Source organism: Micromonospora tarapacensis, assembly GCF_019697375.1.
Lineage (GTDB): Bacteria > Actinomycetota > Actinomycetes > Mycobacteriales > Micromonosporaceae > Micromonospora > Micromonospora tarapacensis.
Genome location: NZ_JAHCDI010000003.1, coordinates 1025641 through 1080402 on the forward strand (window position 1 = coordinate 1025641; position 54762 = coordinate 1080402).

Sequence of the window (54762 nt, forward strand, 5' to 3'; positions counted from 1 at the left end):
TGCGCGACCTGCGCACCCCGTTCGGCGGGGTGAAGGCGTCCGGCATCGGCCGCGAGGGCGGCGTGCACTCGCTCGCCTTCTACTCCGAACTCACAAATGTCTGTGTGGATCTGTCATGAGTGACATCGAATCGGCGGTCCGGGAACTGACCGCGGCCCGGGAGACCGGCAGGCCCGCTCCGCCGCTGCGGGCACGGCTGCTGGCGGTGGGGGACGTCGGGTCCGCGTACCGGGTGCAGCAGCACCAGGTGCGCGAGTGGCTGGCGGCCGGGCAGCGCCGGGTGGGCGCGAAGATCGGGCTGACCTCCCGGGTGGTGCAGGAGAGCTTCGGGGTCTACGAGCCGGACTTCGGGGTGCTCACCGACGCCATGGCGGTGCCCGACGGCGTCGAGGTCGACCTCGACCGGCTGCTGCAACCCCGGGTGGAGGCGGAGATCGCCTTCGTGCTCGGCGCCGACCTGCCCGACGACCGGGTCACCACCGCGGACCTGCTGCGCGCCGTCGACCACCTGCTGCCGGCCATCGAGATCGTCGACTCGCGGGTGGCCGCTTGGGACATCTCCATCGTGGACACCGTCGCGGACAACGCCTCCAGTGGGCTGTTCGTGCTCGGCACCACGCCCCGCCGGCCCGGCGAGGTGGATCTGCGGCTGGCCGGGATGGTGCTGGAACAGGCTGGTGAGCCGGTGTCGGTCGGTGCCGGAGCCGCCTGCCTCGGCAACCCGCTGCACGCGTTGGCCTGGCTGGCCGGCACGATGGCCCGGGCCGGCGACCCGCTGCGCGCCGGTGACGTGGTGCTCTCCGGCGCACTCGGTCCGATGGTCGCGGTGACACCGGGCGCGGCGTACGAGGCCCGCATCTCCGGCCTCGGTTCGGTGCGGACCTGCTTCACGAAGGGGCCCCTCTCATGACGACGGGTGTGGCGGTGATCGGGTCGGGCAACATCGGCACCGACCTGATGATCAAGGTGCTCCGGCTGTCGGAGGAGCTGCGCATGGTCGCGATGGCCGGCATCGACCCGGACTCCGACGGGCTGGCCCGGGCCCGCCGGCTCGGCGTGGCCACCACGGCACACGGGGTGGACGGCCTGGTCGCGATGCCCGAGTTCGCCGACGTGGCGCTGGTCTTCGACGCCACCTCGGCCGGGGCGCACCGGCACCACGACTCGGTGCTGCGCGCGCACGGGCGCACCGTCGTCGACCTGACCCCGGCGGCGATCGGCCCGTACGTGGTGCCGCCCGTCAACCTGGACGAGCACGTGAACGAGACGAACGTCAACATGGTCACCTGCGGTGGGCAGGCGACCGTGCCGATCGTGGCCGCGGTGCGCCGGGTCACCCCGGTCGCGTACGGCGAGATCGTCGCCTCGATCGCCTCGCGCTCGGCCGGTCCGGGCACCCGGGCCAACATCGACGAGTTCACCGAGACCACGGCCCGGGCGATCGAGGTGGTCGGCGGCGCCGACCGTGGCAAGGCGATCATCGTGCTCAATCCGGCCGATCCGCCGCTGCTGATGCGGGACACGGTCTACTGCCTCTGCCCGGACGCCGACGCCGACCGGGCCGCGATCGCCGCCGCCGTCGCCGACATGGTGGCGACGGTGCAGGAGTACGTCCCCGGCTACCGCCTCAAGCAGGACGTGCAGTTCGACCGGGTCGACAGCTACCTGCCGTCGCTGGGCCGGCAGCTGGCCGGGTTGCAGGTCTCCGTCTTCCTGGAGGTCTCCGGTGCCGGGCACTACCTGCCCGCGTACGCCGGAAACCTGGACATCATGACCTCGGCCGCGCTGCGCACCGCGGAGCGGCTGGTCGCCCACCGCACGGAGGTTGCCGGGTGAGCGCGATGACCGAGCTGTACATCCAGGACGTGACGTTGCGCGACGGCATGCACGCCATCGCCCACCGCTACACCGTCGACCAGGTCCGCACCATCGCGGCCACGCTGGACGCCGCCGGGGTGGCCGCTATCGAGGTGGCGCACGGCGACGGCCTGGCGGGCTCCAGCGTCAACTACGGCCACGGGGCGGCGAGCGACGCCGAGTGGATCTCGGCGGCGGCCGAGGTGATGACGAACGCGAGGCTGACCACCCTGCTGCTGCCCGGCATCGGCACCATCGCCGACCTGCGGGCGGCCCGGGCGCTCGGGGTGACAAGCGTCCGGATTGCCACCCACTGCACCGAGGCGGACATCTCCGCCCAGCACATCTCGTGGGCCCGGGAGAACGGCATGGACGTGGCCGGCTTCCTGATGATGTCCCACCTGAACGATCCGGCCGGGCTGGCCGCCCAGGCCAAGCTCATGGAGTCCTACGGCGCGCACTGCGTCTACGTCACCGACTCCGGCGGCCGGCTGCTGATGTCCGACGTCGCGCAGCGGGTCGACGCGTACCGGCAGGTGCTGGAGCCGACCACGCAGATCGGCATCCACGCGCACCACAACCTGTCGCTCGGGGTCGCCAACAGCGTGATCGCGGTCGAGCACGGCCGGGTCGCCGGCGCCGGCCCGGTCGGTTCGGCGGCCGGCCGGACCGTGCGGGTGGACGCCTCCCTGGCCGGGATGGGCGCCGGTGCCGGAAACGCGCCGTTGGAGGTCTTCGTCGCGGTCGCGGAACTGCACGGCTGGCAGCACGGCTGCGACGTCTTCGCGCTGATGGACGCCGCCGACGACGTCGTCCGCCCGTTGCAGGACCGGCCCGTCCAGGTCGACCGGGAGACCCTCTCCCTGGGGTACGCCGGCGTCTACTCCAGCTTCCTGCGGCACGCCGAACGCGCCGCGGCGCGCTACGGGGTGGACGTCCGGTCGATCCTGGTCGAACTGGGCCGGCGGCGGATGGTCGGCGGCCAGGAGGACATGATCGTGGACGTGGCGTTGGATCTCGCGGGCGGGGAGGAATCATGATCGGGCCGGACATCGCCGGGATCGCGGGGACGCTGGGCCGGGCGGCCGACACGGCCACCGCGGTTGCGCAGCTCGCCGCCGAGACGGGCCTCGACGTCGACACCGCGTACGCGGTGCAGGCCGCCCTGGTGCAGCGCCGGCTGGACCGCGGGGAGCGGCTGGTCGGGCTGAAGATGGGGCTCACCAGCAGGGCGAAGATGGCCCAGGTCGGGGTGGACGAGGTGATCTGGGGCCGGCTCACCGACGTGATGCGGGTGCCCGACGGCGCGACGGTCGACGTGGCCGGCTTCATCCATCCCCGGGTCGAGCCGGAGGTGGCGTTCCTGCTCGATCGGCTCCCCGAGCCGGGCGAGCCGGTCGGCGACTTCACCGACGCCGTCCGGGCGGTCGCCCCGGCGATCGAGTTGATCGACTCCCGGTACGCGAACTTCACCTTCTCCCTGCCGGACGTGATCGCCGACAACACCTCGGCCGGCGCGTTCGTCGTCGGGCCGTGGTCGCCGGTGCCCGACGGCCTGGACAACCTGGGTGTGCTGCTGGAGATCGACGGGCGGGTGGCACAGGTCGGCTCGACGGCGGCGATCCTCGGTGACCCGCGCCGGGCCCTCGACGAGGGCATCAGCCTGGCGGGGCGGCACGGGGTCCGGCTGCGCGAGGGCTGGGTCTTCCTGGCCGGCGCGGCGACGGCGGCGGTTCCGCTGCGTGCGGGTGCTCATGTCCGTGCCGTGGTCGAGAAGCTCGGCACGGCCTCGCTCCGGAGTTCGTCGTGATCAGGGGTGGGGGTTCCGGGCAGCCCGACCGGCTCCGGGCGGTCAGGCTTGATCCCTGCGCCGGTCGGGCTGCCCGGAACCCTGCCGTGGTCGATGCCCACGCGCCGCTGCCAGGCGGGTTGGATCTGGAGTGGACGGCGCCGGTGTCGGCGGGGTGGGGTTCTGGGGTGGTTGCTGTCCGCGTGCTGGTGCGAGGTGGTCGTCATGGGTGACGGGGCTCGGGTGGTGGCCGGGAAGGCGGTGCCGCGCGGGGCGTTTCCGCACGTGAAGGTGGCCGGGGGATTCGTGTTCGTGTCGGGGACGTCGTCGCGGCGGCCGGACAACACGTTCGCCGGTGTGTCGGTGGACGAGTTCGGCACGACCGACCTGGACATCCGGGCACAGACGCGGGCGGTGATCGAGAACATCGCTGACCTGCTGCGGTCGGTGGGTGCCGAGCTGACCGACCTCGTCCAGGTCACCAGTTACCTGGTCAACATGAACGACTTCGGCGGGTACAACGAGGTGTGGGCGGAGTTCTTCGACGGGACCGGGCCGACCCGCACCACCGTCGCCGTGCACCAGTTGCCGCATCCCCACCTGCTGATCGAGATGCAGGCCGTCGCCGTGCTCCCAGAAGGAGGCCAGTCGTGAGTGAGATCGCCGAGCCGTTCAGCTTTCCGGGCTGGATAGCGCAGAACCAGCACCTGTTGAAGCCGCCGGTGGGCAACAAGGAGATGTTGCCGGGTTCCGACGACTTCATCGTGATGGTGGTCGGTGGGCCGAACCAGCGCACCGACTTCCACGTCGACCCGTACGAGGAGTTCTTCTACCAGGTCAAGGGCAACATGCACATCAACCTGATGCTCCCGGAGGGGCCGCGCACGGTGCACGTGCGCGAGGGGCAGATGTGGATGCTGCCGCGTGACACCCCGCACTCGCCGCAGCGGCCGGAGGCCGGCTCGATCGGGATGGTGATCGAGCGGGTGCGCGAGGAGGGCACGCTGGAGAAGTTCCAGTGGTACTGCCCCGAGTGCGGCCACCGGGTGCACGAGGTGGAGTTGCAGGTGCGCGACATCGCCGCCGACCTGCCCCCGGTCTTCGGCGCCTTCTACGCCGACGAGTCCGCCCGCACCTGCGCCAACTGCGGCACGCTGCACCCGGGCAAGGGCTGATGGCGGATCCGGTCGCCGCGGGGTCGCCGGCGCCCTCGCCGGTGGCGGCGTCGCCGGTGGTGGACGTGCACACGCACGTCGTACCGAAGGGCTGGCCGGATCTCGCCGCGGCGTGCGGCGGGTCCGGCTGGCCCTGGCTGCGGATCGACTCGGAGCGGGCGGCCATGATCATGGTCGGGGAGACCGGGTTCCGGCCGGTCGGCGCCGAGTGCTGGGACGCGGAGACCCGGTTGGCGGACATGGCCGCCGACGGCGTCGACGTGCAGGTGGTCTCGCCCACCCCGGTCTTCTTCGGCTACGACCGCCCGGCCGACCAGGCGGTGAAGGTGGCCCGGATCTTCAACGACCTGACCCTGGAGGTCACCGCGGCCGGCGGTGACCGGCTGCTGCCGTTCTGCCAGGTGCCGTTGCAGGACCCGGAGGCGGCCTGCGCCGAGCTGGACCGCTGCCTGGCGGCCGGCCACGCCGGCGTGGAGATCGGCAACCACGTGGGCGACCGGGACCTGGACGACGCCGGCATCGTCACGTTCCTGACCCACTGCGCCGAGGTCGGCGCCCCGGTCTTCGTGCACCCGTGGGACATGACCGGCGGCCCCCGCCTCGACCGCTGGATGGCCCGGTGGCTGACCGGCATGCCCGCCGAGACCCACCTGTCGGTGCTCGCGATGATCCTCGGCGGGGTGTTCGACCGGGTGCCGGAGACGTTGCGGATCTGCTTCGCCCACGGCGGTGGCAGCTTCCCGTTCTGGCTCGGCCGCGCCGACAACGCCTGGCACCGGCGAGGTGATCTGGTACGCGGCGATTCCGCCGCCCCACCCAGCTCCTACGTCGACCGTTTCTCCGTCGACTCGGTGGTCTTCTCGCCCCCGGCGCTGCGGCTGCTGGTGGACACCATGGGTGCCGACCGGGTGCTGCTCGGCAGCGACTATCCGTACCCGCTGGGCGAGCGCCCGGCCGGCCGGGTGGTCCACCAGGCCGACTTCCTCACCGACGCCCAACGCAACCTGCTGCTCGGCGGAAACGCCCTACGTTTCCTCGGGCACTCTCTCCCGACGCCGCGCCGCTCGTGTCGAGGCGGGCAACGAGTGACCTGAGCGGGCAGGATGGCGGCATGGCCGAGCCGCACGACCTGACCGCGCTGGAACAGGCCGCCGCCGTCGCCCGTGGCGAGCTGTCCAGCCTGGACCTGGTCGAGCATCACCTGCGGCGCGTCGACGCGCTCGGTGACACCGTGGGCGCCTTCGTCACCGTCACGGCGAAGCTGGCCCGCGAGGCCGCGCGGGCCGCCGACGCGGCCCCGGCCGACCGGCGCGGCCCACTGCACGGCGTGCCCACCGCGATCAAGGATCTGACCCTGACCGCCGGGGTACGCACCACCTTCGGCTCGGCCGCCTTCGCCGACTTCGTGCCGCCGGTCGACGCCGACGTGACGCGGTTCATCCGGGCGGCCGGTCTGATCAGCCTCGGCAAGACCACCACCTCCGAGTTGGGCTGCTCGCTCTACTCCGAGACGCTGGTGGCGCCGCCGGCCCGCAATCCCTGGGCACTGGCGTACACCGCCGGTGGGTCCAGCGGTGGTGCGGCGGCGGCGGTGGCGGCAGGCCTGGTGCCGGTGGCGCAGGGCTCCGACGGCGGTGGATCGCTGCGCATCCCGGCGTCGCTGTGCGGCCTGGTCGGCTACAAGCCCAGCCGTGGCGTGGTCTCCGGCGGGCCGCTCGGCTTCGGCGCCTTCGGCCTGCCGACCAGCGGCCCGATCGGCCGGACCGTCGCCGACGTGGCCGCGCTGCTGGACGTGCTGGCGCAGCCGGTGCCCGGCGAGCCGTACCTGCCGCCCCCACCGCCACCGGGCGGCTACCTCGGCGCGGCCCGCGTCGCCGACCCCGGGCGGCTGCGGGTCGGTCGGTTCACCACCCCGATGCTCGCCGACGAGCCGGTCCATCCGGACTGCGTCGCCGCGGTGGACCGGGCCGCCGCCCTGCTCACCGCCGCCGGCCACCAGGTGGTCGAGGTGCCCGCGCCGCTCGGGCCGCAGGTCTGGCCGCTGTTCGAGATCGTCTGGTACGTCCTCGCGCTCGCGCCGGTGCCGCCGGAGCGGGAGACGGCGCTGCTGCCGCTGACCCGCTTCCTGCGCTCCCGGGCCGCCGGCATCGATGCCGGCACCCTCACCGCCACCCTGGGCGAGATCCAGGCGCAGGTACGCCTCGGCGCCCGCCGCACCGCCGGCTGCGACCTGCTGCTCTGCCCGACCCTGGCGGCTGCGCAGGCCCCGGTCGGCTGGTTCACCCAGGGGCGGACCCCGGAGGAGGACTTCGACCGGCAGCGCCGGTTCTCCCCGTACTGCGCCGTCTTCAACGTCACGGGCGAACCGTCCGTTTCGCTGCCGGTGGGGGTGACCGCCGAGGGGCTGCCGGTCGGCGTATTGCTCACCGGCCGGTACGGCGACGACGCGAGACTGATCGCGACCGCTGGGCAACTGGAGCACTCCAGTGGCGGGTGGGATCAGCACCCCGCAATCTGGCGGAGCGTCGGCTCCGCTAACGTGAATGGCAGTGGAGTCGGGAGGTCACCGCGGTGATCCACCACCCGACCCGGTCGAGGGTTTCTCTTTCCGCCTGGGGGCGTTGGGATTGTCTGTAACCGACACGGTGCTGGTCTTCGTCGGCATCCCGGCAGCCGTCGTGCTGGTGATCGCCGGCCTCGTCTACGCGGGTAGCCGCGGCGGTGGCGGCGGCGGCAAGCGTTACCGGCCGGGCCGACCGTTCACGTTCACGCCGGTGTGGTTCCTCGGCCGGCCCGAGGAGTTGGCCGACTCCGCCGGTGCCGCGCTGTCGGTGGGGGCACAGGCGCCTGCACTGGCCAGCCGCATGCAGGAACAGGCCGGTGCCGAGGCGCCGGCTGGTGGAACCGGAGGCGCAAGTGACCGTTGGTGAGAAGCAGCCCGAGACCGGGACGGACACGCCGCCCGACGTGCTCGACGGGCCGTTCTCGACCCGTCAGCTGCTGCGCATCGACGAGGCGCTCCGGGTGGCCGACAGGACGACCGGCCTGGTCTTCTCGGTCTTCGTGGGCGGCCTCGACGAGCCGATCCGGGAGCACGCGGTGCGGCTGCACCGGCAGCTCGCCGAGCCCGACCGGTCGGTGCTCATCGCGGTCTCGCCCAACCAGCGGCAGCTGGAGGTCGTGACCGGCCGGTACGCCCGCAAGCGCGTCCCGGACACGTACGCCAAGATCGCCGCGCTGTCGATGGTGGCCTCCTTCGGCGGCGGCGACCTGGCCGGCGGGATCATCCAGGGGCTCGACCAGCTTTCCCGCTACGCCGGCAAGGGCTGAGCCCAACCCCTACGACAAAAGCCCGGCCCGCGTCGCGCGGCCGGGCTTTTGGGTGACCGGGCTCATGCGCCCAGTCTCACCTTGGCCAGGTGGACGGCTCGAGCCGCATCGGCCACGGCTCCGTCACCTCGACCGGATCGTCGGGTCCGACCGTGCCGAGCAGGTTGTAGTGGACGCCTTTGACCAACTCGTAGCGGTACACCACCGGGCCGAAATCACCGCGTTCGACCCGCCAGTAGAACGGGATGCCTGCCTCGGCGTAGAGCGCGGGTTTGGTGAACCGGTCGTGGCGCCGGCTGCTGGGCGACTCGATCTCCACGACGAGTGCGACGTGTGCCGGATCCGCCCACATGCCGTCGGGCGGTGCGCCCGGCTTGAGGACCGTGATATCCGGAATCAGGTTGCCGCCCGGAGCGCGGACTCCGGCCTTGCGAATGATCATCCACTCCGTTGATGCCGACGCACGGATAGCCGACCGGATCTCGTCCGCCAGCCAGTGGTGTCCGTAGCCGGCGGGTGGGGTCACGTGGAGGCTCCCGTCGATGATCTCGTAGCGATTTCCGTCGTCCGGCAGGTCGGAGAGATCCTGCTCCCGCCAGCCGCGCTCCGGTGGGCGCCACTCGTATGTCGGTTGTGCCATCACGTCCACCTCCCTTGGCCACGATAACGGCCCGGAAGCGTCGTGCAACCACGACGCTCCCGGGCCGGTGGAGCGCTGTCAGGCCGTCCGGGCGTCGCGGCCCGCGCGGCGAGCGCCCGGGCCACGCCGTCGCGACCCTCGGCGACCAGCCGCCGCAACGGCCCCGGGTGGCCCTGCTGCGCCAGCCAGGCGTCGGTGGCCTCGACCGTGTCGTCCTCCACCAGGTACGCCGGGTACATGAGCATGGCGAACTCCTGCGCCGGCTCGCTGTCCCGGCTGGCCCAGACCTGGCCGACGGTGGCGAAGTACCGATCCCGGTACGGCGCGATCAGCTCCACCTGCGCCGGATGGCTGAAGCCCTGCAGCAGCGCCCGGTGCCGCCAGTTCGGCAACGCCTCGGGTCCGGTCAGCTGGGCCCACACGGCGGCCTTGTTCTCCTCGGTCGGCACCAGCGCGTGCGCGTACGCGGCCTCCCGCTCGCCGCTGGCCGTGCGGTCGGTGGCCAACTCGGCCTCCACCTCCGGCGCCCCGGCCACGCCGTTGGCCACCAGTGCCTGCAGCACGCTCCAGCGCAGCTCGGTGTCGATGGTCAGCCCGGCCGTCACCTGGGGGCCGTCCAGCCAGCCACGTAGGACCGCCAGGTCCTCGCCGGAGCGGGCCGCGGAGACGTACGCCCGGGCCCAGGCCAGCTGGAAGCCGCTGCCCGGCTCGGCGGTGGCCAGGGCGGTCCTCGCGGTGCGGGCCAGCTCGGCCCAGCCGGTCGGCGCCCAGTCCGGATCGGCGTAGAAGGTGAGCGCGCTGCTCGCCTGGCGCAGCGTGGCGGTGACCAGGTTGATGTCCGTCTCGGCCGGCAGGCCCGCCAGCACCAGTGCCACGTAGTCGCGGGTGGCCAGCTCGGCGTCGCGGGTCATGTCCCACGCCGCGGTCCAGCACAGGGCCCGCGCCAGCGACGAGTCGAGGCCGGCGATGTGCTGCACCACCGTCGCCATCGACCGCTCGTCCAACCGCAGCTTGGCGTAGGTGAGGTCGTCGTCGTTGACCAGCAGCACGTCGGCCGCGGGCACGCCGGTCAGCTCGGTCAGCTCGGTCAGCTCGCCGTCCACGTCGACCTCGTACCGTTCGCGGCGGACCAACCGGCCGTCGGTGAGGTCGTAGAGCCCCACCCCGATCCGGTGGGTACGCAGCGTCGGGTATCCCCCCGGCGCCTCCTGGCGGACCAGCACCCGCTGGTACGCGCCGTCCGCACCGATGGTCAACTCCGGCCGCAGCGTGTTGACCTGGGCGGTCTCCAACCACTGCGAGGCGAAGGTGGTCAGCTTGCGGCCGGAGGCGGTCTCCAGCTCGGAGAGCAGGTCGTCGAAGGTGGCGTTGCCCCAGGCGTGTCGGGCGAAGTAGGCCCGCAGACCGGCCAGGAACGGCTCCTCGCCGACGTACGCGACCAGCTGCTTGAGCACGCTGGCGCCCTTGGCGTACGTGATGCCGTCGAAGTTGACCTCGACCGCCTCCAGGTCGGGCATCTCGCAGTAGACCGGGTGGGTGGAGGAGAGCTGGTCCTGCCGGTAGCCCCAGTTCTTCCGGATGGACAGGAAGGTCGTCCACGCCTCGGTGAACCGGGTGGCGTGCGTGTTGCACCAGTGGCTGGCCCACTCGGCGAACGACTCGTTCAGCCACAGGTCGTTCCACCAGCGCATGGTGACCAGGTTGCCGAACCACATGTGCGCGAGCTCGTGCAGGACCGTGTTGGCCCGCTGCTCGTACTCGAAGTCGGTGACCTGCGAGCGGAACAGGTAGTGCGACTCGGCGTGCGTCACGCAGCCGAAGTTCTCCATCGCGCCGGCGTTGAAGTCCGGCACCCACAGCTGGTCGTACTTCGGCAGCGGGTAGCGCACCCCGAACTGCTGGTGGAAGAAGTCGAAGCCCTGCGTGGTGACCAGGTTCAGGTCGTCGGAGTCGAGGTACTGCGCCATGCTCGCCCGGCAGAAGTAGCCCAGGTCGATGCCGTCGTGGGTGTACCTGACCTCGTGGTACGGCCCGGCGCAGAGCGCGGTGATGTAGGTGCTCATGCGCGCCGAGGTGGCGAAGTGGAGCGTCTTGTGGCCGTCGCCGGCCGGCTCCTCCCGCTCCACCGGCATGTTGGAGACGGCCTTCCAGTGCTCCGGCACGGTGGCGTGCCAGGTGTAGACGCTCTTCAGGTCCGGCTGGTCGAAGCAGGCGAACACCCGCTGCGCGTCGGCCGTCTCGAACTGGCTGTAGAGGTATGTCTCACCGTCGACCGGGTCGACCGTGCGGTGCAGGCCCTGCCCCGAGTTGGAGTACCCGAAGTCGGCCTCCACGACCAGCGTGTTCTCGCTGGCCAACCCGGTCAGCGTCAGCCCCTTCTCAGCCGAGAAGTCGGCCAGGTCGACGGGGGCGCCGTTCAGCGTCGCCGAGCGTATCGAATCCGCCGCCACCTCGATGAACGTGCTGGCACCCGGTTCGATGCAGCGGAAGCGCACCTCGGTGGTCGACCGGAAGGTGCGGCTGCCGGCCGCGTGAACGGCGCTGGACAGGTCCAGACTGATGTCGTACCCGGTCACGTCGAGCAGGCGGGCCCGCTCGGTCGCCTCGGCCTGTGTCAGGTTGCGCACTCCCGGCACTGTTCGTCTCCATCCCACTCTCGCCGTACGTCACGGTCACGTCGTTCGTCGACCGTTCGTGACGGCCGGTCCCGGCCTGAGTCTTCCATGTACGGGGATCCAGTGGTGGGCGAGGTCACGGGTCGATTCCCGCCCGGGACCGGCCGGGCGGAGTGAGGATCGGAGGTACGCCGGTCGTGCCGGCGTCACCGTTGCGAAGGGATCTCACCGTGAACGAGCGGGACAGCGTCGACATGTGGTTCGATCCGATCTGCCCCTGGGCGTGGATCACCTCCCGTTGGCTGCTGGAGGTGGAGCGGGTCCGCGCCGTCGACGTCCGTTTCCACGTGATGAGCCTGTCGGTGCTCAACCAGGGCCGGGATCTGTCCGCCGACTACCAGGAACTCCTGCGGACCGGATGGGGACCGGTCCGCGTCTGCGTCGCGGTGCAGCAGCGCCACGGCCCGGACGCCGTCCGGGCGCTCTACACGGCCCTGGGCACCCGGATTCACCTCGACAAGGAGCAGCGTGGGCCGGAGTTGTACGCCGCCGCGTTGACCGACGCCGGGCTGGATCCCGCACTGGCCGCCGCGGCCGACGACACCAGCCTCGACGCACCGCTGCGGGCCAGCCACGAGGCCGGTATGCGGCCCGTCGGCACCGAGGTCGGCACCCCGGTCATCCACGCTCCCGGGCCCGACGGTGGGCAGGTCGCCTTCTTCGGCCCGGTGGTCACCCCCGCTCCCGTGGGCGAGGCCGCGGGTCGCCTCTGGGACGGCGTCATGCTGGTCGCCGGCACGCCCGGCTTCTTCGAACTCAAGCGCACCCGCGACGTCGACCCGATCTTCGACTGAGGGTGCGGCGGCGCCGGGCGTCACCGCTGCCTTCGCGGGCTCGTTTGACCGGATGTCCGCAGCGACCCGGCGGGCCGCACCTGTGCCCGCTGGCCGCGGTCCGCAGCCCGTGGAGGCAGCCATGGCCAAGCATCGCGCGCCCGGAGACGATCCTCGCGGCCGGGAGGAGCGGCTCGGTACCGCGGCCTACCGGCTGGTGGACGAGTTCAACTGGCCGGCACCCCGGCAGAACCGGCCCGATATACGGTCGGCGCCCCGGCGGGACGGGCCCGACGCGCGCCGGCGCCCCGGCAGGACCGTTCCCCGAACGCGGCCGGCGTGTTCGGACGGCCGCGGGGCGTGGTCGGCGTCGCCCGGGTTCCGGCCACGTCGCGGCTGACACCACCCGGGCGGGAACTGCGTAACCAGGGTCCGCGCCCGGCGACGGGCGACCTCCCGGCCGTGGTCCCCGCGCCCACCGGCCGGCACCGGCAGGCGGGCCGGTACGACCGTTGACCAGAAGCCCGTGCTCCACCGAGGTCCCCTGCTCCATCTGGTGGACGAGCTTTCATCTGGTGGACGAGACGCGGGTCCGGCGGCGGTGCCGGACCCGGCGCCGGTACCGTCATCGCTCATGACGGCCGTGCACCCGATCACCCGCGCCTGGATCACCACCGGTGGCACCGGCGCCCAGAACTACGACGAGTTCGCCGACGACGCGGAGATCACCGCGATCATCGAGGCGAACCCGCACAGCGCCCTCGGCATCGAGATGCCGCACCGGGCCCCGGAGAGCCTCGGCAGGTCCTTCGGCGACGCCCTGCCGGACGCGGTGAGCCGGCTGGCGGAGGCGAAGGCCGACGGCAGCTACACCCCGGCCGAGCAGGTGGTGGTGCTGTACCGGATCAGCGCGCCGGGGGAGGAGCCGGCGTACGGGCTGTTCGCCATGGTCGACACCGACCAGATCTCCACCCGGGCCGACGAGCCCGGCGTGGTGATCCGCAACGAGGACGTCTTCATCGCGAAGGTGCGCGAGCGGGTCGCCCTGGCCGAGGCGCTGGGCCACCTCCTCTCGCCGGTGCTTCTGCTCCAGACCGGGCGGGGCGACGAGCTGCACGCCGCGCTCGCGGCGGCCACCGACGCGGCTGGTGCCCCCGCCGCCACCGACATCGACCAGGCGGGGCGTACCCACGCCATCTGGCTTGTCGGTCCCGGCCCTCGGCAGGACGAGCTGTCCGCGCTGGCCGGCGGTGGCGAGCTGGTCGTCGCCGACGGCAACCACCGCAGCCTGGCCGCGCAGACCGGCGGGCTGTCCCGGTTCCTGGCGGTCGTCACCACTCCCGCCTCGGTGGCGATCCAGCCGTACAACCGCCTGGTCAGCGAGTTGACCACCACACCGGACGAGCTGCTCGGCCGGCTCCGCGCCGCCGGCGCCCAGGTCACCGGCATCGACGGCCCGGCCGAGATCCCGGCGGTCGGCGGCACCGTCGTGCTCCAGTTGCCCGACCGGGCGTACGCGGTGACGCTGCCGCACACCGGTGCGAGCCGGCTGGAGAACCTCGACCATGCCCTGGTCGAACGGTTGCTGCTGCGCGACGCCCTCGGACTGGATCCGGGCGACAAGCGGATCACCTACGTCGGCGGCGACTACCCGGCGAGCTGGCTGACCGGTGAGGTCGAGGCCGGCCGGGCCGAGCTGGCCATCCTCGTCGCGCCGGTGACCGTCGACGACTTCATCGCGGTGAACCTCGCCCGCGAGAAGATGCCGCGCAAGAGCACCTGGTTCACCCCGAAGGCGCGGGGCGGCCTGGTGGTCGCCGCACTGCCCGACCCGGCGTGACGTGGCGCCCGTCCCGTCCGGCGCCGCCCCCGCGGTGCCCGACGGGGCGGGCCTGACAGACTGCGCGGTATGCGCGTCTACCTGGGATCCGATCACGCCGGTTTCGAGCTGAAGGTGCACCTGGCCAACCATCTCGCCAAGCAGGGCTACGAGGTGGTCGACGTCGGCCCGCACGCCTATGACCCGGAGGACGACTACCCGGTTTTCTGCCTGCACGCGGGCACCCGGGTGGTGGCCGACCCGGGCAGCCTGGCCGTGGTCATCGGCGGCTCGGGCAACGGCGAGCAGATCGCCGCGAACAAGGTGGCCGGGGTGCGGGCGGCGCTGGCGTGGAGCGTCGAGACCGCCCAACTGGGCCGGCAGCACAACGACGCGAACGTGGTCGCCGTCGGTGCCCGCCAGCACACTCTCGACGAGGCCGCCGCCATCGTCGAGGCGTTCCTGACCACCTCGTTCTCGGGCAGCGAGCGGCATGCCCGCCGCGTCGCCCAGGTGGCCGCGTACGAACGCACCCGGCAACTGCCCGAGCTGCCCTGACCCCGATCCGGCTCCCGGCCCGTTCCCGCCGCCCTCGGGCGGCCATGGCCCGTCCGGGGCACGGGGCAATCGCACGCCCCCGGCCTGAACCAGGGGGCGTTCGGACAACGGCCGCAGGCGTGCGGGTCAGCGGCGGGGCAACTCGTCGCGCGGGGTCCAGTTGCGGCGGACGATGACGATCCGGGCCGCTGCCTCGGCGAGATCCTCGTCGGTGGGCCGGGCGGCGTCCCGCGCCCGCATCGCTGCGGTCACGCTCACCTGCGACGAGCCGGAGCCGACCAGCCCCCGCAGCCCTCGCTCGCCCTCCTCGGTGGAGCCACCCCGCCGCCCCCGGGGCGTCTCGCCCGCGTCATGCACCCCCGCGGTGGCCGCCGAGGCACCCCCACCCGCCCCCGCAGAACCCCCACCGGTCGCAGCCGAATCGCCACCATGGTGCCGACTCCGCCGCCGCCGACGCTCCGCATCCCCCACCCCCGACCCTACCCCACCCCACCCCACCCCACCCCACCACTCAACGCCGATCATGCAGTTGTGGTCGTGAACGAAAGCCCCGAAAGAGGGCATATCGACAAACCACAACTGCATGATCGGCGGCGCGGCGCGGGGTGGGGGTGAGGTAGAAGATTTCCATGGCGGAGGGGTGCGGTGCCAGGTGAAGGCGGGGGTGGCGGTGGTGAGGGCGCCGGGGCGCAGCTCGCGTAGCCGGCCGGCGTCGGCCAGCGCGGTCAGGCCGCCGCCGCCGAGGAACAGCTCGCCGAGGCAGCGTACGTCGCAGGCCAGGTCGGCCGGGCCGCTCGCCGGGGTGCAACTGGCGGCGCCCGGTCCGCCGCGCAGCCGCCACCGGCCGGTGTTCTCGGGCAGCAGGTGGTCGGTCACGTCGATGACCACGTCGATGTCGGTGGCGTAGCGCCGGGCGGCGAGCGCGGCCGGCACGTCCACCACCCGTACCCACAGCGCGTCGACCAGTCGGGCGCCGAGCCGGCGCGGCTCGTTCACCAGTCGCAGCAGCGGCTCGTCGACCGCGGCACGCATCCAGGACAGCCGCCGGGTCAGGTCGAGTGAGAGCAGCATCCGCCAGATCGCCCGGTACGCCGCAGGATTCGTCGCCACCACCTCGTCGACGGTGGTCAGGCCGTTGGGGCCGGCATCTTCCCACTCGGCCTTGGTGCGGTACAGGCCGTAGCCGTCCACGCCGTCCGGGCCCTCGTGCAGCACCGCCCGTCGCTCGGTGGCACCGCCGCGCTGAGACTCCGGGTCGACCAGCACGTACCGCCACCACCGGTCGTCGCGGGCGGACCAGCCGGGCCGGTCGACCCGAGCCCGGTCGTACACCCGGGCCAGGTCGGCCTGGCGGTGGGCCGGCGGGTCCAGGCGCAGCCGGCCCTCGTCGGGCGTCGGGGCCGGCAGTCGTAGTTCCGAGGTCTCGCCGCTGACGTGGAGCCGTTGCGCGGCCAGGCCGTAGCCGAAGCGCGGGTAGATCGTCCCCTCACTGGCCCAGAGCACGGCGACCGGTTCCCGGCCGGCGTCGTGGATCTGACGCAACTGCCGGTGCATCATCGCGGTGAGCAGGCCCCGACGGCGGTGGGTGGGTGCGACGCCGACCAGGGTGACGTGCGCGGCGGGCAGCGCCGACCCGGGCACGCCCAGCTCCCGGGTGTACGCCGCGGCGCTGGCCACCAGCTCCGGGCCGTCGCGCACCAGCAGGGCGCGTTCCGGCTCGAAGATCCTGCGTTCGGTCTCGTGGGCCTCGGGTTCGACGCCGTGATGGAACAGGGTGCCGAGGAAACGGCCGATCTCGTCGTAGTCGTCGGCGTGTGCGGTCGCGATGGGCAGGGCGGTGGTGGTCACCGCCTGTGTCTATCTGATCGGTGCGGGTAGGGCGACCGATTTGCCGGCTGGCTACCCTCTAAGAATCCAGCGGCGACCGGGGGTCGTCGCCGGTCCAGGGGAGGTAACGAGATGGCCGAGCAGACGCAGCCGTGGGCGGAGCGGACCGTCGAGGTGCCGCCGCAGCCCGGTGACGGGATACCGCCGCAGCGTGACCCGTACCGCCGTGGCGTGGCCTCGGTCGGCGCCCGGGCGCCCCGGACAGAGCCGTTTCCCGTCGTGCAGCACGAGCCGACAGGCACCGGCTGGCCGGGCGAGCCCGCGCCCCGGCGGCCGTTGAGCTGGCACGTGGCGCAGCTGAAGCGGGGCGGCGAGTGGAGCACGGCGGGGGCGTTGTTCGCGTTCGTGTGCTGGGGGATCTGGGCGATCTCCGGCGGCGGTGATCTCGTCGCGCCGTTCGTGATCTTCGTGCTCAGCCTGCTGGTGGGGGCCGGCCTGTTCACCCTGGCCCGGCTGCTGGGCCGGGTGGTGCTGGAACGGCAGTTGGGCCGGGTGCGGCGCAGTGCGCGCGGCGCCCACCTGGTCACCGCGGTCTTCCTCACCGGCCTGGGCATCGCCTACCTGCAACAGACACAGTGGGTCATGGATGCGTGGAACTGGCTGACCAGCTGAGTGCACCCGTCGCCGGGCGGGCCGACCGCACGGCCGGCCCGCCCGGGGCGGTCGCGTCGCACCGCGACCGAGGTCGTCACTCCACCAGGACGGCGCGCTGCTTACCCCGACGGGCGCGGTTCATCCCCGCCGACGGGGTGGACGGCGGGTGCTCGGCAACGCCGGGCTGCACCCGGCCGCCGCGCCGGCACCGGCTTCGGGGCCGCAGCAGCCGGCTCTCCGGGGGTCGCCGCAGCCGGCGCTCAGGGGCCGCAGTAGAGCAGGCGGTTGGGGGTGCCGGCGGGCACCCCGCCGACGATACCGACGGTGGCCCGGCCCGTCAGGTCGGCACCGACCTGGGCCGGGGTCCAGGTCGGGTTGGCCTGGAGGGCGAGAGCGACGCAACCGGCGACGTGCGCGGACGCCATCGAGCCGCCGCTGAGGATCGCCGTCGCCGTGTCGCTGGTGTGCCAGGTCGAGGTGATGCTCGCCCCCGGCGCGTACAGGTCCAGGCAGGAGCCGTGGTTGCCGGAGGGCATCCGCGCGTCGGTGGGTGTGGTGCCGGCGACGGTGAGCGCGGCCGGGACCCGGGCGGGTGAGACGGTGCAGGCGTTTCCGTTCGAGCTGCCGGCGGTCACCACGTAACCGACGCCCGACTTGATCGAGTTGTGCACGGCCGTGTCCAGGGCGGCGCTCGCACCACCGCCCAGGGCCATCAGCGCCACCGCCGGGCGGACCGCGTTGGCGGTCACCCAGTCCACCCCGGCGATCACCTGGGCGATGCTGCCGCTGCCGGAGCAGTTGAGCACCCGCACCGGGTGCAGCCGGACCTTCTTGGCCACCCCGTGCAGCCTGCCGCCGACGGTGCCGGCCAGGTGGGTGCCGTGCCCGTTGCAGTCGTCCGCCGGCAGGCCGTCGACCAGGTCGACGCCCGCGCCGACCCGGCCGCCGAAGTCACGGTGGGTGCCCCGCACACCGGCGTCGATGAGGTACGCGTTCACGTTCGGCGCGGTGTTCGGGTAGGCGTACCGGCGGTCGAGGGGGAGGTGTCGCTGGTCGATCCGGTCCAGCCCCCAGGAGGGCGGGTTCAGTTGCACCCCGGGCGCCCTCAGCGTGACGGTCCGGTTCTGCTCGACGTGGGCGACCGCCGGCTCGGCGGCCAGCCGGCGGGCCGCGCGTTCGGTCAGGCGCACCTCGAACCCGGGCAGCGCGGCGGTGAAGACCCGGTCGACGTGGCCGGCGTACCGGCTGGTCAGCCGGGCGGCGACGGCCCGGCTGGCGGCGGGTGCGTCGGTGCGGAGCACGACCAGGTAGCTGCCCGCGACCGCGGTGGGCGCGTCGGCGTACCGGATGTCGCCGGTGGCGGGCGCCGCGGCGGCCGGCCCGGCGGTCAGCGTGGCCACGACGGCTGCGGTGAGCAGGGCGGCGAGCGGCCCGCGGGTGGCGGCCGGGTGCGGCCGGTACGGACGGGGGAGTGGCATCGGTTCCTCCTCCTGGCTGCCCCTGGCGTGGGTGGTGACCCTGGGCAGGGGCCTCGATGGTTCCCCGGATGGTACCGATGCATCCACCGCTGTGGATATGTCTGCCGGTCGGCCAGGCGTCAGGCGTTGAGGTACGCCAGGACGGCGAGGACGCGCCGGTTGTCGTCCTCGGAGGGCGGCATGTCCAGTTTGGTGAGGATGTTGTTGATGTGCTTGCTCACGGCCTTCTCGGTGATGCGGAGCTTGGTCGCAATCGCGGCGTTGGATCGGCCCTCGGCCATCTCGCCGAGCACCTCCCGCTCCCGGGCGGTGAGCACCGCCAATGGTTCCCGGCGGGCGAGGAGCTGCGAGATCACTTCGGGGTCCATGGCGGTGCCGCCGGCGGCCACCCGGCGGACGGCGTCGACGAACTCGCCGACGTTGGAGACGCGGTCCTTGAGGAAGTAGCCCACCCCCCCGTGCGGCGTGCTGAGCAGTTCGCGGGCGTACATCGGCTCGACGTGCTGGGAGAGCACGAGGATCGGCAGGCCGGGAATCTGGCTGCGGGCGGCGATCGCGGCCTGTAGACCCTCGTCGGTGAACGTCGGCGGCAGGCGCACGTCGATGACCGCCACCTGGGGCCGGTGGGTGATCAGGGCGGGCAGCAGGGCGGGGCCGTTGTCGACGGACGCGACGACGTCGAAGTCGAAGGCCCGCAGGATGCGGGTCAGTCCGTCGCGAAGGAGTGCATGGTCTTCGGCGATGACAACGCGCACGGCAGCTCCATGGTGATGACGGTGGGCCCCCCGGACGGGCTCGACAGCGCCATGGTGCCATCGAAGGCGGCGAGGCGGCGTTCGATACCGCGCAGCCCGGTGCCGGCGGCGGGATCGGCGCCGCCCGCGCCGTCATCGGTGACCACCATGGTCAGCGTGCCGTCGGCGTACCGCAGCGCCACCGACCCGCTGTGCGCGCGGCTGTGCCGGACCAGGTTGGTCAGGGTTTCGGCCACGGCGAAGTACGCCGCCGACTCGACCGGTGTGTCGAGCCGGCCGGGCAGATCGGCGTCGACCGTGATCGGTATGGGCAGGCTCAGCGCCAGCGCACGCACCGCGCCACCCAGGCCACGTTCGGCCAGGACGGGTGGGTGGATGCCACGGACGAGGTGCCGCAGCTCGACCAGTGCCGTGCCGCTCGACTCACGCGCCTCGGCGAGCATCTCGTGGGCGGCGGTCGGGTTCCGGTCGATCAGCTCGTCGGCCAGGCCGATCATCATGCCCAGCGAGACGAGCCGGGCCTGGATGCCGTCGTGCAGGTCGCGCTCGATGCGGCGCAACTCGGCGGCCTGGGCGTCCACCGTGTCGGCGCGGGTCACGGTCAGCTGGGTGACGCGAAGCCGGAGTTCGGCGGCCCTGGTCGGCGCCAGGAGGAGCCGGGCGAAGGAGGCGTCGACGCGCCGCAGCCATGGCGCCAACCACAGGCCACCGGCCAGGATCGCGGCACCCTGCGGCAGGCAGAGCAGACCCTCGCCGAAGGTGTCTATCGACCAGGTCGCGCCGTAGCCGTACCAGCCGGTGCCGAGCCAGATCCACAACGGCGTCAGCGTCAGCCCCGCGAGCCCGTACAGCGGTATCGCCAGGGAGATCGCGCCGAGGGCGATCCCGATGATCGCGCCGGGCACCAGCCAGGCCAGGTCACGCCAGGTGGCGGGGTCGGTGACGATCCACCGGAAGCGCCGCCAGCCGCCGGGCACGGCCCGTTCCGGACGCGGATGGTACGGACGCGCGACCGGGACACCGGTCCGGGAGGCGAGCCTCCGTTCAAGATTGACCCGCGCCCGGACCAGCGCCATCGCCCAGGGCACCAGCGCCATGCCGAGGAACGGCACCGGGATCAGGATCAGGGCGACAACCGCCACGGCGAGCAACGGGATGTTCGTGACGGCCAGGCCGATGGCGGCCACGCCGGCCAGTACGGCGCGAACTCCCCGCCGGATCCACTGACCCATGCGCTCCTCTGCCCCGGCCATCTCCACAGGTAGTATTGTGCCCCCGGACTTCGCCGTCCGACGGTGGTGCCAGCACCCCGTAGCCGGAGGGGATAGGGCTCCTGACGGCGCCGTCACAGTGAGATCTGCTGGAGCCATGACGACTACCACGACGGCCGGCAGTGACTTTGCCACCCTGTCCCGCCGGATCATCGGCGCGGGCTTGATGGAGCGCCGGCCCGCCTACTACGTCGCCCGGCTGAGCGCCGTCGCGCTTCTGTATCTCAGCGGTTGGACGGCCTTCTTCGTGATCGGCGCCTCCTGGTGGCAGATGATCACGGCCGTGGTCCTCGCCGTGACGTTCACCCAGGTCGCGCTCGTGGCGCACGATCTCGCGCACCGCCAGGTCTTTCGCACCAAACGCCCCAGTGAGGTGGCCGGGCGGCTGGCCGGCAACCTCGGCGTGGGGATGAGCTACGGCTGGTGGATGGACAAGCACACCCGCCACCACAACAACCCCAACCACGACGACCTCGACCCGGACGTGGCCCCCGAGGTGCTCATCTGGGCCACCGAGTCGGCGCTGGGCCGGCGGGGCCTGAAGGGCTTCGTCACCCGGCACCAGGCCGCGCTGTTCTTTCCGCTGCTGACGCTGCTCGCCCTGGACCTGAAGGTGTCCAGCGTCAGGGCGTTGCGCAACCACACGGTCAAGCGGCGCGGTGTGGAGAGCGCGCTGCTGATCCTGCACGCCATCGGCTATCTCGCGGCGCTGCTGATCGTCCTCTCACCGTTGCAGGCCATCGCCTTCCTGCTGCTGCACCAGGCCGTGTTCGGCGTCTACCTGGGCATGACCTTCGCGCCCAACCACAAGGGCATGCCGCACCCGACCGGCGACGAGGACTTTCTGCGCAAGCAGGTGCTGACGTCCCGCAACGTCAGCGGCAACTGGCTGACCGACGTCGCGCTCGGTGGGCTGAACTACCAGATCGAACACCACCTGTTTCCCGGCATGCCGTCACCCAACCTGCGCAAGGCCCAACCCATCGTGCAGGCCTACTGCGCCGAGGTCGGCGTCGCCTACGAGCAGACCAGCCTCGTCACCTCCTACCGCCAGGCGCTGCGACACCTGCACGAGGTGGGCGCACCCGCCCGCGCCGAACACGCGGCCCGCTGAGCCCGCCGCGCACCGCCTCGCCGAACCGATCGTCACCCGGCTACAACACCGGCTCCGCCGCCGGTGACCGTGCCGGGTCGCCGTCACTCCGCCAGGTAGCCAGCCCGGCGGGTGTGCGAGGGCAGCGCCCGGTAGTCGGCGGTGTCGGCCCGCCGCACGGCCTCACCCGGTCGGCACAGGTCCGGCTATGAGACCGGGAAGCGCGAGGAACCGTTGTGGACACATCGATGGCCCTCACGGATGCGGGCGTTCAGGAAGTGTCGATCACGGTCCGCCGGTGGCGGCTTCCCGACCTGCTTGAGGCACTGCTCACTGGGTTGCGGCAGGTGCCGACCTTGACCGCCGTTGCCCCCGGGTGGCCGCCACGTCGGGCATGCGACGGGCACGGTGCGGCCGTCGCCGGGCGGCTATCGCGGGGTCGGCCTCAATTGGTGACAGCCGTCTTCGGGGTGCCGACGCGCAACCTATTGCCGTCCGGGTCGGTCACCCCGAAGTCGCGCCCCCACTCCATGTCATCGATCTTCGCGATGCCACAGGCTGCGGCCATCGCATCAACGTCACTGACGTAGAGGTAGACCAACGTGCCGGGGCGGGCATCACCTGTGTGCTCGGACAGGTGCAGGTGCATGCCTCCTCGGGCGATTCCCACGTAGCGGGGCAGGTCGGGCGCGAACCGGTGTTCCCACTGCTTGACGAAGCCAAGCCTCTCGTACCACCGGACAGAGGCATCGGCATCGGCGACCCGAAGAACCGGCGCGAGATGTTCATCCATCGGCCAAGTATCGCTGCCTGCCATGCTCGCTGCCCTGCCACAATCCCGGAGCCTGAGCGCGCCCGCCGGAGGATCCTCTGGTTCTGACCGCCGCGAAGATCGGCCGGCGTGCCGGCCGATGCCGGCGCTTGCGCCGCCAGCAGGCCGAGCGCGTTCGGCGCGGCCGCGCGGCCCGCTTTCGGGCCGCCTTGATCGGAACAGGTTCGCGTGACGACGGCTATGGAGGCGGCGTTGTCCGGGCCGATGGCGGCGGTGATGCGGCGGAGCCGCAGTTCCCGTTTCGTCGCGCTGGTCTTGGCCGGCGCGGCCGGGCCGCGGAACAGGTGTACGCCATGATCTGCCCGGATCACCTGGTCAACGCCGGTGTGATCCTGCCCGATCATGACCGCAGCTGACCGTTGAGACACCGGCTACTGGCACGTGGCTGGCACGGCGGTGCGCGGTTGTCCGGCGGAGTGTGGCTTACCGCCCCGGCTTGGGCCGGGGGCGGCTTGCCGTGCCGCTGGCTCTCCGTGCGTCTGAGTGACGGTGGTGTCGGTGTTGATCGTGCGACAATGAGTGGCGGTGTGTGGTGGAGGAGGTGAGCCGTGATGTCGAGCAATGCGGAGCGGATGCCCGAGTGGCCGACCGCTGAGCACGTGCCGGCAGAGGAGCTGGCCCGCCGGCAGGGCGTGCGGCCGGTCGCCTCCGTCGATGACCTGGCCCGGCCGAACCTGTTCGAGTCCGACGAAGAGTTGGACGACTTCCTTGCCGACCTGTACGCCTCTCGGCGGGCCAGCGCCGCGTGAGTCTGGTCGCCCTGGACACCGACGTGGCGTCGGCGATCCTGCGGGGTCGGCTGCATGGCCGGCTTCGCGCCCGGCTGGCCGCTAAGACCCTGTGCATCACCTTCGTCAAGCTCGGGGAGCTGACCAAGTGGACCGCGCTGCGGAGCTGGGGGCCGCGCAAGCTCGCTGACCTCGCGCAGTGGCGATCCGGCGTGGTCCTGCTGCCCTTCGACGAGGCGGTGGCGACCACCTGGGGTCAGCTCCAGGCGCGGGCGCAGCATCGGGGGCGTCCCCGGCCGACGAACGACTCCTGGATCGCGGCCTGCTGCCTGGTCGACCGGCTACCGCTGGCGACGTTCAACGGCAAGGACTACGCCGACTTCGCCGAGTACGACGGCCTACGCCTGTTCGACGTCTCGTAGCTCCACCGCCGCAGTCCGATGTGGCCGAACGGCGGTGAGTGGTCCTGGCCGCCAGCGGCCAGCCGGACCGATACACCCGGTGGCAAGCCGCGGAGCGGCGCGGCAACGCCGTGGACCGGCGAGAGATCTTCGTGCGGCCGTCGGGCCTGCGGCTGCTCGCCCCGGCTGGCGTCCGCGCAGTCGGTCGTATGGCACCTGCCCGGGCCGTGCGGGGCAGGGCACGGTGAGTCGGACGGCACCCACGACGGTCTCAACTTCGAGGAGGTTGCGGTGACCGTGTATCCGGTTGGCGTCTTCCGGGCAGCGTCACGGTTGGCCCGGCTCTGTCCGGAAACACGTGAAGCGAGTCCGGTTTCGTCGCGCTGGTCTTGGTCGGCGTGGCCGGGCCGAGGAACAGGTGTACGCCTTCCTCCGTGCGGTCGTCGGTGAGCTGACCGCGCGCGATGGTGTGGAAGCGGGCCTGCGCGCGGAGAACGCCCGTCTGAAGGGTGCGCTGCGCGAGTGGTAGAGCAGCTTCGCTCCGAGGCCGGATCGGACCGTTGACCGGGGCCGGAGGGTGTGGAGCGGGCGACGGGAATCGAACCCGCACCGTCAGTTTGGAAGCAACCAGCCAATCATCCCGGGTGGCTCCGACCGGTCCCGCACAATGCCGTTGACCTGCTGTTCCGTCTCAGCTTCGTCCCGGAACGTAGCGGGACCGGCCGGGTGATCCCGGACGGTTTCCTGCCAAGATCCCTACCATCGTCCCGGCTCGTGCCGGGCTGTAGCGGGTGATCCCGGGCGTTGTCGTCGCCTCCCCGGCAGGCAGTCATCGCGTTGATACCCGTTGCGGTAGCGCGTGGTGGTGTCTCTATCGTGGATGCCGTGACCCCCAGTTCCAGCCGGAAGCACAAGCCGCCGACGTATGCTGAGCGGCTGCTCGCTGACCTAGATGTCATCCATGTTGGGTATGGCGACGTCCTCGAACGCTCGGCCATCGTCAACGTTGACCCCAATCGCCGCGGCGGCGACATCGTCTTCGTCGGCGCCGCAAGGTGGGGGTGGGCGAAAAGCGACGCCGCACTGGAGGCGTCCCGGATGGCGCTACTGCGGCAGGTCCGCGACTGGGAGCCTCGGTTCCGACTCCTGTTCCCTCACCCGACGCCGACGGTTGCCAAGCGGCTCGACCGGGCCATCGGCCGGCTCGAACGCTGGCTCGTCCGCAAGCGTGATACCACCGTGCCGGCGACGGTAGGCAAAGCAGCCGAGTTGCTCGCTGCTGACGTCGCCGACATGCGAGCGTTGGCTGGTTTGCTGCCAGCCGATAAGTACGCAATTCGGCTCGTTGTCGATACCAACACCATTATCGATAACCCCGATCTTGCGGCCCATGTCCCGACACTGGGCCGCCGGTACATGGCTCATCTGCTACCCGTCGTGCTGCGGGAGATCGACGATCTCAAACGTGGCGCACGCAATCAGGATCTCCGCGACGCGGCCCAGCGCGCCGACCGGCGTCTTAAGGGTCTGCGGACCAACGGCGACATCCAGGCTGGCGTGCGGGTAGCCGGTGAGGTTTATGCAGTCTTCGAGCACATCGAGCCCCGCCATAACAAGCTGCCGTCCTGGCTTGACCTTGCGGTGCCGGACGACCGCTTCGTCGCCTCCACGCTGCTTCTGCAGTCCGAGCATCCTGGCTCTGCTCTGCATGTCGCTACCAGCGACATTAACCTACAGACCAAGCTGGCGGCTGTCGGTCTGCCCTACGTCGAGCTGCCCTAATAATGGAGTTCTCCGATGGGATTCAAAGCCCATCAGATAATGACGAGGCTATGATCGGCCGACCTGTGCTGAGGCGTTGTTTGCGGCAAGCCGTCCGTCGATAAGACTCCGTATCGGTGGGCTTGACGGCCTCCGACAGCAATATGCCTCACCCTCAGAGCTTGACACCCTCTTGCCGGACCCGGCCCGCCGGCTACGCCGCAAGGACCTCCGCGAGGGCGCGTGCGGCTGGCTTGGAGCGGAGATTAGCGGGGATGTTGCGGTAGAGGTCCGCGGCGCGGCGGTGTGTCAGGCCGGTGCGGTAGCGGGAGGGGATGCCAGTCAGGGCTGCGGTGGCCGTTTGGCAAGCGTCGAGGGTGTGGCCGTCGCGGTGTTGGCAGCCTGCCGCGTCGAGGCGTAGCAGGGTGCGGGTCAGCGTGCTGGTAGGGGCGGATAGCGCGAGGGCGTGGGCTTGGCTTTCTCGTGCCTGGTCCGTCTCGCCGAGGGCGGTTAGGGCGTGGGAGAGGTGGACGTGATGTTTCTGCTCGCAGTGCCCGAACCAGGTGTCCGCGCGTTCGGCCTCGGAAAGTGTGTTGGCGAGGCGGTCGGCGTCGCGTAGGGCTGCGGCGGCTTCGTCGCGGCGGCCGGCGAGAGCGTAGGCGCGGCCGGAAACAGCAGCGGCGAGGGTGGCGGCGGCGGTAGCTTGCGGTCCCGCGATGTGACGGGCCTGCTTGGCGAGTTCGGCTGCTGCGTGGGGTGCGCCGAAGTTCAGTGGCAGCATCGCCTTGCGGGCGAGGATCCAGGCGTGTAGCTGCCGGTCGCCGGACTCCGCAGCGGAGCGGGCGGCGGTGGCGAACCATGCGTGCGCCTCGCGTTGGTTGCCTAGGTCGTGCAGGACGACGGCCGTCATGCCGCTGAGCTGGCCCATGAGCCGGGTCAGCGCGACGCGAGTGACGGCGGGTTGAGGGCGTTGCAGCAGGGGAATCACGTCGGTGACGTCGGCGACCAAGTCGGCCAGGACGTCGGTGGGCACCCGACCTGCGTAGCCGTAGCTGTGCTGTTCGGTGGCGGCTTCAAGCTGGGCGAGATCAGCCGGGCCGGTGACGGCCAGGGCATTGTCGGCTTTGGCCAGCACGTCGGCCAACTCGGTGAGCGGGGCGGCGGTCAGGCCGGCGGCGAGGGCGGAACGCAATAGGTTTCGTCGATGCATAGATTCATCCTCCCTCGCTGGCTGCGGCGCAACGGCGGTGTCGCTCTCCCAGGATCGCGCGGCCAAGCCCACCATGGAACCGGGGATGCGCAATCCATCCGCGATCCGTTCGATGGTATCGATGCCGGTGATCCGCGCTTCGCCTCGGGCAACGAGGCTGATCCGTTCGGCTTTCAGCCCGGTTGCGGCGGCCATGGCGTTCCAGCTCAGCCCTGCCGCCTTCGCGGCGGCGAAGACCACTTGGAAGTTGCGGTCGCGTAGGGCTTGCACCACGACGGGGTCGCGGAGCAGCCGGCGGGGAAGCATTCGAGCTGACGCCGAGGGATCCACGGGGCTCCTCAATGGACGCGCAGGTCGATCGATGGACTATACCCCCGACAACCCCTGCGCGCGTGACCCCCCGTAGTGGTGCCCCTATCGTAGGGTTACGTGCCGTGGGGTGGGCGGGTTGTAGTGGCTTTCGTCGTAGCAATCCTCGTAGGAAGGCAGATCGATGATCCCCACCAGCTCGTCCACGGCCCACGCGGCCACCCCGACCGCCAGCGGCTCCGACCGGGTCCGGCAGTTTTCGTCCGTGGCGGAGGCGACGCTCGCGCTGGGCTGCAAGACCTACTCCGGCACCATCGCCCAGGGTGGCGGCGGTATCCCCACCGTGACGTCCACGCGGTAGACCGCCCCGCTTCTGATCGGAGCGGATCGAGACGGCTGCCGGCCCGCAAACCCCGTCGCGGGCCGGCAGCCCCAGTCTGGGAGGCCCCTGTGACGTCACTTCCCCCGGCGCTGCGGATGGCGGACATGCGGTTCCGCCACGAGCACTTCGGCGCCCTCGCCTGGAGCACCACCCAGCCCCGCCGCTTCGTGGAGTTGCCGAGCGCGGCGGCCATGGTCACGCTGCTGGCCCGCGAGCCGCTGGCCCCGCAGTTCCCGCCGCAGGCGCAGACCGCCCTCGGCGACCGGTTCGGCCTCGACCAGGCCCGGTGGACCACGATCGTCGGTGACCTGCATTCCATGGGAGTTCTCGCGCCGGCTGACGGCGCGGTGGTCGAGCCGGTGACCGCCGGGCGTGTCCACGCAGTCGCGGACGAAGCCGAGGCGGCCCGGCCCCGGTCGGCGGTGCTCAAGCCGTTCTGGGTGCACCTGCAACCGTTCACCGTCTGCAACCAGAAGTGCTTGCACTGCTACTGCTCCGGTGGGCCGAAAGCGGACCCGTTCCTGCTGCCGTTGGAGCAGTGGCACGAGATCATCCGTCGGCTCGACGACTACGGCGTGCCGGACATCTACATCACCGGCGGGGAGAGTCTGCTCCTGCCGGGATTCTTCGACCTGGCGGCCGACATCATCGGCCGGGGGTTGGGGTTCGGGGTGTCGACCAACGCCACGGTGCTCAACGCCGGCCGGCTAGAGCAGTTGCGCGAGTTGGGGGTATCTCCGGTGCAGGTGTCGCTGGACGGCGGCCAGGCCGCCACGCACGAGATGATCCGGGGGGCGCCCGGCTCCTGGCCCAAGACCCTCGCGGGTATCCGTGTCCTCGGCGAGTTCACCGAGGTCGTCATCAACACCGTGGTCAACCACGCAAACCTGGGCGAGCTGGAACAGGTCGTGCAGGTCGGGCTCAGCGCCGGGGTACGTCGGTTCAAGTTCTTCCCGCAGAAGCCGGTCGGGCGGTCCAACCCGGCGGTGACGTTGGACGACGCCACGATCCTGGGCGTGCTGCTGCCCGAGTGCCAGCGCCTGGCCGAGGCGTACGACGTGGAGATCGAGACGATCAGCCCGGCGCAGGGGTGTGGCAGCGGCAGCATCGGCTTCGCCGTCGACCAGCTCGGCGACGTGTACCCGTGCATCTTCGGGGTGGAGAACCGGTCCCTGCGGGCCGGGAACCTCCTCACCGACGATCTAGACACCATGTGGTTCAGCGCGGTGTGGGAGCAGTTCCGCGGTGAGCCGACCACCCCGTGTCGGCGATGCGAGGTGCCATGCCCGCGGTGACCGACCTCGACCGGGCGAGGGTGCTGGTGTGGGCGCCGACGCTGTACGAGTCCGGGTTCAAGCAGCGCCACGTCGACGGGGACGCCCTCGCGGTGCAGGCGTCCCTGCGCACTGCCGGCTACGACAGCGTCCTGCTGGATGCCTACTACCGGGGGCGGCCCGCCGCGACGCTGGCTGACACCCTCGCCGATGCCGCCGGGTTCGATGTGCTCGTGGTGCATCTGTTCACCTCGGATGCGTACGGGCCTCGGCTGCATCGCATCGCCGACGAGTTGGTGGCCGCGCGGCTGCGCCATCCTCGGCTGACCGTCATCGGCTTCGGACCTCTGGCGGTGTCCGCCGCCGGGGAGCTGTTGGCGCACGGCGCGGTGGACCACGTCGTCGCCGGGCCCACCACCGTCGCGGCAGACCCGTTCGTCGCGGGGCTCGTCACGCATCTGCGGGCGCACCTGGCGGTCTACACGTCGCTGCGGTCGCTCACTCCCTCCGACCTGCCCTACGGCGTCGACTCGGTGGTGTCGGTGGCCGCGAGCCGGGGGTGCCGGTCCCGCTGCACGTTCTGCGCCTACAACGCTGACCTGCCCGGCGGCGGATGGCGGGACATGCCCATGGCCCAGGTTGTCGACGACCTCGCTCATCTGCATCAGGCCATCGGGGCGACGACGTTCGCGTTCTCGGACTCCGACTTCGGCGGCACCCGCAGAGAGTGCGCCCGCCGCGCCAACGACCTGCGCGACGGCCTGCGAGCGGTGGGCCTCGCGGGTGCGCTCACGTTCGCGATCAGCGTGCGCGCGGAAACCCTCGACCCTGACACCGTTGGCGTGCTGGCCGACGCCGGGGTCCGCACCATGCTCGTCGGCGTGGAGTCGTTCAACCCGGACACCCTGCACCGGGTCTACGGCAAACGTCAGGACCTCACGCACCTGAGGAAGGTGGTGACCGCCGCCGACGACGCCGGAGTCACGACCGTGGCCAGCTATATCCTGTGGCATCCCTGGCAGACCCTCGACGGGCTCCGCGCCGAGCTGGACGCCCTGGACCGCTTCGGCCGCCACCGGATCCCGCACTTCATGGCCCGCAGCCGCCTGGAAGTCATCCCCGGAACGGTCATCGAACGGCAGATCGCCGCCGACGGGCTGCTCATCACCGCGCCGTTCCAAAGGGGGTTCACCATCGTGGACCCGGCCGCCGCCGCCGTGGCCGATGCACTGACCGAGTGGTTCGCCACCAATGCGGCGCCGGTGCTCGCCGGCCTGCACGAAGCCAACCCCGGCAGCCTGGAACGGCTCGCCGAACTCAAGATTGCCGAGTGGGCATGGCTCACCGAAACAGTCAACCGGCAGGCCGCCTGTCATGGGTGATCTGCTGCTCGGCATCCACGGCGGCGCCACCGCCACCGCCGCGATCGCCGTCGACGGGCACCTCACGCACTGCGTGCAGGAGGAACGGCTGACCGGGATCAAGGGCTACATGGGCTTTCCGCACCAGGCCATCGCCGCGTGCCTGCACGCGGTCGGCGCCGATCCCGGCGATATCACCGAGGTCGTCTACGGCAGCCGCTCCGGACCGGTCGACCACTGCCCCCGCGACGAATGGCTGTCCCGGCTCGCCGGCTTCCACCAGCAACCGGCCCTTGCGGACACGGAGGTAGCGCTGGTAGCCGCAGCACCCGGCGCGCTGCCGCAACGGGTCACCGCCATGCTGAACCAGGGCGGCCTCACCGCCGCCCGCGTCGCCCACGTTGACCACCACACCGCGCACGCCGCCGCCGCGTACTACGGTCTGCGGACCGACCCCGACCGCCCCTACCTCGTGCTGACCTGCGACGGATTCGGTGACGGTGCCTGCGCGACCGTCTCGACCTGGACCGCCGGGCATCGCACCGAGATCGCCCGCACCGACATGCGCAACTCCGTCGGCCTGCTGTGGTTCTGGTTCACCCACGCCGCCGGATTCACGCCGCACGAGGACGAGTACAAGCTCATGGGCATGGCCCCCTACGCCCGCCCCGACCGGGCCCGGCAGGTCGCCGACATCCTCCACACCTACCTCGGCCTCGACCCCACCAGCCTGCGGCTGCAACGCACCACCACCGCCAGCATCGAGCGGGCCTGGCCTGACATCGAACAACGCCTGCGGGGCCGACGCTTCGACGACCTGTTCGCCGGCCTGCAACTGTTCACCGAAGACCTGCTCACCCGATGGGCCCGCAACGCCATAGCCGCGACCGATATCCGAGACGTGCTCGTCGGCGGCGGCGTCTTCATGAACATCAAGGTCAACCAGCGCATCGCCGCCTTAGACTGTGTGGACACGTTCGCCGCGTTCCCGTCCTGCGGCGACGAAAGTCTCCCGCTGGGCGCCCTCTACCACCGCCTCGCCGCCACCCACGGCCACCACAGCGTGCAGCCGCTGACTGACTGCTACCTCGGCGACGACATCACCCCCGACGACGCCCGGCACGCGGTCGCCGGCACCGGACTGCATGTGCACGAACCCGACCGCATCGAGGACGTGGTGGCCGGGCTCCTGGCCGACGGGCAGATCGTGGCCCGCTGCGCCGGCCGCATGGAGTACGGCGCCCGCGCCCTCGGCAACCGCTCCATCCTCGCCAACCCTGCCGACGCCGACGTACCACGACGCCTGAACCAGCTCATCAAACAGCGGGACTTCTGGATGCCATTCGCGCCCGCGATCCTCCGCAGCCACCAACACCGTTACATCCGCAACCCTCGCGGGCTACGCAGCCCTCACATGATGCTCGGCTTCGACACCCAGCCCCACGCCGCCGCCGAGATGATCGCCGCGATCCACCCCGCCGACCTGAGCTGCCGACCCCAGATCGTCGACGACAACAGTCCCACCGGCCTCGCCGCGATCCTGCACGCCTACCACACCCGGACCGGCCGGGCCGTGCTGCTCAACACCTCGCTGAACCTGCACGGCCACCCCATCGCCCGCACCGCCGCCGACGCCGTCAACGTGCTCCAGCACTCCGACCTGGCCTACCTCCAACTCGGCCCGTACCTCGTCACGAAGCACGCACCGACATGCTGAGGCTCATCGCAATATCCACCGCCTGATCAGCGGTGATGATCGCCTCCCGCAGCTCCACCTCACGCGGGTCGAACGCGGTCAACACACTGCCCCGCAGATCCGCGCGGGCGAAGTCCGCCTCCCGCAGGCTCGCACCGGACAAGTCCACATCCCGCAGCACGACACCCTGACACCGGGCACCGCTCAGGTTCGCCCTGCGCATCCGCACCCGGGTGAACTCGGCGGTGCCCAGGTCAGCGCCCAACATCTCGACATCCGACCAGTCCCCGCCATCCACCTCCAGACCCGACAGGTCACACCGGTCGAACACCGACGCCGTCAGCGTGCAGTCCGTCAGCGACGCATCCCACCAGTTGCAGCCAGCGAACCGGCAATCCGTGAACGTCGACCCGACGAGCCTCGCGCAGTTGAACCGAACCGCGGTGAACGTGCACGACTCGAACACACAGTCCTCAAGCGTCGCCTCGCACAGGTCAACCTCCCGAATCGCGGCCCCCTCAAACCGCAACCCCACAAACCGCGCTGAGCCATCGGAAGCCGTTTCCGGACCCGGCCAGTCAACGCTGGTGACAGCCCGCCGGGCCGCCGATGTACGCCTACCAGTCCTCATAGGTCCTCATCCTCAATACGAATTCCTGCCGCCCGCGCAAGCCCATACGACAGACTCATCAAGTCGGTATGGTGAACGATCGCGCCCTTCCAATTGGAAACGTCGCCCACTCCCGCCAAGTTGCAGCCGCGGAACCGCACCCCTTCCATTGAGGCATGGTGGAATACCGCACCGGTCAGGTCGCAATCCCGAAAGACTGCCCCACTCAGGTCAGCATTGGTAAAGTCGGCACCACTGAGATTGCACTCCACGAAGCTCACCGCATCAAACTTCGTCATACGCCACGCCGACAAGTCGGCACGACACTCCGCGATGGCGACATCCCGCATCAGGCCATCAGCCCAGGTCAAGCCCGTCATCCTGCACTGAGCAAGCCGGACCCGGGTCATGCTTCCGCCATCAGCGCGCAGGTTCGCCAAGCTGGAATCCGTGACCAGGCAGTCCGTCATCGTCACCTGGTCCAAACGGCAACTGGAAAGATCCGCTCCCCGGAACCGGCACTGGGCAAACGTCATCGAGTCCGCATCCTGCCCGGCCAGGCTCAGACTGTAGAACGCCCTACCCTCCAATTCCGACTCAGGTTCCAGTTCAGCGGCCTCAAAGAGCACCACTTCGGACGGCGGCAATGGACTCCGGGGCTCTCTCGCCTTCCGGGCAGCGGTGGAGCGGGGGGTGGATACACGTCGGGGTGACATACCCTCCAGCCTATACTCTGCCGCCCCGATCACCAGGGGTCGAAACGCCGCTTTCAAACGGTTCAAGAAACATTGACTGCCGCAGTCCTGCGGGCCTATAGGTAGCTATCGGTAGCGCAGCCACACTGCCGAATTGTCGCCAGCGAGGTACGTACGTAGCCGATGGCCCAGCGTCTGCGCCACTTCGGGTCTGCCAGGGAGTTTGTCCATCACGCTGGTCACGAGTTGGAGTTCGCGCACCTCTCGTAGGAGCGGCCAGGACGATGACGTCGCGAGGTCGAAGCCGTAGACCTCGGCGAACCTCTCGTACGGCTCGGTGGGGTCACCGAAGCGGGTGGCGCTGTGCACCAGGGGGACCAGGTCCCACTCGCGCGGCCCGATTGCCAGTGAGTCGAAGTCACACAACCGGCCCGCGAGGACGTTGCCCACGTGGGCGTCACCGTGAACGACGCCGATCGGCAGTTCCCAGGCGGCAGCCGCAACGCGGGGCTCCAGGTCCTCGCAGCGCGCGTGGAGTCGTGCCACGAGGTCGTCGAGAGATAGCTCGACTTCTTGGGACGCCCACTGTTGCGTGAACCGCAGTTCGTCGGCGGGGAGGCTGGCGAGCCCGGCCAGTCGGCGTCGGGCCGTGGCGACGGGCGACCAGCGCGGCAGGAACGACGGTGTCTCCGCGATGGCGTGCAGCCTCGCCAGCGGCTCGGCCAGCTCAACGGGATCAGGGCGGCGCGCCGGATGAGGTACGTGATGCCAAATCGTGGCCACCCACTCGTCCACCACCACTGGCTGCTCGACGCTGATGTCAAGTTCGACCGTTGGCACCTCGTGCTTCGTGAGTAGTGCCATTGCACGGACGACCCGCTGTGCCCGCTCTCGCGCCACCTCGCCATGCGAGAGCCGCAGCACCCTGTCACCGATCCGGTAGACCGCGTTGATCGTGTACCGCATGAGATGCGCCTCGCCTGAGGCGAGTCCGGCCTGCTGGCGGACGGCGTCGAGTCCCCGCTGGATCTCGTCGGCAGCCTCAGCGGTCAGGGTGGTCGACATACCCGCCAGGTTAGGTCACGCGGCCACCCGTGCCCGGATGGCCGTCACCACCTCCGCCAACTGCTTGTCTTGGCGCGGTTCGATGACGTCCGCGACGTCGCTGAGCCGGTCGAGCAGCCGGCGGGATCGCACATGCCGCGCGGCATCCAGGACTGCTTGGGCGTGGGGTGCGACCTTGTCCTGTTCTCCGAGAAGCGCGTATCCCAGCGCCATGGTCACGTGGTCGAACGCGCCACTGCGTGACGTCTCGGTTCGCCGTTCCAACGCCCGGCCGGCATGGGTCAGCGCAAGGACGGCGTGTTGCTCGCGGTACTGCGAGTAACGGGCTAGAGCGGAATGGACGACTCCTGACATTCCTTCCAGGTCGGCTGGCTCGCAGAAGAACCGTGTCCATTGGGGTGCTTCCGCGGTGTCGGCTCTGCCGATTTCGTCACGAGCGCGCGCCAGTGAGTCACGCATCGCAGGCGCGTTTCCCATTCTGGCGTGAGCCCAGGCGATGTTCGCGTGCAGGATCGCAACCGAAGTCAGGCAGTTCGAGTTCGTGGCAACGATCTGGCCGAGCTGGAACAGGTGCAACGCCTCTGCGGGGTTGCTCTGGTGGATGCTGACTCGGCCGAGGCGGTAATAGGCGTCCGCCATCAGCGTCGAATCACCCGCCTTTTGGGCGTAGACGAGACCTTGCGCGAGATGGCGACGCGCCTCCATGTGTTCACCCAGGTCGTGGGACATCCACCCGACAAGATTGTGCAAGTCCGCCAGCTCGGTATGTAGCTCGGCAGACAGTTGGGGAGTTTGGCAGCGGCTACGGGTGAGACAGCTCGCCCATGCCAGGTAGCCGCGTGCCGAGTCGCGACATGAGCCACCGCCGTATGCGGCATCCAACTCTCGATGTCGTTGAGTAATTTCTCGCACGGTGGCGATGGCCTCCCGATTCACGACCTCCGGCACTGAGAGGGGCCGATCACCGGGCCGAGGAAGCCACACTTCAACGTTCGGTGAACCGCCAACGGCGAAGCCGGCCAAGGCGGCAATGAACTGCTTCCGCTGCTCAGGTTCACTTAAGGGCAGCGGCTCGGGATGATGTTCTTGAGCCGGTTCTGTCCCGTATCCGAGGCCCATCAAGGCGCGCGGTATGCCCAGTCCCTCTGCGATTCGCACGAGGACGTCGTACGCCATGACCTGCCGGCCGCGGGTGATTTCGTAGACCTCGGATGCAGCGAACCCAGCAAGTTCGGCGATACGGCGTTGTGTCATGCCGTGACGCCGGTTCAGCAGCATAAAGATTTGACCTACGTCCCGACGTGCCAGGGCACTTCGCATCGCCGGCTCATCCCACCACGACTGATCAGGGTGCGTCATCTGCGAAAAGCGGTCCACGTTCACGACAGCCCCATCGACGGAGGGAAGTGAGAGCAGCATAACCGGCAGTCATCGCCCAGCCACCCCACTCGCCAACGCACCAGTCAAGGCGACTAGTCGCGCTAGTCGTCCGCCGCAGCCCAGGCTAATCCGGGCGGCCTGACCTGCCGCGCGGGTTCCATGCCCCCGGCACCAGTTGCCATGGTCAAACCGCTTCCACATTGGCCCCGACCCCCTCGATAGGCCGGGACTCGTCGGAGGCCACGAGCGAGCCGGGTGCAGTGCCCGCCGACCCATTCGGCACCGGCCACTGCGTCCCATCGGTCAGGTGCGCGGTCGGTGCCGGGGAGGGCCCGGCCGCGCATCTCAACCCACCCAGGAAGGTGAAGGCAGTGCGCGTCAAGTGGTTCGTCCCCAGCGGTGAGGAGTCGTTCGACCCTTTCGGCCTCGGCGGTGAAGGGGCGGCGCTGTACGGCGGCTGTGGCGAACCAACGCTCGACGGCCGCAGCGACGACACCGCCGTGGCAACTGATCTGGCCAGGCATTGCCAAACCCGTCGGGCGAGCCCAGAACGGCCGACGCTAAGCAGCGGCCCGGGGCAGCGCTCGGGACGGGGAAGGGCGCGGCCGTGATCCGGAGTCCTCAGCCCCTCCCCGAGGTCGCGGCTGGCACGCTGCTGCGGCTCGATGCGAACGATTGGTCCTACGGCCGTGACCTCACCCCCGGCACCGCAGTAGTTGTCACCGTCGTTGACGTTCGCGATCTCCCGAACCGCAGCGACGAGTGGATTTGGATCCTCGGCCACCGTCCGGAGTGCGACTACCCACACGTCGACCGGCACCCGCCGTGCATGGAGATACGGGTCAGCGTGGCCGCGCTGCACCGCCGGCTACCCACTTCATGACCAGCACCGACGACGGCGACCGCCCCGTCGACCGCTTCGAGGCGGCGCGCAACACGGCGCTCCAGCACCGCGACGGCGGCACCTGCTTCCACTGCCAGCACGACAGGTGTGGGCAACACGCCTGGGCGATCGAGGAGCTGGCCCGCCACCCCGGCGGCCGGAAGCTCCTTCGGCAGCTCGGGTTTCCCATCTCCTCTGACGAATCAACCGAGGAAGGTCAGCCGCGGTGAACACCCCACCCTCCGGCGCATCCAACGATCACGCACCCCACCTGTACGAGCATCGGGCATCAGTGGAGCCAGTCCGGCCGGTACGCGCAGTCGGCAGCGCCGCCGCCCACAGCACCACGCGTCTTGCCGACGAGTTCTTCTATCTGGCCCACGACGACCAGACCGGCCGTCCGCGCCTGTTCGAGTCGGCGACGGCGCACGGCTTGGCTGCCGCGTTGTTGGCCGAGCTGTACCGGGAGGGTCGGGTCACGTTCGAGGGCCGGCATGTGCGGGTGCTCAATGCCTCGCCGCCGAAGGATTGGCTGCAACATGTTGTCCTGGACCGCTTGGTGGCCGAGCCGCGTCACACGGCGACCCGGACGTGGCTTTCGTTCCTCGCCACCACCGCCTGCGAGCAGGTGATCACCCGCATGTGGCAGCTCGGGCTGCTGCGGCCGGAGCAGGTCGGTCGGCTGTGGCGGCACCGCACCGTCTACGTCCCCACCGACGTGAACAGGGCCGCCTGGTCGTGGGCACGGCTGTCCTTCCAGCTGCGCAACTACCACCCGCTGACCGCCTTCGACCAAACCCTTGCGGGCCTGGCGCTGCACACGCAGCTTGATCCGATCCTGCTCGACGGCACACCCCTCGCTGTCCGTGCGTTCCTGCGCCACCAGGTCGACCAGGTCCCTGCCCCGCTACGCGATCTCCTCGCTGACCTCGGTGCCGTCGTCGGCGGTGCCGTGCTGAGCCACCGCACCTCCTGAATGCGGCCACCCCTATCCCATCCCTCTTCGCTGAGAGAGAACCGATGTTGCACTCGAAACCCGACACCGTGTCCGCTGTCCTCGCGCGTGGGCGGCTCGGTATTCCGTCGGTGGTGTTCTTCGTCATCGCCGCCGCCGCACCGCTGACCGTCGTCGCCGGTGGCGCGACCACCGGGTACGCGGTCACCGGCGTCACCGGCATCCCCGTCGCCTACCTACTCGTGGCGGCCGTGCTGGCGCTGTTCGCGGTCGGCTACGTGGCCATGTCCCGCCGAATCGTCAACGCCGGAGCCTTCTACACCTACGTCACCCGAGGACTCGGCCGCCCCGCCGGCGTCGGCGCCGCCATGGTCGCCCTCCTCGCGTACAACGCGATGCAGATCGGGTTGTACGGCGGGGCCGGGGCGGTCACCGCGCAGTTCCTCAACGACCGGTACGGCTGGCAGCTCACCTGGTGGATCTGCGCCCTCGCCGTCTGGGCCATCGTCGCCGCGCTCGGGGTCGCGCGGATCGACCTCAACGGCAAGGTTCTCGCCGTCGTCCTGGTCGCCGAATGCGTTGTCGCGTTGACCTTCGACGCCATCATGGTGACCCACCCCGCCGACGGAACGGTCGCCTTCGACACCCTCGCCCCGTCGCACATGTTCGCCGCCGGGATCGGTGCCGCGTTGGTCACCGCGATCACCGGATTCGTGGGCTTCGAGGGCACGGTGGTGTTCTCGGAGGAGACGAAGGACCCGCGCCGCACGATCGCCCGCGCCACCTACATCGCCGTCGCGGTGACCGGCCTGCTGTACGGGCTGTCCGCGTGGGCGATGTCGGTGGCCACCGGCCCCGACCGCATCGTGGCGACGGCCCGCACCGACGGCACCGACCTGATCTTCAACCTGGTGTCGCCGTACCTGAACCAGAGTGTCATCACCGTCGCCCGGGTCCTGTTCATCACCTCCCTGCTCGCCGCCCTGCTGTCCTTCCACCACACCGTGGCGCGGTACCTGTTCGCCCTCGGCCGCGAACGGGTGCTCCCGGCGGCGTTCGGTCGCACCAGTCGGCGGACCGGCGGGCCGAAGGTCGGCTCCCTTGTCCAGAGTGGGCTCGCCTTCGCCGTGCTGGTCGGCTACGCCCTGGCGGGGGCGGACCCGATCGTGCACCTGTTCTTCTGGATCACCGTCACCGGCGGCCTCGGCGTCCTCATCCTCATGACCCTCACCTCCGCCGCCGTGATCGGCTTCTTCGCCCGCACCACCCATGCAGAAGGAGCGTGGCGGTCGGTGATCGCACCAGGCATCGCCGCGCTCGCGCTCGGCGGGATCCTCACCGTCACCCTGCGGGAGTTCGACACCCTCCTCGGCGTGGCAGCGGACTCGCCGCTGCGCTGGGCGTTCCCCGCCGCCTACGCCGCCGCCGCACTACTCGGCATCGCCTGGGCACTGACCCTGCGCGCGACCGCCCCCGACGTGTACGCGGCGATCGGTCTGGGCGCGGACAGCGACACCGGACCGCTGCGCGCCCCCGATGTCGTCCGCCAACCCGCCTGACCAAGGAGTTGCTGTGACCGTCCCCAACAAGAACCTGCTCGTCCGCCCCGCCACCGAAGCCGACGCCGGACCACTGATCGCCGTCCTCGCCGAGGCGTTCCACCAAGGACCCATCGCCGACTGGCTGATCCCCGATCCAACCGACCGCCGCACCGTCTACTACCGGTACTTCACCGACGCCTTCCACCACGGCCTGACGCACGGACAGGTCTACACCGCCGCCGACCAGACGGCCGTGGCCATCTGGTACCCCCGTCTCGCACGCACCTCGACCGACACGGGCGGACGGCTGGAAGCGCTGGAGCACATCGCCGGAGTCTATGCACCGAAGTTCGTGCTGCTGGAGGAGATGTTCGACGCCTTCCACCCCGACGACCCGCACCACTACCTCGCCTACCTCGCCGTCGACTCGGCACAGCAGAACCGCGGTATCGGCGCTGCGCTGCTCGCCGACTACCACGGTCGCCTCGACGATCTCGGCCTGCCGGCTTACCTGGAAGCCACCAACATGCGCAACCGGCGGCTCTACCTGCGCCTCGGCTACACCGCCGGCCCCACCATCGTGCTCCCCACCGGCGGGCCTGTCATCTGGCGAATGTGGCGCGGCACCCCCACCAGCAGCGGCCGGACCCCGTTCCCGCGCACCCTGCCACGTCGGCGGCCACTGTGACCGCCGCCCCCGTGATGACCACACCGATCCGATCCGCTGAGGCCGGCGACGTGGCCACGATCGCCGCGCTGCTCACCGACGCCGTCGCCACCGACCCGGTAGCGCAATGGCTCGTCGCCGACCCGGTCGAGCGGCAACACATCTTCCACGGCTTGCTCACGATGGAGGTCGACCATGCCGTGGAGTGGTGGCACGTCGACATCGCCCTCGACATGACGGCCGTCGCCGTATGGCACCACCGCCCAACGCCACAGGCGGCACTGCTGTCCGACTACCACCTGAGCACCTTCACCGGCCGACACCTACCCCGCTTCCAGCAGCTCCACGCCCTGGCCCGCCGGTACCGATCCGGTGCCCCGCACCACTGGCTCGCCTGGCGCCCCACTGCCCAGCTCTAGCGACCCCGGCCTCGTCGTTTGCCTTCACCACAGAGCCGTGTCCCCGGCCCGGCCCGCGACGGCGGGCGGTCTTGATCGGCGCGTGGAGGTCGACGTGGATAGGCCGGGGTGCCCGACCGGACACCACGACGAACGCTGTCAGGAGGAACCACGCATGACTGACCAGCCATCCACGCGCCGCACTGTCGAGGTTGACGCTGACGTGTACGACGTGTTGGAGCGCACGGCCGCCAACCGAGACACCGACGTCAACGGTGTGCTGCGCTACCTGATCGAGGTGCCGACGCCCCGGGCTGCTGCCGACGACGATGACTGAGTGCGCGCAAGACAGGTCGCCCGGCCCGCCATGGCGGGCCGGGCGACACCCGTCAACGCTCGTGCCGTCTAGCCGCTCGAAGCGACGGCAGCGGCGAGCAGGCGTTGGGCGGTGCGCTCAGTGATGTCGAGTTGCCCGGCGAGCGTCACACCGAGCCCGCGCCGATCCTGCCCGGCGGCGTCGGCCTCGGCCAGCAGCGTGATAGCGGTGTGGAGCCGAGGGTCGTCGGCGTACGGGTGCGGTTTGCGGGCACCGGTCGTGCCGGGGGTCCGGCCGGTGGACTGCCGCCCGGTGCGGGCGTCGGCGACGGCCCACACGGTGCGCCGGAACCACAGGCGGCGGATTCGGCCGTCTGGCAGATGCTCGACGCGGTCCGGATGGTGGAGCAGGGTGTCGGGCAGGTTGCGGTACGAGCCGTAGCCGAGGATCCTCGCCGCCGCGCCGGAGCCGAGGAGATCCTCCGGGTCGCCGCGGCGGTCGACCTTCGTCAGCTCGGCGCGTTTCGCCACCAGGTGGGCGGTGTGAAACGCCTCGATGTCGTCGAGCCAGAACCACTGCCCACCGTCATGCGGGAAGCCGCGCGGGAAGCCGAAGCGGGCGCGGTGGCGGTGCCAGTGGTTGACCGTGGAGTACGCCGCGCCGGTGTGCGCGGCGACTCCAATCCGGTCGAGTGCGGTCCGTCCGTCGATGACCTGTCGTGCCACGCCGTTCATCCTCCCTCCGGACAGCTGGTCACGTCCGCGTGGTCGAGGTGAGTGTGGCTCGGGCCGTAGGATCGCCCTACGCCCGGCTCGGGTAGAAGCGGCCCTGTGGTCCGCAGGTGGCCCGAGTAGGCGAGGTGGCCGGTCGGGGTCGCAATGCACCCCCGGGTGCGCCCGCCGGCCACCGACCCACCCGCTTACCTCGGCGGACGCAGCACCTTCCACGCCACTTGCGCCATTCGGTCGATGCGCAGCGCGGCCAGTTTCGCGCGGGTGGTGGGTTTCAGCGCGTCGTACACGGTCAGGATCGCGGCGGCGGTGGTCGCGTCCACCAGCGCCCCGTCGATCTTGCGGCACGCGCCGCGCTTTGCCTCCCGCAGCAACGTGATGACGCGGGGGTCACCCGCTGTCGCGTCGTCGGGGAGGGCGTCGATGTCGGCCAGTCCTTCGCAGTCGGGGCAGGTCACGAGGTGCGGGTCGTCGGTGACGCGGCTCAAGGGCACGCCGTCTGTGCCGCAGACTGGCCCCATCCGGCGGCGGGCCTTCGCGTGAGTCAAGGCGGGCCACCCGTGCCGCCCGGTGTCGGTGGTCATGGTGCCTTCTCCGGCTGGTGGGTCCAGATGCCGAGCGGGTGACCGGGGGCGATCCGACCTCGGCCGGGGGCGAGGGTGTCGAACACGTCGGCATACCGTTCGTGGAGTTGGCCCCGGGTGCGCATCAGGTGTTTGCCTCGGCTGAGCTTCGCGGGCAGGGACTCGACCACCCGGCCGATCAGCCCATACAGGTCCCGGGCCTCGACGAGGTCGGCGCACCCCTGGCATGCCGACCAGCATTCGCCCCACGCCTGGGTGAAGGCGTGCTCAGTGTCGGTACGTCGCACCCGCGCCGCGTGGTGCCGAGACTGGTAGTCGCCCACAGCGACCACCCGGGCGGTGACCCGGCGGGCGTCGGTGACCTGGTTCGCGCACCGGTAGACCCAGGCCGCGTCGGGTGCGGAGCAGAAGTCGCACTCGATGATCGGATCGGGAATCTCGGTGATGGGTACCGGCTCGGGCCGGTGGTCACTTTGCTGGCCGCGCTGCTCGGCCGCGTGCAGATACTCGACGACCACACCGAGGTTGTTGAAGCGGATGTTGAGCGCGCGACGGCAGCGGCGGCAGTAGAACGACTCCGGGACCGGCGCCCTGCTCGCATCACGGGCTGCCGCCTGGGGGAGGCGGGCGGATTCCTCGGGGTGTGGGGAGTGCGGTGGCATCACTTGTCGCCTCCGTCCTGGTGGCGGGGGTGCTGCGGCCACGTGGGATCGGCGGGGTCGAGGGTCAGCCCGAGACGCAGACTCGCGAGGTCGACCACCCGCCGCAGCAGGCTTGCCGTTCCGCTGCTGAGGTCGGCGTCGTAGTCGTGGGCGATGCGGCAGGCGAAGCGCAGCGCCACGCACGCGGCGGTGAGCGCGGCCTCCATCGCGGCGCGGTCGTCGGCCCGGGTGGCTCGTTTGACGGTCGCGGCCGGGTAGGTGCGCTCGTCGCCGTTGGGGAAGCGGAGGGTGTAGCGGCGGGCGTGGGTGGTGTGTGGGGTGGAATAGCGGACGTGGGTGACGGTGCCGAGGCGGTATTCGACTGGGTCGGTCGGCTTGATCACCCGGGCGGTGTCGCCGTACTCCAGGGACCGGTACATCAGGACTCCGTTCAGGGGTGAGGTCTAGCTGGTGGGGTGGTCGGTTTCGCCGCCGCCGTTGATCTCGAAGGCGATGAGGCGGTCGTCGGTGTCGGTGGTGTCGGCGTGGAGGTAGAGGTCATCGGCGCGGCGTTTCACGCCGATGGAGACGCCGTGCACGTCGAGCACCACGTAGCCGGTGCGGTCTCCGGGTTCGCCGGGGTAGACGCGCAGGTTGAGCCGGCCGATCACATCGGCGCACACCGGGTCGACCGGACCGAGCAGGGCGAGCGCGCCCGCGAGGTGCGGGCCGTTGAGGGTGCGTTGTCCGTCGCCGAGGCCGTCGGTGTTCTCCGGCGGATCAATCGGGGGCGTCATGCCGGCCTCCCTTCGTCGGTCGCGGGCTCGTCGGTTGCGGGCTCGTCGCTGGGCGGGGTGGGTGGGAAGGCGGGGAGGATGCTGGCGAGGGTGCTGCCATCCGGGTCGTCGGTGATGGCGGCGCAGGCGATGAGCGCGACTGCGGCAGCGGCGGCTTGCGCCGGGGTGTACCGCACGCGCACGGTGCGGGTGCCGTCGGGGGTGGTGGCGCGGACCTCGACGCGGCCTCGCTGGCAGGTGGCGACGGGCAGTCGCTCGTCTGGCACCGCGTTGACGGTGCCGTGCAGCGCCTCGAGGAGTGCGGCGCGTAGGTGCTCGCGGCGGCGGGCGGCAGTGGCCTCCCACCTCGATGCCGCTTTCTCGTGGGCGGCGCGGTCGTCGCCGGTGGCGACCGCCGCGCGGGCGTGGAAGCGTTCGGCGTTGCCGGTGGCGTGAGCGAACTCGGCAGCGAGGTCAAACAGTCGGTCTGGATTCATGCGGGTACTCCGTAAGCGAGTCGAGGGAGTGTCGCCTGGGGTGCCGAGCGGCCGGGGTCGGACCGGGGCCGCGCGGCACCTGTCGCGGCGGTCAGGGGTGGGCGGCCGGTGGTCCGTCGGCCCGGTCGGGGGTGGCTGGTGGCCCGGCGGTCTCGTTCGTGGGGAACGGTGGGGCGGCCTTCACGTGGGGCAGGCCGGGGTCGAGTTTCTGGCCGATGCGGTCGAGGCTGATCGCCCCGTACGCGGTCAGGTGCGCGCCCACGGCGAGGGCCTGCGCGCCGGTGAGTAGCACGACGAGGCGACGGGCTTGGCTGTCGTGGACGTGCAGCTCGACGTGGCCGTTGGTCAGTGGCCGGACGGGCAGGAACCGCTCGACCTGTGCTCCTTCGGGGGCCGTCGCCCAGATCGCCGAGCAGAGTTGGTCCCACTGCTCGCTGCTGAGGGCGTCCCACTGCTCGGCGCGAGTGCTAAGGGTGGCGTGTTCAGCCTGGGTGGCGGAGTGTTCGGCCATCGCGTGGGCGACCTCGGCTGCCGCGAAGTGGGCACAGACTCGGTTGGCCAGCGCGATCATCGAGGTGGCCGTCGGCGCCGGTGCGTGCAGAGGCGTAGCGACGGGCGGGGCCGTAGCGGCTGGATCCGCTTTTGGCGGGGCGGCAGCGGCGGGCGAGGTGGGGACGGATGCGGTACCGGTGGCGGGGTGTCCGCCGGTACCGGGGTCGGGCGCGGTGGCCCGGCCCCAATGCCGGCCCACCTCAGACCGCCAGCAACTCGAACGCGCGGGCCTTGAGGTCCACACCGGCACCGGTCAACGCCCGCGCCGCCCGAACACGCTCGGTCTTGGCGGGGGCGAAGTGGTCGACGTACTCGGTGATGGCCTGGTAGCCGGCCCACCGGGTGCCCTTGATCGCCTTCTGCGTGTCCGCGTCACGGATCAGGTACCGCAACGTGTTCGTGCGCTGCTTCGCGTTGTTGCGCGCCACGTCGGAGGCGTCGTCGGCGAGGGGCCAGACCTGGGCGACGATCTTCTCGAACTCGCCCATGGTCAACGCTTCGTTGATCATCTTTTCGGCTTCGGTCTCGAAGTCGGCGAACGCGCGCCACATCAGGCCGAGGGCCTGCCTCGCCTCGGCGATCTTGCTGGTCACGTTCGAGGTGTGCCGGAACGTGTACGAGCTGCGCGACCGCTGGTAGGCGAGGGCTTGGGTGTTCGCGCACACGATCCGCACCGGCGTGGCGTCAAGGCGCAACGCGGCGGTGCCGTCGTGGGAGGTGGTGGCCGCCAGGTAAAGGTCCATGTCGTCCACCCCGGCGATCCGCATGGCCTGCGGCAGCTTCATGGTGACGAACACCGAGCGGCCCTTGCGCATGGAGCCGGCGGTCTCGAAGTGCGCGCCGGAGGCGTCGACCAGGAGGTTGAGGGTCTCGGCGACCTGCTCGTTCTGGACCACGCTGTAGTCCTCACCGACCACGCCGAGGTACTCGGTCTCACCCGTGGCCGGGTTGGTGCGCACGGTCATGTACTTGTCGGGGCAGTCGACCTTCGTCACACCCTTGTCGGTGACCTCGATGCCCTGAAGGGCGATCTTGCGGACCTCCCACCCGCCGAGCCACGCCTTGCTCATGACCTCCTGCGCGGTCATGCACGCGTCGGTGACGGTGCCGAGCTGATGCCAGGCGGTCAGCCGTGCGGAGGCGAAGGCCGTCTGGCCGTTCGCGAGGGTTTCGAGTTCGTGTGCCACGGTGGCACCCCTTCCCAGTTGTGGTGTTCGGGTGGGCGGCGCGGCCGGGGGGTCGCAATCCCCCGGACCGTGCCGCCAGCAACAATGTTTCCTACCTCTATGGGTCGATCAAGGCCATCGGGTGGAGTCGATGGAGGTTTCTGCGGCGAATCTGACGCCTGCCGCGCGGGTGTGGCCTACCGGGTGTTGGTGGCCGGGCGTAGCCGCCCGTCCGGCCCGTACAGATAGGTGTGAACGGTTTGAACGGGGCCGGCAGGTACACGGTGAACCCGTGTTCGGGGATGAACCGGCTTCGGTATTCGCGGGTGATGCCCAACAGATACCGGTCGCGTCTGTCCCCGTGCGGCCCCGGCGGGATGATGCCGCCCCGGGCCGGTCGGCACGGGCGCGGCGGTGCCGACCAACGCGAGGTGCGGGCACAGCGACAGGGCGGCGGTCATGCACACTCTTATCTCGACAACCAGCCGGATCCTGACGGCTGAGCCGGCTCTTTCGATTTCGAGCGGTTGGTTCCCGATGGTTTAAGGAGGCAGCACAGGCGCCGCAGCAACACTGATTTGGGCGGTCGCCTACGCTATCAGCGTGGATCGTGACTGGATGCGAAAGCAGTTGGAAGCCTTCGATGACCTCGCCAGCCGGTACGAGAGAAGTACGCGTCCCAGCGACTACATCGGCGATCCAAGTCTTTATGATCAACTCCACAGAGCCGAACCCACCGTCAAGCAGATCCTGTGCCGACTCGATCCGAAACTCACTGAAGATCTCAATATCGACCAGTTGGCCGGCACGGCTATGGCACGCAACGAGATCCAACGTGGATTAGGGATCCTTGCGGATATGGACGAGTGGGCCTCCCGGCTCGCTCCTGATGCGCCGGCACTACCCGCTGACCGACTCCATCCATGGGTTTGGGATGCTGCGCGCACTTTCTGGGAGTCGCAGCACTACCGTGCCTCCGTTCACGCAGCCGCCAGTGCCATCAACGCACATCTACAGCAGAAGGTCGGCCGCCGAGACGTCGCCGATGACAAGTTGGTGCAAGAGGTGTTCAGCGACAGACCGCCGGAGGCAGGCAAGGCGCGATTGCGCATCCCGGGCGACCCCAACACTCCTACGGTCCAGAGTCGCCAACGCGGGGCGCTCCAACTCGGTCTCGGTTGTTTCTTCGCGATCCGCAACCCTGCCGCTCACGAGACCGTCGAGTGGACCGAGCAGGAGGCGCTAGAACAACTGGCTGCGCTCAGCGTCTTCGCCCGCCTCGTCGACGGCAGCCGGGTCGAGAAATAAGCCAACGGCGCGGCAGCGACGCTGCACGGCGAAGACCTCGTACTCTATTGGCAAAAGTATTGTCATGGTGAGTCGAGCATTCGCACGCCAAAAATGGCCTCTCTGTCGGCCCAGATTGTTGAGATGAACTCGGGGTGTCCCGGCGGGTCCGAGTAAGGCATCAACTCAGCCGCCCTCGGGCCGCCGAGGAACGCCACCCAATACCCCATCGGCTCACCGCAGCAACGAGCACCGCCGTTCGACGGCTAGACGGGTCGAGACGGTGGTGTTGATCGTGGTGAAGTCCACGTGCGACCCGCCGCCCGTCGGGCCCGGGTGGATGTTGACCGGTGGGATGGGTAGGCCGCGCCGCGCGTCGTGGGGACACGCGGCCAGCGACGGCGGGATGTCGGGCCGGTCAGCGGGCGGGCCGATGGGCCCGGTCACGACGCACCGGCCGCACGATCGGTCCGGGCGTCGGTCACGGTGACGTGCGGTAATTCCGACCGTGGTACCGCGTGTGCCTGTTCCCATTGCGCCTCGGTCAGGCACAGGGTCTCCGGTTCGAGGTTCGCACCGGTCAGCGTCACGGCCATGACGCCCGCCTCGTCGGTCGAGTGGAACACGGCCACCATGTCGCCCTCGGCAACCATGTACACGCGCGCCTCGTCGGCGAGCCGCGACATCAAGGCGGTACGGAGGTGCTCGGCCAGCCACCGGCCGACCACCTCCGCCGGGTCACCGGTCAGCGTGCCGGTGTCGTACGCCTCGTCATCGAGCCAGGCGAGGTGATCGGTGACCGTCCAATCGGGGTGGATGAGCCATGACTGCCGGACGGCCTGCCAGATGGTCAACCGTGCCGGTGCTGGTGTGACGTTCGGGTCGGCCGGTTGTGAGCCGTTGGGGCCGGGCATAGCGGGGTGCCGTCATGGTGGGACGTGGCCGGACGCGCGGCGAACCCGTCGAGGGGCCAGCGACGCGGCGGCGCGGGCCGGGCGGGTTCGCCGCATTCGGGGCAGCGCAGCGACCCCGGCGCGACCGTCCGGCCGTGGACGTGGTGGGCATGGCCGTATGGGGTGGTCATGGTCCGTTCCTTCCATAGCGCTGATGGATGGGCGTGCGGGTGCCGGGGCCGGGCGTGGTGCCCGGCCCCGGCAGGGCGGTAGGTCAGGCCGCGACCGGCGCGGCGGTGGCCTCGTCGGTGCCGGCCTCGTCACCGGCGGGCGGGGTGGTGTCGGTCTGCGGTGGGGCCATGAACGCGCGGACCTCGGCGTTCGGGGCGGGCGGGTTGTCGGCGAGGGCGTAGGTTTCCGGGGCCTCACGGGTCAGGGTCAGCACTCCGAGCCCGGTCAGCTTGTCCATGCCGTTACGGACCGCACCGGGGCTGCGTCCGCCGATCTCACGGGCGACGGTGCCGGGGGTGACGTCGTGGCCGGGGCCGAGGTCACGCATCAACGCCTCGACCCGGTTACGCAACTCGTTCTTGCCCAACTTCGCCGACCCGTCGCCGTTGATCTCACCGGTGGTGCGGCCGGTGCCGGTGGTGCGGCGGGCCGAAGGGCGACGGATCTTGCGGGTGTGACCGCACGTCGGGCACGTGGAGTGCGTCGGGGCGTTCGCCGGGTCCACCGTGGCGAGGTCACCCTCGCCGATCACCCACAACTCGTCGCCGTCCTCGGTAACCGGCAGCCGACGAGCCGCACCGGCAACCTCCATCGCGGCGAGGATCGTGTCACCCACAGCGACCGACAGGCCGCTCTCGTCGATCGCCGCGTCGGCGGTGATCCCGTCCGGATGCCCACCCAACACCCCCGCCATGATCAAAACTTTGAGGTCGGGCTGACGCGGGCCGACCGGTGCCCCGGACACGGGTGCGCCGGACACCGGGGCCTCGGGCAGGGTCGCCTCGTCGGCCGTGTCCGGCGTCGCGTCCGTGCTGGCCTCGCCGTCGGCCGCGTCCGGGTCGGTCGGAGGGTGTCCTCGGCCGTCGGCTCGTCGGCGGTGGCCGGGCCGTCGTGGTCGGCGGTGGGCTCGTCGGCCGCGTCCGGCGTCGCGTCCGTGGTGGCCCCGTCGTCGGCGGTGCCCGTCGCCGGGCCGGTGGCCGGGGTGTCGCCGGTGGGCGTCGGCTCGTCGTCGGCGCTCGGGCCGGTGGTGGCCTCCCAGGTGTCGGCGCTCTTGCGGTTGCCCTTGGCCAGGTCGGAGGTGCGGGTGGCGGTCCCGGCGGCTTCCATGGCGGTGAGCGCCTCGGTCACGACCGGAAGCGGCAGGTTCGCCGTTCCGGCCAACTTGCGGGCGGTGACGCCGGGGTACTCGCGCAGCGCCTCGGCGACGGCGGACCGGGCCTCGTCGCTGCCGGGGGTCAAAACGATGTTCGCGGTCATGGCAATACACCTCCACAAAAATGGGGTCGACAAATAGCGGCTCCGCGTACGCGTGATGCGTATTGTTTGCGGTTCCGCCGGGGCGGTTTTTGTTGCCCACGTCCATGGACGCTCGACGCCCAATGGTTGTCAACCCCGCCACCCAAGACTCTTTACCAGGCCGACACCACGCCGCTTCATTCCTCCTTTTCTGAAACCCCTATCGCCGCATGGCACGCCATTAAACGGCCCGTATTCGCCGCTGCGCCACGTTCGCCGCACCTCCCTACCTGACATAGGGTGGGCACGGCACCGGCCGCACACGCCGCCTTACGGGGTACCGGTTTTCGGGGGGTGTCCACGATGACGTCCGTTCGGTGGGCCAGACGGGCGGCGGTCGCCGCACCCCCACGGGACCGTATTCATATGGTGCGGGAAATCACTTCACGGCTTTACAGCGCTACGCCTTTTTGGCGCATGAACGGCACCGGGTCAACGGCGTTGTTGCCGCCTTCGTGGATCTCGTAGTGCAAATGGGGGCCGGAGGAGTTTCCGGAGCTTCCGACGTGGCCTATCGGTTGTCCGGCGATCACGGTTTGCCCGACCGTCACCGTCGGTTGCCTGACCATGTGGCAGTAGCGCGAGACGATGTCGCCGGAGTGCCGGAGGTCGGCGTACCAGCCGCACCCGCCGAGGCCGGGGTATCCGTCGCTGTCACACGGCATCGGCCCGCCGGTCGGTTCCCACGACTCACCGCCGACGTTGCACCGCACGCGCACCACCACGCCGCCGGACGCGGCCCGGATGACGGTGCCTTTCGGGGCCATGATGTCGACTCCGTGGTGGCCGGGCCGGTCGGCGGTGCGGAAGCCGGAACCGGCCGTGCCCACCACGGGCCGGGTCCACCCGGAGGCACTGATCGGCGTACGGTCGCAGACCGGCAGCGTCCCGCCGGTGTACGCCGCGACGATCTCGGTTGCCCGCGTCTCGTGTCGGGCGTAGGCGTCCGGGTACGCCGACCGTTGCACCTCCTTGCGACGGGCGCTGTTGGAACAGCCCCAACGAGTCGTGATCGTTGTTCGGGCCGAGGTGCCCGTGGTTGATCAACGAGGATTCCTGAAAGGCGGTGGCTATCGCGATCATCCACCCGCGCACCGGTACCCGCATCCGCTCCCCCACGGTCACGATCACCAAAGCGTTACGGGCCTGCTCAGCCGACAACCCCGCCGGGACCGCCCCCGCTACGGCGACCGCCCCGACGCAGCTACCCCCGCCCCCACCACCTTCGGATACGGACGAGACGACACCGGCGGTAGCGGAGGTGAGCAGCAGCACTCCAGCTACCCCCGTCGCGACCCACAGGGCTACCCGTCCCACGACGCATCACCTCCGCCCGATGCGGGCAGCTCGGCCAAACTCACCCGGTCGGGATGCCCCACCATGCGCCACACCGGCCCAGCCGGGCCGCCGGACGCCGCAGCGTGGTCGGCGGCGGCGGTGGCCACAATCAGCCCGTCCAGCGCTCCGGCCCGCCGAAGGTGGGAGTGCAGGTTGGCCTCACGGGCGGCGGTGGGCAGCCAGAACAGCACCGGATACGCGCGGCCGGGCGGTAGTGCGGCGTAGCCGGTCAGCTTGCCCACCACCCCGGGCAAGGGTTTCGGTACCGAGGTCGACCTCGGCCCAGAACGGCAGCGTTCGGCCGTTGTCGGCCCACACGCCGTGCCCGTCCGGGCGGACCAGGTTGCCGCACGCCTCCCGGCACCGTGCCTCATTCCACCATCGCACCAACCGTGCGCCGGGGTGGGTTCGGGCGTGAGCCGTGAGCGCGACGAAGAACCTGTTCACCGTCACCAGGTGCGCCAACGTCGGAGACATCGCGAGCAGGGCCGTGGCGTCGCGCACAACGGCCGGACGCGGCAACGCCTCACCGCGCCCGGCAGCGAGCAGGGCCGCACGACCGGGCCGAGGGGTCCACCGCCAGGCTTGCGAGCCGGGACGCTGGTAGTGCCGGAACCGGTCGAGGATGTCTCGATCATGGAGGGTGTTGAGCCGGTTGCGGGCACGACCGACGGAGCCGAACGCGAGGTCGACGAGCTGATCGGTGGTGAACGTTCGGTGCTGGTCGAGCAGGTCCAGCAGGAGCCGGTCTCGGGGAGTGAGCCGACCGAGTTCGGCGGCCACCACGGACGCCGTCAGGCGGAGACTGCCGGTGGCAGATGTGCGGGTAGGAGGGATATCTCTTATCAGTCGGTTCCGTTTCACCGGTCCTCCTCACCCCCGTTGGCGTGCGCGTAGGGCGTGTTCAAGGGGGCGTGTTCACCCGGCTGTTCGTGGTCGTTGCGTTCCTCGTTGGATCGCTCGTTAGAACTCTCGTTAGACCGCTCGCCCTGAACAGCGAAGGTGTTACGACCCACCAGATCCGTTCCCGCAGCGTCGACCGAGGCTGAGGGTTTTGCGGTGGTCATCGAGGAATGTCACGTGCGCGCGGGCGGCCTCTTCCAACGCCGGGTGCGGCAGTCCCGGGGCGGCGGTGAGGAACCGGTCGGCGAGGTAGGTCAGGTCGATCCGCTGCGCCCGTACCACGATCTGCGCCGGGCCGTCGAGGCTGTGTAGCCACCGCGCGAACCCGGCCACCAAACCGTTCTGCTCGCCGGGCGTGCGCAGCCCGAACGCCACCGTCGAGGCGGCGACCAGCCCGGTGGTGCCGTCCGACCCGAGGTCGATCAGCCCATCGACGGTGATACCTTGCGCGGGCAGCCGCAGCGGGGCGGGCAGCGGCAGCCGGTCACCCGACCCGGCGGTGGTCTGCACCCACGCCGGAGCCGAGATCACCGGTCCGTCGCCCGGCACGAGCCGACGCGGACTGCGACGGTGCCGCAGCGCCGCGAGGCCCCAGATGTCGAGGCCGATGCCGTCACGGCGGCCGACCGCGAGCAGAAACGCCACAGCGGCGGCCGGCATCGCACCCGCGAGAAACACCAACGGATGCACGAGCGTCGCAACCGCCGTCCACGCCGCATAAAACAGCAGGCCCGTGACAGCCAGGATCACCAACTGCCGTCCCGACATGCCGAACGCGATCCGATCAGCGCGCTCGATGTCTGCGGGCACCCGAGCCCGCATCGGAGCCTCCTCGGTGTGGCGGTTCACGGCTGATCACCCCTGGGCGCGCAGGCCGAACCGGCGGCGGGGAAGGAGGCCGTCCGGGGCGGACGGCGGACGGGTCCGATGCGCTGGTGGGTGCGGACGGCCTTGCGGGACGAGGCGTGGACGGGCGGAGCGGGGACGGTGCCGCCGACCGGCGACCGTCCGGGGACGGCGGTACGGACGGGGACTGCGGACGTGGACGGGGGCATGCCGGTCGCCGTGGCTCGCCGGGCGGCGGCGTTCCCCGCTGGTGGGGTTCGCGCGGGTGTGCCGCTGGCGGGTCGTGCGGTCGGGCTGGCACGTCGCGCGGCCGTGGGGCGGGTAGCGGGCGTGGAGCGTCCCGGTGTGCCTCCCGGCGGCACCGCCCCGGACCCGTCCCGCGCGGTCCGAGTACGGGTTCCGGAGGTGGCCTGGGCTGCGGAGAACACCGGTGTGACTGGGGCGGGTGGCCGGCGCGCTCTGCGGCGCTGATGCGGCCGAGAACGCCACCGCCGGTGCCGCACCGCTGCGCGCGGGTCTCGGTGTCGTCGTCACGGTGTCGCTGAAGGCGACCCGGGCCGGCGGCGCGGCCGGGGACGGCGGACTCGGCTGAGGCGGGGCCGGGTGGGAGAACTGCACCGTCGGGACACCTGCTGACGGCGGTGCCGCTGGTGTGGACGGGGCCGTCGGGTGGCTGAAGGTTGGGGCGGCGTTCGTCCCGGACGGCACCGGCAGCGGCGTGTGGACGGCCGGTGCGTGGCTGAACGCGGCCGGTCCCGGCGGGGACGGCGGGACGGGAACCGGCCCCGGACGAGGCGGACGAGGCGGACGGGGCGGACGGGGGCCACCGGGCAGCGGACGGGGACCGGGCGGACGGGGTGTCGTCCGTCCGGCGGTCCGCGCCGCGTTCGCGCCGCCGAGGATGCCGGCCGCCGCGCCGATCGTTTTGATCATGATGAAGGCGTGGAGGAGTTGCCCGAGCAGTCCTCGGCTGTTGCGCTGGCCGAGTGGGCCGAGGACGAACTGTCGCATCCAGCCCGGCAGTTTGATCAGCAGCCACAGCATTGTCAGGCAGACCACGATGCCGAGGAGGCCGTGCCCGGTGGCGGGTATGCCCATGACGGTCGGTCCGGCGGGGGTGAGGAACACCTTGACGGCGGCCATGACGACGATGGCTTGGGCGAGTTGCAGGCCGAGGCAGGCCAGCGTGCAGCGCCACCACAGGTGGGCCACGCCCTCGGTGAGCGGGCTGGCGTGGCAGATCAGCGCCGCCGGGGCGACACCGAGCAGGATGACCAGCGCCGCCAGGCGCAGGACGAACGTGAACTCCACGACGAGGCACATCACGATCACCGCGATGGCCAGCAACGCCATCAAAAACCCGCCGCCTCGTAGGGCGTCGTCCACGGTCTGGCGGATCGCGGTCGCGGCGGTCGGGCCGTCGATCGTGTTGCCGGCGATAGCGACGGTGAGCGCGTTGGTCAGCTCGATGGCCTTCTGACCGATGATCAGGCTGCAGTTGGCCAGGACCACGCCGACGGCGATGCGGGTAGCACCTGCTTGAGGCCGTAGGAGGTTTGCAGGGTCTCCCGGGCGGTGACCAGGAACCCTCCGGCGACGATGAACAGCACGATGATGCCGTTGGCGACGATCAGGCTGGTCGTCCAGATCGCCTTCACGTGCTCGTTGACGGTGAGGTCCGGGGTCGACAGCCACGATTCGCCGAGGGCTTCCATCACCGGCTGCAGGGCCTGCTCGGCGGCCCAGGCGACCAGGTCCACGACGGCCTTGCGGATCTGACCGCCGATGTCGTACCAGGCTGGATCGTCATCGACTCCCTGCGACGGCGGTCCGGGAGTTGGGGCGGGGCCGGGCGCGGGTGCCGGCGTGGGCGGCTCGGACGGTGACGGCTCGGCCCCCGGTGGGCGCACGCCCGGGTCGGGCACACCCGGCGTCGGTGTGCTGGGCGGACAAGGTGCCGGGCTCGGCTGTGCGTGGGCCGGCCCCGCGAAGGCGAGGGCCAGGCCGGCTAGAAGCATGACGCCGAGCCACAGCAGCGCCATCCGCCGGAGAACCGGGTGGGGTCGGATCGACAGAGCGCCCATCACGCCACCCACGCGCCGACGATGGTCACGAACAGCGGCGCGAGCAGCGCTAGGGCGTAGCCGATCGCGGCGGACCGCAACGCGAGCTTGGCCTTCTCGACCTCGCCGGGATCGCCGTTCGTGGCCAGATAGCGCAGGCCACCGACGGTCAGGAACAGCGTGGCGACCGCGACGAGGATGCCGACGTGCCAGGCACGGATGTTGTTGGCGACCTGCTGGATGGACTCGGCGGCCAGCACCACCGAGGCGGGCTCGGCCGCGTGCGCCACGGTCGGCACGGCGACGAGGGTCACCGCCACCGCGGCGGCACCGAGCACCACCAGCCCGAGACGGACCGTACGAGAGACGTGTCGACGCAGGCGAGGAACAGTCAGCCGTCCCCGCCTGCCCGCCCCGAGGCAGCAGGGCTCCGCCGCCTCGGGACGCGGGACAGGACGATGGTTCATGGGATCGGACACCTCCAAAGACGCACGCCGAGGCAGCCCCAGGCGGGGCACGGGGTGTGCGAGTGGGCGGAAAAAGAAGTGCGGGACCGGGCGATGCGCGGTGACCTGTGGTGCCGACCGGCGTGGCCGTCCTCCTCACCAGATGGCGGATGGGCCGGGGACCGTGCGGGATGTCAGCGCCGTCAACGGGTCCGGTCGAGAACAAGGTCACCTGCGGAAAAGTCCCGCACTAGGGGATTACAAATCCGGACCTTGGATTGGAAGCCCCGCTGCGCGCCGACCTCGGCACCCTGCCCTACGCCGAGGGCTTGAACAAGATCATCGACGGGTTGA

Annotated in this window: 57 protein-coding genes and 5 pseudogenes (1 of these 62 only partly in view); 31 read left to right on the forward strand and 31 right to left on the reverse strand. The window is 70.7% G+C overall.

What is annotated here, in order from left to right; translation table 11 throughout:
• The 11 genes from KIF24_RS05705 to KIF24_RS05755 all read left to right on the forward strand — a co-directional run.
• Nucleotides 1–119: the final stretch of a 2-hydroxymuconic semialdehyde dehydrogenase gene (locus KIF24_RS05705; protein ID WP_221083197.1), read on the forward strand. The gene continues 1363 nt to the left of window position 1, outside the view; only the last 119 of its 1482 coding nucleotides appear in the window; its start codon lies beyond the left edge, outside the window; its stop codon occupies nucleotides 117–119.
• The gene (locus KIF24_RS05710; protein WP_221083050.1) at nucleotides 116–910 is read left to right on the forward strand and encodes a 2-keto-4-pentenoate hydratase; all 795 of its coding nucleotides are present in this window, start codon (nucleotides 116–118) and stop codon (nucleotides 908–910) included. The genes KIF24_RS05705 and KIF24_RS05710 overlap by 4 nt, the downstream gene beginning before the upstream one ends.
• Nucleotides 907–1836 (forward strand): acetaldehyde dehydrogenase (acetylating), encoded by a 930-nt coding sequence (locus KIF24_RS05715; protein WP_221083051.1) that lies wholly within the window; start codon nucleotides 907–909, stop codon nucleotides 1834–1836. Before KIF24_RS05710 ends, KIF24_RS05715 begins: the two co-directional genes overlap by 4 nt.
• Before the next feature lie 5 nt (nucleotides 1837–1841).
• Nucleotides 1842–2897, forward strand: a complete 1056-nt coding sequence (dmpG, locus tag KIF24_RS05720; protein ID WP_221083052.1) for a 4-hydroxy-2-oxovalerate aldolase — start codon at nucleotides 1842–1844, stop codon at nucleotides 2895–2897.
• Entirely contained in the window at nucleotides 2894–3667 is a 774-nt protein-coding gene (locus KIF24_RS05725; RefSeq protein ID WP_221083053.1) for a 2-keto-4-pentenoate hydratase, read from the forward strand. Before dmpG ends, KIF24_RS05725 begins: the two co-directional genes overlap by 4 nt.
• 204 nt (nucleotides 3668–3871) lie before the next feature.
• The gene (locus KIF24_RS05730; RefSeq protein ID WP_221083054.1) at nucleotides 3872–4300 is read left to right on the forward strand and encodes a RidA family protein; all 429 of its coding nucleotides are present in this window, start codon (nucleotides 3872–3874) and stop codon (nucleotides 4298–4300) included.
• The gene (locus KIF24_RS05735; protein WP_221083055.1) at nucleotides 4297–4821 is read left to right on the forward strand and encodes a 3-hydroxyanthranilate 3,4-dioxygenase; all 525 of its coding nucleotides are present in this window, start codon (nucleotides 4297–4299) and stop codon (nucleotides 4819–4821) included. The genes KIF24_RS05730 and KIF24_RS05735 overlap by 4 nt, the downstream gene beginning before the upstream one ends.
• Nucleotides 4821–5915: an amidohydrolase family protein gene (locus tag KIF24_RS05740; protein WP_221083056.1), complete on the forward strand. Its 1095-nt coding sequence runs from the start codon at nucleotides 4821–4823 to the stop codon at nucleotides 5913–5915. Before KIF24_RS05735 ends, KIF24_RS05740 begins: the two co-directional genes overlap by 1 nt.
• Before the next feature lie 17 nt (nucleotides 5916–5932).
• Entirely contained in the window at nucleotides 5933–7396 is a 1464-nt protein-coding gene (locus KIF24_RS05745; RefSeq protein ID WP_221083057.1) for an amidase, read from the forward strand.
• A 46-nt stretch (nucleotides 7397–7442) separates the two neighbouring features.
• The gene (gene ctaJ, locus KIF24_RS05750) at nucleotides 7443–7751 is read left to right on the forward strand and encodes an aa3-type cytochrome oxidase subunit CtaJ (RefSeq protein ID WP_456238343.1); all 309 of its coding nucleotides are present in this window, start codon (nucleotides 7443–7445) and stop codon (nucleotides 7749–7751) included.
• Nucleotides 7738–8151, forward strand: a complete 414-nt coding sequence (locus KIF24_RS05755) for a DUF5130 family protein (protein ID WP_221083058.1) — start codon at nucleotides 7738–7740, stop codon at nucleotides 8149–8151. The genes ctaJ and KIF24_RS05755 overlap by 14 nt, the downstream gene beginning before the upstream one ends.
• Before the next feature lie 76 nt (nucleotides 8152–8227).
• Here the strand turns inward: KIF24_RS05755 and KIF24_RS05760 are convergent, their stop codons facing one another.
• Together KIF24_RS05760 and pepN are read right to left on the reverse strand one after the other, a co-directional pair.
• Nucleotides 8228–8791, reverse strand: a complete 564-nt coding sequence (locus tag KIF24_RS05760; RefSeq protein WP_221083059.1) for a Uma2 family endonuclease — start codon at nucleotides 8789–8791, stop codon at nucleotides 8228–8230.
• On the reverse strand, nucleotides 8791–11427 hold the full coding sequence (gene pepN / locus KIF24_RS05765) for an aminopeptidase N (protein WP_407939880.1): 2637 nt from the start codon (nucleotides 11425–11427) through the stop codon (nucleotides 8791–8793). The genes KIF24_RS05760 and pepN overlap by 1 nt, the downstream gene beginning before the upstream one ends.
• Nucleotides 11428–11660: 233 nt before the next feature.
• Here pepN and KIF24_RS05770 point away from each other — a divergent pair, with 233 nt between their 5' ends.
• The 3 genes from KIF24_RS05770 (at nucleotide 11661) to KIF24_RS05780 (ending at nucleotide 14616) form a co-directional block, all read left to right on the forward strand.
• Nucleotides 11661–12260 carry a mycothiol-dependent nitroreductase Rv2466c family protein gene (locus KIF24_RS05770; RefSeq protein WP_230415286.1) on the forward strand — a complete coding sequence of 200 codons (600 nt, stop codon included), beginning with the start codon at nucleotides 11661–11663 and terminating at the stop codon, nucleotides 12258–12260.
• A gap of 613 nt (nucleotides 12261–12873) precedes the next feature.
• Nucleotides 12874–14079, forward strand: coding sequence for a DUF1015 family protein (locus KIF24_RS05775; RefSeq protein ID WP_221083062.1), 1206 nt, complete (start codon nucleotides 12874–12876; stop codon nucleotides 14077–14079).
• 69 nt (nucleotides 14080–14148) lie between these two features.
• Nucleotides 14149–14616, forward strand: a complete 468-nt coding sequence (locus tag KIF24_RS05780; protein WP_221083063.1) for a ribose-5-phosphate isomerase — start codon at nucleotides 14149–14151, stop codon at nucleotides 14614–14616.
• A gap of 126 nt (nucleotides 14617–14742) precedes the next feature.
• On the opposite strand, the gene KIF24_RS05785 is transcribed toward KIF24_RS05780, so the two are convergent.
• Nucleotides 14743–15087, reverse strand: a complete 345-nt coding sequence (locus tag KIF24_RS05785; RefSeq protein WP_221083199.1) for a hypothetical protein — start codon at nucleotides 15085–15087, stop codon at nucleotides 14743–14745.
• A gap of 148 nt (nucleotides 15088–15235) precedes the next feature.
• Nucleotides 15236–16449: pseudogene (locus tag KIF24_RS05790) on the reverse strand (GNAT family N-acetyltransferase); the annotation flags it as partial.
• Nucleotides 16450–16575: 126 nt separating this feature from the next.
• Between KIF24_RS05790 and KIF24_RS05795 the strand changes: the two are divergent.
• The gene (locus tag KIF24_RS05795; protein ID WP_221083064.1) at nucleotides 16576–17115 is read left to right on the forward strand and encodes a hypothetical protein; all 540 of its coding nucleotides are present in this window, start codon (nucleotides 16576–16578) and stop codon (nucleotides 17113–17115) included.
• A 242-nt stretch (nucleotides 17116–17357) separates the two neighbouring features.
• Here KIF24_RS05795 and KIF24_RS05800 read toward each other — a convergent pair whose 3' ends face one another.
• From KIF24_RS05800 to KIF24_RS05810, 3 genes are all read right to left on the reverse strand, one after another.
• Nucleotides 17358–18575, reverse strand: a complete 1218-nt coding sequence (locus KIF24_RS05800) for a S8 family peptidase (protein ID WP_221083065.1) — start codon at nucleotides 18573–18575, stop codon at nucleotides 17358–17360.
• Nucleotides 18576–18694: 119 nt separating this feature from the next.
• Entirely contained in the window at nucleotides 18695–19330 is a 636-nt protein-coding gene (locus KIF24_RS05805) for a response regulator transcription factor (protein WP_221083066.1), read from the reverse strand.
• Nucleotides 19282–20562 carry a sensor histidine kinase gene (locus KIF24_RS05810; RefSeq protein WP_230414897.1) on the reverse strand — a complete coding sequence of 427 codons (1281 nt, stop codon included), beginning with the start codon at nucleotides 20560–20562 and terminating at the stop codon, nucleotides 19282–19284. Before KIF24_RS05810 ends, KIF24_RS05805 begins: the two co-directional genes overlap by 49 nt.
• Before the next feature lie 136 nt (nucleotides 20563–20698).
• Between KIF24_RS05810 and KIF24_RS05815 the strand changes: the two genes are divergently transcribed.
• Entirely contained in the window at nucleotides 20699–21715 is a 1017-nt protein-coding gene (locus KIF24_RS05815) for a fatty acid desaturase family protein (protein WP_221083068.1), read from the forward strand.
• 424 nt (nucleotides 21716–22139) lie between these two features.
• Here the strand turns inward: KIF24_RS05815 and KIF24_RS05820 are convergent, their stop codons facing one another.
• A complete protein-coding gene (locus KIF24_RS05820) occupies nucleotides 22140–22487 on the reverse strand; it encodes a bleomycin resistance protein (protein ID WP_221083069.1) in 348 nt (115 codons plus the stop codon).
• A 128-nt stretch (nucleotides 22488–22615) separates the two neighbouring features.
• Here KIF24_RS05820 and KIF24_RS05825 point away from each other — a divergent pair, with 128 nt between their 5' ends.
• The 4 genes from KIF24_RS05825 to KIF24_RS34315 all read left to right on the forward strand — a co-directional run bounded on the left by KIF24_RS05825 (nucleotide 22616) and on the right by KIF24_RS34315 (nucleotide 25437).
• A complete protein-coding gene (locus tag KIF24_RS05825; RefSeq protein ID WP_221083070.1) occupies nucleotides 22616–22882 on the forward strand; it encodes a hypothetical protein in 267 nt (88 codons plus the stop codon).
• 195 nt (nucleotides 22883–23077) lie between these two features.
• A complete protein-coding gene (locus KIF24_RS05830; protein ID WP_169600062.1) occupies nucleotides 23078–23275 on the forward strand; it encodes a hypothetical protein in 198 nt (65 codons plus the stop codon).
• Nucleotides 23272–23676: a type II toxin-antitoxin system VapC family toxin gene (locus tag KIF24_RS05835; RefSeq protein WP_221083071.1), complete on the forward strand. Its 405-nt coding sequence runs from the start codon at nucleotides 23272–23274 to the stop codon at nucleotides 23674–23676. Before KIF24_RS05830 ends, KIF24_RS05835 begins: the two co-directional genes overlap by 4 nt.
• Nucleotides 23677–24540: 864 nt before the next feature.
• Nucleotides 24541–25437 carry a PIN domain-containing protein gene (locus KIF24_RS34315; protein ID WP_221083072.1) on the forward strand — a complete coding sequence of 299 codons (897 nt, stop codon included), beginning with the start codon at nucleotides 24541–24543 and terminating at the stop codon, nucleotides 25435–25437.
• A gap of 193 nt (nucleotides 25438–25630) precedes the next feature.
• Here KIF24_RS34315 and KIF24_RS05850 read toward each other — a convergent pair whose 3' ends face one another.
• Entirely contained in the window at nucleotides 25631–26956 is a 1326-nt protein-coding gene (locus KIF24_RS05850; RefSeq protein ID WP_221083073.1) for a hypothetical protein, read from the reverse strand.
• A gap of 163 nt (nucleotides 26957–27119) precedes the next feature.
• On the opposite strand from KIF24_RS05850, the gene KIF24_RS05855 reads away from it, so the two are divergent.
• The 4 genes from KIF24_RS05855 (at nucleotide 27120) to KIF24_RS05870 (ending at nucleotide 31669) form a co-directional block, all read left to right on the forward strand.
• Entirely contained in the window at nucleotides 27120–27296 is a 177-nt protein-coding gene (locus KIF24_RS05855) for a hypothetical protein (protein ID WP_221083074.1), read from the forward strand.
• 89 nt (nucleotides 27297–27385) lie between these two features.
• Complete coding sequence (locus KIF24_RS05860; protein WP_221083075.1) at nucleotides 27386–28612, forward strand: radical SAM protein; 1227 nt, start codon at nucleotides 27386–27388, stop codon at nucleotides 28610–28612.
• Entirely contained in the window at nucleotides 28609–29973 is a 1365-nt protein-coding gene (locus tag KIF24_RS05865; protein ID WP_221083076.1) for a B12-binding domain-containing radical SAM protein, read from the forward strand. The genes KIF24_RS05860 and KIF24_RS05865 overlap by 4 nt, the downstream gene beginning before the upstream one ends.
• Nucleotides 29966–31669, forward strand: coding sequence for a carbamoyltransferase C-terminal domain-containing protein (locus tag KIF24_RS05870; RefSeq protein WP_221083077.1), 1704 nt, complete (start codon nucleotides 29966–29968; stop codon nucleotides 31667–31669). The genes KIF24_RS05865 and KIF24_RS05870 overlap by 8 nt, the downstream gene beginning before the upstream one ends.
• Here the strand turns inward: KIF24_RS05870 and KIF24_RS05875 are convergent.
• The 4 genes from KIF24_RS05875 to KIF24_RS05890 all read right to left on the reverse strand — a co-directional run bounded on the left by KIF24_RS05875 (nucleotide 31644) and on the right by KIF24_RS05890 (nucleotide 35401).
• Nucleotides 31644–32279, reverse strand: coding sequence for a pentapeptide repeat-containing protein (locus KIF24_RS05875; protein WP_230414901.1), 636 nt, complete (start codon nucleotides 32277–32279; stop codon nucleotides 31644–31646). The two genes, KIF24_RS05870 and KIF24_RS05875, sit on opposite strands and share 26 nt — an antisense overlap.
• Nucleotides 32276–32974 (reverse strand): pentapeptide repeat-containing protein, encoded by a 699-nt coding sequence (locus KIF24_RS05880; protein WP_221083079.1) that lies wholly within the window; start codon nucleotides 32972–32974, stop codon nucleotides 32276–32278. The genes KIF24_RS05875 and KIF24_RS05880 overlap by 4 nt, the downstream gene beginning before the upstream one ends.
• 105 nt (nucleotides 32975–33079) lie before the next feature.
• Nucleotides 33080–34018 (reverse strand): aminoglycoside phosphotransferase family protein, encoded by a 939-nt coding sequence (locus tag KIF24_RS05885; RefSeq protein WP_221083080.1) that lies wholly within the window; start codon nucleotides 34016–34018, stop codon nucleotides 33080–33082.
• 15 nt (nucleotides 34019–34033) lie between these two features.
• Entirely contained in the window at nucleotides 34034–35401 is a 1368-nt protein-coding gene (locus tag KIF24_RS05890) for a helix-turn-helix domain-containing protein (protein WP_221083081.1), read from the reverse strand.
• 876 nt (nucleotides 35402–36277) lie between these two features.
• Here KIF24_RS05890 and KIF24_RS05895 point away from each other — a divergent pair.
• From KIF24_RS05895 to KIF24_RS05920, 6 genes are all read left to right on the forward strand, one after another.
• Nucleotides 36278–36511, forward strand: coding sequence for a hypothetical protein (locus KIF24_RS05895; RefSeq protein WP_221083082.1), 234 nt, complete (start codon nucleotides 36278–36280; stop codon nucleotides 36509–36511).
• Nucleotides 36508–37257 (forward strand): GOLPH3/VPS74 family protein, encoded by a 750-nt coding sequence (locus KIF24_RS05900; RefSeq protein ID WP_221083083.1) that lies wholly within the window; start codon nucleotides 36508–36510, stop codon nucleotides 37255–37257. The genes KIF24_RS05895 and KIF24_RS05900 overlap by 4 nt, the downstream gene beginning before the upstream one ends.
• Before the next feature lie 44 nt (nucleotides 37258–37301).
• The gene (locus tag KIF24_RS05905; RefSeq protein WP_221083084.1) at nucleotides 37302–38795 is read left to right on the forward strand and encodes an APC family permease; all 1494 of its coding nucleotides are present in this window, start codon (nucleotides 37302–37304) and stop codon (nucleotides 38793–38795) included.
• A gap of 13 nt (nucleotides 38796–38808) precedes the next feature.
• Nucleotides 38809–39465 (forward strand): GNAT family N-acetyltransferase, encoded by a 657-nt coding sequence (locus KIF24_RS05910; protein WP_221083085.1) that lies wholly within the window; start codon nucleotides 38809–38811, stop codon nucleotides 39463–39465.
• 14 nt (nucleotides 39466–39479) lie between these two features.
• Nucleotides 39480–39863, forward strand: a complete 384-nt coding sequence (locus KIF24_RS05915) for a hypothetical protein (RefSeq protein WP_221083086.1) — start codon at nucleotides 39480–39482, stop codon at nucleotides 39861–39863.
• 154 nt (nucleotides 39864–40017) lie between these two features.
• Nucleotides 40018–40179: a hypothetical protein gene (locus KIF24_RS05920; protein ID WP_221083087.1), complete on the forward strand. Its 162-nt coding sequence runs from the start codon at nucleotides 40018–40020 to the stop codon at nucleotides 40177–40179.
• A gap of 68 nt (nucleotides 40180–40247) precedes the next feature.
• Here KIF24_RS05920 and KIF24_RS05925 read toward each other — a convergent pair whose 3' ends face one another.
• The 8 genes from KIF24_RS05925 to KIF24_RS05960 all read right to left on the reverse strand — a co-directional run bounded on the left by KIF24_RS05925 (nucleotide 40248) and on the right by KIF24_RS05960 (nucleotide 45126).
• Nucleotides 40248–40892, reverse strand: a complete 645-nt coding sequence (locus tag KIF24_RS05925) for a hypothetical protein (RefSeq protein ID WP_221083088.1) — start codon at nucleotides 40890–40892, stop codon at nucleotides 40248–40250.
• Nucleotides 40893–41077: 185 nt separating this feature from the next.
• The gene (locus KIF24_RS05930; RefSeq protein WP_221083089.1) at nucleotides 41078–41473 is read right to left on the reverse strand and encodes a hypothetical protein; all 396 of its coding nucleotides are present in this window, start codon (nucleotides 41471–41473) and stop codon (nucleotides 41078–41080) included.
• Entirely contained in the window at nucleotides 41470–42135 is a 666-nt protein-coding gene (locus KIF24_RS05935; protein ID WP_221083090.1) for a hypothetical protein, read from the reverse strand. Before KIF24_RS05935 ends, KIF24_RS05930 begins: the two co-directional genes overlap by 4 nt.
• Complete coding sequence (locus KIF24_RS05940) at nucleotides 42135–42554, reverse strand: hypothetical protein (protein WP_221083091.1); 420 nt, start codon at nucleotides 42552–42554, stop codon at nucleotides 42135–42137. Before KIF24_RS05940 ends, KIF24_RS05935 begins: the two co-directional genes overlap by 1 nt.
• A 24-nt stretch (nucleotides 42555–42578) precedes the next feature.
• Entirely contained in the window at nucleotides 42579–42911 is a 333-nt protein-coding gene (locus tag KIF24_RS05945; RefSeq protein ID WP_221083092.1) for a hypothetical protein, read from the reverse strand.
• Entirely contained in the window at nucleotides 42908–43387 is a 480-nt protein-coding gene (locus KIF24_RS05950) for a hypothetical protein (RefSeq protein WP_221083093.1), read from the reverse strand. The genes KIF24_RS05945 and KIF24_RS05950 overlap by 4 nt, the downstream gene beginning before the upstream one ends.
• Before the next feature lie 91 nt (nucleotides 43388–43478).
• A complete protein-coding gene (locus KIF24_RS05955) occupies nucleotides 43479–43958 on the reverse strand; it encodes a hypothetical protein (RefSeq protein ID WP_230414905.1) in 480 nt (159 codons plus the stop codon).
• A 181-nt stretch (nucleotides 43959–44139) separates the two neighbouring features.
• A complete protein-coding gene (locus KIF24_RS05960; protein WP_221083095.1) occupies nucleotides 44140–45126 on the reverse strand; it encodes a DUF932 domain-containing protein in 987 nt (328 codons plus the stop codon).
• Between the two features lie 582 nt (nucleotides 45127–45708).
• On the opposite strand from KIF24_RS05960, the gene KIF24_RS34320 reads away from it, so the two are divergent.
• A complete protein-coding gene (locus KIF24_RS34320; protein WP_221083096.1) occupies nucleotides 45709–46413 on the forward strand; it encodes a TIGR02391 family protein in 705 nt (234 codons plus the stop codon).
• A 128-nt stretch (nucleotides 46414–46541) separates the two neighbouring features.
• On the opposite strand, the pseudogene KIF24_RS05970 reads toward KIF24_RS34320, so the two are convergent.
• From KIF24_RS05970 to KIF24_RS06010, 10 genes and pseudogenes are all read right to left on the reverse strand, one after another.
• Nucleotides 46542–46839: pseudogene (locus KIF24_RS05970) on the reverse strand (hypothetical protein); the annotation flags it as partial.
• The gene (locus KIF24_RS05975; protein ID WP_230414907.1) at nucleotides 46836–47246 is read right to left on the reverse strand and encodes a hypothetical protein; all 411 of its coding nucleotides are present in this window, start codon (nucleotides 47244–47246) and stop codon (nucleotides 46836–46838) included. The pseudogene KIF24_RS05970 and the gene KIF24_RS05975, both read right to left, overlap by 4 nt.
• 313 nt (nucleotides 47247–47559) lie before the next feature.
• Nucleotides 47560–48210, reverse strand: a complete 651-nt coding sequence (locus KIF24_RS34940) for a hypothetical protein (RefSeq protein WP_407939881.1) — start codon at nucleotides 48208–48210, stop codon at nucleotides 47560–47562.
• A 2-nt stretch (nucleotides 48211–48212) separates the two neighbouring features.
• Entirely contained in the window at nucleotides 48213–48773 is a 561-nt protein-coding gene (locus KIF24_RS34945) for a hypothetical protein (protein ID WP_407939882.1), read from the reverse strand.
• Nucleotides 48774–49204: 431 nt separating this feature from the next.
• Nucleotides 49205–50129: pseudogene (locus KIF24_RS05985) on the reverse strand (M23 family metallopeptidase).
• A pseudogene (locus tag KIF24_RS05990) lies at nucleotides 50117–50933 on the reverse strand (replication-relaxation family protein). The pseudogenes KIF24_RS05985 and KIF24_RS05990 overlap by 13 nt, the downstream one beginning before the upstream one ends.
• Before the next feature lie 279 nt (nucleotides 50934–51212).
• A pseudogene (locus KIF24_RS05995) lies at nucleotides 51213–51875 on the reverse strand (PrgI family protein); the annotation flags it as partial.
• Nucleotides 51876–51908: 33 nt separating this feature from the next.
• The gene (locus KIF24_RS06000) at nucleotides 51909–53411 is read right to left on the reverse strand and encodes a type IV secretion system protein (protein WP_221083097.1); all 1503 of its coding nucleotides are present in this window, start codon (nucleotides 53409–53411) and stop codon (nucleotides 51909–51911) included.
• Nucleotides 53387–53983 (reverse strand): hypothetical protein, encoded by a 597-nt coding sequence (locus tag KIF24_RS06005; protein WP_221083098.1) that lies wholly within the window; start codon nucleotides 53981–53983, stop codon nucleotides 53387–53389. Before KIF24_RS06005 ends, KIF24_RS06000 begins: the two co-directional genes overlap by 25 nt.
• Nucleotides 53983–54429 (reverse strand): pilin, encoded by a 447-nt coding sequence (locus KIF24_RS06010; protein ID WP_221083099.1) that lies wholly within the window; start codon nucleotides 54427–54429, stop codon nucleotides 53983–53985. The genes KIF24_RS06005 and KIF24_RS06010 overlap by 1 nt, the downstream gene beginning before the upstream one ends.
• Nucleotides 54430–54762: the final 333 nt, after the last annotated feature.

Excerpts from the sequence above, each read along its gene's own strand:
- KIF24_RS34940 (WP_407939881.1), bottom strand. The coding sequence starts at position 48,210 with ATGGCGGGGGTGTTGGGTGGGCATCCGGACGGGATCACCGCCGACGCG.
- KIF24_RS06005 (WP_221083098.1), bottom strand. The coding sequence starts at position 53,983 with ATGGGCGCTCTGTCGATCCGACCCCACCCGGTTCTCCGGCGGATGGCG.
- KIF24_RS05880 (WP_221083079.1), bottom strand. The coding sequence starts at position 32,974 with ATGTCACCCCGACGTGTATCCACCCCCCGCTCCACCGCTGCCCGGAAG.
- KIF24_RS05895 (WP_221083082.1), top strand. The coding sequence starts at position 36,278 with ATGACCAGCACCGACGACGGCGACCGCCCCGTCGACCGCTTCGAGGCG.
- KIF24_RS34945 (WP_407939882.1), bottom strand. The coding sequence starts at position 48,773 with ATGACCGCGAACATCGTTTTGACCCCCGGCAGCGACGAGGCCCGGTCC.
- KIF24_RS05795 (WP_221083064.1), top strand. The coding sequence starts at position 16,576 with ATGGCCGAGCAGACGCAGCCGTGGGCGGAGCGGACCGTCGAGGTGCCG.
- KIF24_RS05815 (WP_221083068.1), top strand. The coding sequence starts at position 20,699 with ATGACGACTACCACGACGGCCGGCAGTGACTTTGCCACCCTGTCCCGC.
- KIF24_RS06010 (WP_221083099.1), bottom strand. The coding sequence starts at position 54,429 with ATGAACCATCGTCCTGTCCCGCGTCCCGAGGCGGCGGAGCCCTGCTGC.
- KIF24_RS05945 (WP_221083092.1), bottom strand. The coding sequence starts at position 42,911 with ATGACGCCCCCGATTGATCCGCCGGAGAACACCGACGGCCTCGGCGAC.
- KIF24_RS05920 (WP_221083087.1), top strand. The coding sequence starts at position 40,018 with ATGACTGACCAGCCATCCACGCGCCGCACTGTCGAGGTTGACGCTGAC.
- KIF24_RS05955 (WP_230414905.1), bottom strand. The coding sequence starts at position 43,958 with ATGATCGCGCTGGCCAACCGAGTCTGTGCCCACTTCGCGGCAGCCGAG.
- KIF24_RS05775 (WP_221083062.1), top strand. The coding sequence starts at position 12,874 with ATGACGGCCGTGCACCCGATCACCCGCGCCTGGATCACCACCGGTGGC.
- dmpG (WP_221083052.1), top strand. The coding sequence starts at position 1,842 with ATGACCGAGCTGTACATCCAGGACGTGACGTTGCGCGACGGCATGCAC.
- KIF24_RS05740 (WP_221083056.1), top strand. The coding sequence starts at position 4,821 with ATGGCGGATCCGGTCGCCGCGGGGTCGCCGGCGCCCTCGCCGGTGGCG.
- KIF24_RS05715 (WP_221083051.1), top strand. The coding sequence starts at position 907 with ATGACGACGGGTGTGGCGGTGATCGGGTCGGGCAACATCGGCACCGAC.
- KIF24_RS05810 (WP_230414897.1), bottom strand. The coding sequence starts at position 20,562 with ATGGGTCAGTGGATCCGGCGGGGAGTTCGCGCCGTACTGGCCGGCGTG.
- KIF24_RS05875 (WP_230414901.1), bottom strand. The coding sequence starts at position 32,279 with ATGAGGACTGGTAGGCGTACATCGGCGGCCCGGCGGGCTGTCACCAGC.
- KIF24_RS05905 (WP_221083084.1), top strand. The coding sequence starts at position 37,302 with ATGTTGCACTCGAAACCCGACACCGTGTCCGCTGTCCTCGCGCGTGGG.
- KIF24_RS05930 (WP_221083089.1), bottom strand. The coding sequence starts at position 41,473 with ATGACCACCGACACCGGGCGGCACGGGTGGCCCGCCTTGACTCACGCG.
- KIF24_RS05800 (WP_221083065.1), bottom strand. The coding sequence starts at position 18,575 with ATGCCACTCCCCCGTCCGTACCGGCCGCACCCGGCCGCCACCCGCGGG.
- KIF24_RS05725 (WP_221083053.1), top strand. The coding sequence starts at position 2,894 with ATGATCGGGCCGGACATCGCCGGGATCGCGGGGACGCTGGGCCGGGCG.
- KIF24_RS05950 (WP_221083093.1), bottom strand. The coding sequence starts at position 43,387 with ATGAATCCAGACCGACTGTTTGACCTCGCTGCCGAGTTCGCTCACGCC.
- KIF24_RS05830 (WP_169600062.1), top strand. The coding sequence starts at position 23,078 with ATGTCGAGCAATGCGGAGCGGATGCCCGAGTGGCCGACCGCTGAGCAC.
- KIF24_RS05745 (WP_221083057.1), top strand. The coding sequence starts at position 5,933 with ATGGCCGAGCCGCACGACCTGACCGCGCTGGAACAGGCCGCCGCCGTC.
- KIF24_RS05820 (WP_221083069.1), bottom strand. The coding sequence starts at position 22,487 with ATGGATGAACATCTCGCGCCGGTTCTTCGGGTCGCCGATGCCGATGCC.
- KIF24_RS05935 (WP_221083090.1), bottom strand. The coding sequence starts at position 42,135 with ATGCCACCGCACTCCCCACACCCCGAGGAATCCGCCCGCCTCCCCCAG.
- KIF24_RS05915 (WP_221083086.1), top strand. The coding sequence starts at position 39,480 with ATGACCACACCGATCCGATCCGCTGAGGCCGGCGACGTGGCCACGATC.
- KIF24_RS05885 (WP_221083080.1), bottom strand. The coding sequence starts at position 34,018 with ATGTCGACCACCCTGACCGCTGAGGCTGCCGACGAGATCCAGCGGGGA.
- KIF24_RS05855 (WP_221083074.1), top strand. The coding sequence starts at position 27,120 with ATGATCCCCACCAGCTCGTCCACGGCCCACGCGGCCACCCCGACCGCC.
- KIF24_RS05780 (WP_221083063.1), top strand. The coding sequence starts at position 14,149 with ATGCGCGTCTACCTGGGATCCGATCACGCCGGTTTCGAGCTGAAGGTG.
- KIF24_RS05760 (WP_221083059.1), bottom strand. The coding sequence starts at position 8,791 with ATGGCACAACCGACATACGAGTGGCGCCCACCGGAGCGCGGCTGGCGG.
- KIF24_RS05710 (WP_221083050.1), top strand. The coding sequence starts at position 116 with ATGAGTGACATCGAATCGGCGGTCCGGGAACTGACCGCGGCCCGGGAG.
- KIF24_RS05940 (WP_221083091.1), bottom strand. The coding sequence starts at position 42,554 with ATGTACCGGTCCCTGGAGTACGGCGACACCGCCCGGGTGATCAAGCCG.
- KIF24_RS05770 (WP_230415286.1), top strand. The coding sequence starts at position 11,661 with ATGTGGTTCGATCCGATCTGCCCCTGGGCGTGGATCACCTCCCGTTGG.
- KIF24_RS05730 (WP_221083054.1), top strand. The coding sequence starts at position 3,872 with ATGGGTGACGGGGCTCGGGTGGTGGCCGGGAAGGCGGTGCCGCGCGGG.
- KIF24_RS05870 (WP_221083077.1), top strand. The coding sequence starts at position 29,966 with ATGGGTGATCTGCTGCTCGGCATCCACGGCGGCGCCACCGCCACCGCC.
- KIF24_RS05925 (WP_221083088.1), bottom strand. The coding sequence starts at position 40,892 with ATGAACGGCGTGGCACGACAGGTCATCGACGGACGGACCGCACTCGAC.